The organism is Phenylobacterium sp., assembly GCF_030646615.1.
In the GTDB taxonomy this organism is placed as follows: Bacteria; Pseudomonadota; Alphaproteobacteria; order Caulobacterales; family Caulobacteraceae; genus Phenylobacterium.
Map to the genome: position 1 here is coordinate 1 of NZ_JAUSLG010000070.1, position 52,739 is coordinate 52,739.

Annotated in this window: 46 protein-coding genes; 32 read left to right on the forward strand and 14 right to left on the reverse strand. The window is 69.7% G+C overall.

All coding sequences use genetic code 11. The features are described from left to right. Positions 1 to 1,670 (reverse strand): ABC-F family ATP-binding cassette domain-containing protein (locus Q7S93_RS12130; RefSeq protein ID WP_304714160.1); only part of this gene is annotated, 1,670 nt, incomplete at its 3' end. Positions 1,671 to 1,717: 47 nt separating this feature from the next. After that, complete coding sequence (locus tag Q7S93_RS12135) at positions 1,718 to 1,966, reverse strand: hypothetical protein (RefSeq protein WP_300579315.1); 249 nt, start codon at positions 1,964 to 1,966, stop codon at positions 1,718 to 1,720. A gap of 150 nt (positions 1,967 to 2,116) precedes the next feature. Here Q7S93_RS12135 and Q7S93_RS12140 point away from each other — a divergent pair, with 150 nt between their 5' ends. Genes Q7S93_RS12140 through Q7S93_RS12150 form a run of 3 tightly spaced genes read left to right on the forward strand, consistent with a single transcriptional unit; the run spans position 2,117 to position 4,114 of the window. Then, positions 2,117 to 2,647, forward strand: coding sequence for a methanogen output domain 1-containing protein (locus Q7S93_RS12140; RefSeq protein ID WP_304714161.1), 531 nt, complete (start codon positions 2,117 to 2,119; stop codon positions 2,645 to 2,647). Between the two features lie 2 nt (positions 2,648 to 2,649). Continuing rightward, a complete protein-coding gene (locus tag Q7S93_RS12145; protein ID WP_304714162.1) occupies positions 2,650 to 3,657 on the forward strand; it encodes a sensor histidine kinase in 1,008 nt (335 codons plus the stop codon). After that, positions 3,644 to 4,114: a response regulator gene (locus Q7S93_RS12150; protein ID WP_304714163.1), complete on the forward strand. Its 471-nt coding sequence runs from the start codon at positions 3,644 to 3,646 to the stop codon at positions 4,112 to 4,114. The genes Q7S93_RS12145 and Q7S93_RS12150 overlap by 14 nt, the downstream gene beginning before the upstream one ends. Before the next feature lie 36 nt (positions 4,115 to 4,150). Here the strand turns inward: Q7S93_RS12150 and pbpC are convergent, their stop codons facing one another. Beyond that, positions 4,151 to 6,373, reverse strand: coding sequence for a multimodular transpeptidase-transglycosylase PbpC (pbpC, locus tag Q7S93_RS12155; RefSeq protein ID WP_304714164.1), 2,223 nt, complete (start codon positions 6,371 to 6,373; stop codon positions 4,151 to 4,153). Positions 6,374 to 6,426: 53 nt separating this feature from the next. On the opposite strand from pbpC, the gene Q7S93_RS12160 reads away from it, so the two are divergent. The 5 genes from Q7S93_RS12160 to Q7S93_RS12180 all read left to right on the forward strand — a co-directional run bounded on the left by Q7S93_RS12160 (position 6,427) and on the right by Q7S93_RS12180 (position 10,523). After that, a complete protein-coding gene (locus Q7S93_RS12160; protein ID WP_304714165.1) occupies positions 6,427 to 6,894 on the forward strand; it encodes a YcgN family cysteine cluster protein in 468 nt (155 codons plus the stop codon). 139 nt (positions 6,895 to 7,033) lie between these two features. Continuing rightward, positions 7,034 to 7,969 carry a J domain-containing protein gene (locus Q7S93_RS12165; RefSeq protein WP_304714166.1) on the forward strand — a complete coding sequence of 312 codons (936 nt, stop codon included), beginning with the start codon at positions 7,034 to 7,036 and terminating at the stop codon, positions 7,967 to 7,969. A 96-nt stretch (positions 7,970 to 8,065) separates the two neighbouring features. Next, positions 8,066 to 8,401 (forward strand): PepSY domain-containing protein, encoded by a 336-nt coding sequence (locus Q7S93_RS12170; protein ID WP_304714167.1) that lies wholly within the window; start codon positions 8,066 to 8,068, stop codon positions 8,399 to 8,401. 27 nt (positions 8,402 to 8,428) lie between these two features. Next, entirely contained in the window at positions 8,429 to 9,115 is a 687-nt protein-coding gene (locus Q7S93_RS12175) for a response regulator transcription factor (RefSeq protein WP_304714168.1), read from the forward strand. Positions 9,116 to 9,134: 19 nt separating this feature from the next. Then, positions 9,135 to 10,523: a sensor histidine kinase gene (locus tag Q7S93_RS12180; RefSeq protein ID WP_304714169.1), complete on the forward strand. Its 1,389-nt coding sequence runs from the start codon at positions 9,135 to 9,137 to the stop codon at positions 10,521 to 10,523. A 4-nt stretch (positions 10,524 to 10,527) separates the two neighbouring features. Here Q7S93_RS12180 and Q7S93_RS12185 read toward each other — a convergent pair whose 3' ends face one another. Beyond that, positions 10,528 to 11,160 (reverse strand): HD domain-containing protein, encoded by a 633-nt coding sequence (locus tag Q7S93_RS12185; RefSeq protein WP_304714170.1) that lies wholly within the window; start codon positions 11,158 to 11,160, stop codon positions 10,528 to 10,530. 161 nt (positions 11,161 to 11,321) lie between these two features. On the opposite strand from Q7S93_RS12185, the gene Q7S93_RS12190 reads away from it, so the two are divergent. The 12 genes from Q7S93_RS12190 (at position 11,322) to Q7S93_RS12245 (ending at position 25,225) form a co-directional block, all read left to right on the forward strand. Continuing rightward, on the forward strand, positions 11,322 to 12,659 hold the full coding sequence (locus Q7S93_RS12190) for a hypothetical protein (RefSeq protein ID WP_304714171.1): 1,338 nt from the start codon (positions 11,322 to 11,324) through the stop codon (positions 12,657 to 12,659). Between the two features lie 58 nt (positions 12,660 to 12,717). Then, a complete protein-coding gene (gene ccmI, locus Q7S93_RS12195; protein WP_304714172.1) occupies positions 12,718 to 13,797 on the forward strand; it encodes a c-type cytochrome biogenesis protein CcmI in 1,080 nt (359 codons plus the stop codon). Next, on the forward strand, positions 13,794 to 14,315 hold the full coding sequence (gene ccmE, locus Q7S93_RS12200; RefSeq protein WP_304714173.1) for a cytochrome c maturation protein CcmE: 522 nt from the start codon (positions 13,794 to 13,796) through the stop codon (positions 14,313 to 14,315). Before ccmI ends, ccmE begins: the two co-directional genes overlap by 4 nt. Further along, positions 14,312 to 16,345, forward strand: a complete 2,034-nt coding sequence (locus Q7S93_RS12205) for a heme lyase CcmF/NrfE family subunit (protein ID WP_304714174.1) — start codon at positions 14,312 to 14,314, stop codon at positions 16,343 to 16,345. Before ccmE ends, Q7S93_RS12205 begins: the two co-directional genes overlap by 4 nt. After that, positions 16,342 to 16,800 carry a cytochrome c-type biogenesis protein gene (locus tag Q7S93_RS12210; RefSeq protein WP_304714175.1) on the forward strand — a complete coding sequence of 153 codons (459 nt, stop codon included), beginning with the start codon at positions 16,342 to 16,344 and terminating at the stop codon, positions 16,798 to 16,800. The genes Q7S93_RS12205 and Q7S93_RS12210 overlap by 4 nt, the downstream gene beginning before the upstream one ends. Positions 16,801 to 16,939: 139 nt before the next feature. Continuing rightward, positions 16,940 to 18,490, forward strand: a complete 1,551-nt coding sequence (locus Q7S93_RS12215) for a Do family serine endopeptidase (RefSeq protein ID WP_304714176.1) — start codon at positions 16,940 to 16,942, stop codon at positions 18,488 to 18,490. Between the two features lie 29 nt (positions 18,491 to 18,519). Then, entirely contained in the window at positions 18,520 to 19,191 is a 672-nt protein-coding gene (locus Q7S93_RS12220) for a response regulator transcription factor (RefSeq protein WP_304714177.1), read from the forward strand. Between the two features lie 14 nt (positions 19,192 to 19,205). Beyond that, entirely contained in the window at positions 19,206 to 20,609 is a 1,404-nt protein-coding gene (locus Q7S93_RS12225) for a sensor histidine kinase (RefSeq protein WP_304714178.1), read from the forward strand. 57 nt (positions 20,610 to 20,666) lie between these two features. Continuing rightward, positions 20,667 to 23,564 (forward strand): bifunctional [glutamine synthetase] adenylyltransferase/[glutamine synthetase]-adenylyl-L-tyrosine phosphorylase, encoded by a 2,898-nt coding sequence (locus Q7S93_RS12230; RefSeq protein WP_304714179.1) that lies wholly within the window; start codon positions 20,667 to 20,669, stop codon positions 23,562 to 23,564. A 134-nt stretch (positions 23,565 to 23,698) separates the two neighbouring features. Further along, positions 23,699 to 24,244, forward strand: coding sequence for an RNA polymerase sigma factor (locus Q7S93_RS12235; protein ID WP_304714180.1), 546 nt, complete (start codon positions 23,699 to 23,701; stop codon positions 24,242 to 24,244). A gap of 28 nt (positions 24,245 to 24,272) precedes the next feature. Beyond that, positions 24,273 to 24,698 (forward strand): hypothetical protein, encoded by a 426-nt coding sequence (locus tag Q7S93_RS12240; protein WP_304714181.1) that lies wholly within the window; start codon positions 24,273 to 24,275, stop codon positions 24,696 to 24,698. Continuing rightward, on the forward strand, positions 24,698 to 25,225 hold the full coding sequence (locus Q7S93_RS12245; protein WP_304714182.1) for a periplasmic heavy metal sensor: 528 nt from the start codon (positions 24,698 to 24,700) through the stop codon (positions 25,223 to 25,225). Before Q7S93_RS12240 ends, Q7S93_RS12245 begins: the two co-directional genes overlap by 1 nt. Before the next feature lie 59 nt (positions 25,226 to 25,284). Here Q7S93_RS12245 and Q7S93_RS12250 read toward each other — a convergent pair whose 3' ends face one another. The 4 genes from Q7S93_RS12250 to Q7S93_RS12265 form a co-directional block, all read right to left on the reverse strand. Continuing rightward, a complete protein-coding gene (locus Q7S93_RS12250) occupies positions 25,285 to 25,986 on the reverse strand; it encodes a VIT1/CCC1 transporter family protein (protein WP_304714183.1) in 702 nt (233 codons plus the stop codon). Positions 25,987 to 26,091: 105 nt separating this feature from the next. Beyond that, positions 26,092 to 28,638: a PAS domain-containing sensor histidine kinase gene (locus Q7S93_RS12255; protein WP_304714184.1), complete on the reverse strand. Its 2,547-nt coding sequence runs from the start codon at positions 28,636 to 28,638 to the stop codon at positions 26,092 to 26,094. Positions 28,639 to 28,794: 156 nt separating this feature from the next. Beyond that, positions 28,795 to 31,416 carry an aminopeptidase N gene (pepN, locus tag Q7S93_RS12260; protein ID WP_304714204.1) on the reverse strand — a complete coding sequence of 874 codons (2,622 nt, stop codon included), beginning with the start codon at positions 31,414 to 31,416 and terminating at the stop codon, positions 28,795 to 28,797. Between the two features lie 57 nt (positions 31,417 to 31,473). Continuing rightward, on the reverse strand, positions 31,474 to 32,046 hold the full coding sequence (locus Q7S93_RS12265) for a hypothetical protein (protein WP_304714185.1): 573 nt from the start codon (positions 32,044 to 32,046) through the stop codon (positions 31,474 to 31,476). 136 nt (positions 32,047 to 32,182) lie between these two features. Between Q7S93_RS12265 and Q7S93_RS12270 the strand changes: the two genes are divergently transcribed. Further along, entirely contained in the window at positions 32,183 to 33,301 is a 1,119-nt protein-coding gene (locus tag Q7S93_RS12270) for an acyl-CoA dehydrogenase family protein (RefSeq protein WP_304714186.1), read from the forward strand. A gap of 14 nt (positions 33,302 to 33,315) precedes the next feature. Beyond that, a complete protein-coding gene (locus tag Q7S93_RS12275; protein ID WP_304714187.1) occupies positions 33,316 to 34,551 on the forward strand; it encodes an acyl-CoA dehydrogenase family protein in 1,236 nt (411 codons plus the stop codon). A gap of 3 nt (positions 34,552 to 34,554) precedes the next feature. Here the strand turns inward: Q7S93_RS12275 and Q7S93_RS12280 are convergent, their stop codons facing one another. Both Q7S93_RS12280 and Q7S93_RS12285 read right to left on the reverse strand, forming a co-directional pair. Further along, positions 34,555 to 35,664, reverse strand: a complete 1,110-nt coding sequence (locus tag Q7S93_RS12280; RefSeq protein WP_304714188.1) for a glycosyltransferase — start codon at positions 35,662 to 35,664, stop codon at positions 34,555 to 34,557. A 180-nt stretch (positions 35,665 to 35,844) separates the two neighbouring features. Next, positions 35,845 to 37,335 carry a vWA domain-containing protein gene (locus Q7S93_RS12285; RefSeq protein ID WP_304714189.1) on the reverse strand — a complete coding sequence of 497 codons (1,491 nt, stop codon included), beginning with the start codon at positions 37,333 to 37,335 and terminating at the stop codon, positions 35,845 to 35,847. Positions 37,336 to 37,843: 508 nt separating this feature from the next. Here Q7S93_RS12285 and Q7S93_RS12290 point away from each other — a divergent pair. Then, positions 37,844 to 39,244 (forward strand): tetratricopeptide repeat protein, encoded by a 1,401-nt coding sequence (locus tag Q7S93_RS12290; protein ID WP_304714190.1) that lies wholly within the window; start codon positions 37,844 to 37,846, stop codon positions 39,242 to 39,244. A gap of 14 nt (positions 39,245 to 39,258) precedes the next feature. Continuing rightward, on the forward strand, positions 39,259 to 40,689 hold the full coding sequence (locus Q7S93_RS12295) for a hypothetical protein (RefSeq protein ID WP_304714191.1): 1,431 nt from the start codon (positions 39,259 to 39,261) through the stop codon (positions 40,687 to 40,689). Between the two features lie 15 nt (positions 40,690 to 40,704). Here the strand turns inward: Q7S93_RS12295 and Q7S93_RS12300 are convergent, their stop codons facing one another. The 4 genes from Q7S93_RS12300 to Q7S93_RS12315 form a co-directional block, all read right to left on the reverse strand. After that, on the reverse strand, positions 40,705 to 42,225 hold the full coding sequence (locus tag Q7S93_RS12300) for an ABC-F family ATP-binding cassette domain-containing protein (protein WP_304714192.1): 1,521 nt from the start codon (positions 42,223 to 42,225) through the stop codon (positions 40,705 to 40,707). 72 nt (positions 42,226 to 42,297) lie between these two features. Continuing rightward, positions 42,298 to 42,894: a hypothetical protein gene (locus tag Q7S93_RS12305; protein ID WP_304714193.1), complete on the reverse strand. Its 597-nt coding sequence runs from the start codon at positions 42,892 to 42,894 to the stop codon at positions 42,298 to 42,300. After that, positions 42,891 to 44,558 (reverse strand): hypothetical protein, encoded by a 1,668-nt coding sequence (locus Q7S93_RS12310; RefSeq protein WP_304714194.1) that lies wholly within the window; start codon positions 44,556 to 44,558, stop codon positions 42,891 to 42,893. The genes Q7S93_RS12305 and Q7S93_RS12310 overlap by 4 nt, the downstream gene beginning before the upstream one ends. A gap of 163 nt (positions 44,559 to 44,721) precedes the next feature. After that, entirely contained in the window at positions 44,722 to 44,904 is a 183-nt protein-coding gene (locus tag Q7S93_RS12315; RefSeq protein ID WP_304714195.1) for a CsbD family protein, read from the reverse strand. Positions 44,905 to 45,111: 207 nt separating this feature from the next. On the opposite strand from Q7S93_RS12315, the gene ettA reads away from it, so the two are divergent. The 8 genes from ettA to Q7S93_RS12355 all read left to right on the forward strand — a co-directional run bounded on the left by ettA (position 45,112) and on the right by Q7S93_RS12355 (position 52,730). Then, a complete protein-coding gene (gene ettA / locus Q7S93_RS12320; RefSeq protein WP_304714196.1) occupies positions 45,112 to 46,773 on the forward strand; it encodes an energy-dependent translational throttle protein EttA in 1,662 nt (553 codons plus the stop codon). A 92-nt stretch (positions 46,774 to 46,865) separates the two neighbouring features. Then, the gene (locus tag Q7S93_RS12325; RefSeq protein ID WP_304714197.1) at positions 46,866 to 47,429 is read left to right on the forward strand and encodes a type 1 glutamine amidotransferase domain-containing protein; all 564 of its coding nucleotides are present in this window, start codon (positions 46,866 to 46,868) and stop codon (positions 47,427 to 47,429) included. Positions 47,430 to 47,516: 87 nt separating this feature from the next. Next, entirely contained in the window at positions 47,517 to 48,452 is a 936-nt protein-coding gene (locus Q7S93_RS12330; RefSeq protein WP_304714198.1) for a 2-hydroxyacid dehydrogenase, read from the forward strand. A gap of 184 nt (positions 48,453 to 48,636) precedes the next feature. Next, positions 48,637 to 48,837 (forward strand): hypothetical protein, encoded by a 201-nt coding sequence (locus Q7S93_RS12335; RefSeq protein ID WP_304714199.1) that lies wholly within the window; start codon positions 48,637 to 48,639, stop codon positions 48,835 to 48,837. Positions 48,838 to 48,887: 50 nt separating this feature from the next. Further along, positions 48,888 to 49,859, forward strand: a complete 972-nt coding sequence (locus Q7S93_RS12340; protein ID WP_304714200.1) for an ArsR/SmtB family transcription factor — start codon at positions 48,888 to 48,890, stop codon at positions 49,857 to 49,859. Continuing rightward, positions 49,856 to 50,791 carry a methylenetetrahydrofolate reductase [NAD(P)H] gene (metF, locus tag Q7S93_RS12345; RefSeq protein ID WP_304714201.1) on the forward strand — a complete coding sequence of 312 codons (936 nt, stop codon included), beginning with the start codon at positions 49,856 to 49,858 and terminating at the stop codon, positions 50,789 to 50,791. The genes Q7S93_RS12340 and metF overlap by 4 nt, the downstream gene beginning before the upstream one ends. Continuing rightward, the gene (gene bla / locus Q7S93_RS12350; protein ID WP_304714202.1) at positions 50,788 to 51,657 is read left to right on the forward strand and encodes a subclass B3 metallo-beta-lactamase; all 870 of its coding nucleotides are present in this window, start codon (positions 50,788 to 50,790) and stop codon (positions 51,655 to 51,657) included. Before metF ends, bla begins: the two co-directional genes overlap by 4 nt. Then, complete coding sequence (locus Q7S93_RS12355; protein ID WP_304714203.1) at positions 51,654 to 52,730, forward strand: homocysteine S-methyltransferase family protein; 1,077 nt, start codon at positions 51,654 to 51,656, stop codon at positions 52,728 to 52,730. The genes bla and Q7S93_RS12355 overlap by 4 nt, the downstream gene beginning before the upstream one ends. The last annotated feature ends 9 nt before the right edge of the window (positions 52,731 to 52,739 follow it).

Sequence of the window (52,739 nt, forward strand, 5' to 3'; positions counted from 1 at the left end):
TTGTCGGGCAGGTCGGCGATCAGGCCGGTCAGCTCTTCCAGCCGGCGCTGTTCCTTGTAGGAGAGCTTGGCGGCCTTTGCGGCGGGAGCCGCCGCAGCCGCCGCCGTAGCCGCCGCCGCCGCCTGAGCTGCAGCCCCGCGACGCCCGCCGGGCGCCTTGGCGGGCGACACGCCGAAGAAGCCGGGATTCTGGCTCAGGAAGTCCAGCCAGCCGCCGGGGGTCTCCACCACCTGGCCGCGGCCATTGAGGCCGATGGTCGAGGTGGCCAGCCGGTCGACGAAATCGCGGTCATGGCTCACCAGGATGAGGGTGCCCTCATAGTCCGAGAGCATCTCCTCCAGGAGGTCGAGGGTCTCCATGTCCAGATCGTTGGTGGGTTCGTCCAGCACCATCAGATTGGCCGGCTGGGCGAGCGCCCGGGCCAGCAGCAGGCGGTTGCGCTCGCCGCCCGACAGGCTGCGGACGGGCTGGCGGATCTGGGCGTCGGTGAACAGGAATTCCTTGGCGTAGGCGGCCACATGCTTGGGCGCCCCGCGGACCATGATCTGGTCGCCGCCGAGCGGCGCCAGCGCGTCCTTCAGCAGCATGTCGTCCTTCAGGTCGGCCCGGGCCTGGTCGATATAGGCCACCTCCAGATTGGTCCCGAGAATCACCTCGCCGGAATCGGCCGGCAGTTCGCCGAGCAGTAGCTTGACCAGTGTCGTCTTGCCCGCCCCGTTGGGCCCGACCACGGCGATCCGGTCACCGCGCAGGATGCGGGTGGAGAAATCCTCCAGGATCACCCGGTCGCCGAACCTCTTGGAGAGGCCCTTCACCTCGACCACCCGCTGGCCGGAGGTCCCGGCCGTGGCCACGCCCATGGCCATGGCGCCGCGGGTGTCGCGCAGCCGGTCGGCCTTGGCCTCGCGCATCTCCATCAGACGCCGGCGGCGGCCTTCGTTGCGGGCGCGACGGCCGGTGACGCCGCGGGCCAGCCAGTGGGTCTCGCGCTCCAGGGCCTTGTCCTGGCGCCTCGCCTCGTCGGCCTCGGCGGCGGTGAGCTGCTCCACCCAGGCGTCGAAAGCCGAAAAGCCCCGGTCGAGTTTGCGGACCTTGCGGTTCTCCAGCCAGAAGCAGCGCTGCGTCACCCGCTCCAGAAAGGCGCGGTCGTGGCTGACGATCAAGACGCTGGCCCGGCTGGCGGCGATGGCGCCTTCCAGGGTTTCGATGGCCAGGATGTCCAGGTGGTTGGTGGGCTCGTCCAGCAGCAGGACGTCGGGGTCCTCGGCCAGGGCCCGGGCCAGGGCGACCCGTCGGGTCTCGCCGCCGGACAGGCCGGTGGCGGCCTTGTTCGGGTCGAGGCCGAAACTCTCCAGGGCCGCGGCGGCCTCGTGGGGGGCCGCGCCGCCGGCGGTGGCGTGATCCAGCAGGGTGTCGCCGACGATCAGCGGCTCCTGCAGCACATAGGCGACCTTGGTCCCCGGGGTGACGGCGCGCTCGCCGTCATCGGCCTCGGTGAGGCCGGCCAGGATCCGCATCAGGGTGGACTTGCCCGCCCCGTTGCGTCCGACCAGGGCGGCTCGGCTGCGGGGCTCCAGCGCCAGATCGACGCCGTCGAACAGCATGCGGGGCCCGTCTGCGAGACGGACGTTCTTGAGCGCGAGGACGGGGGGCTTCATAGGGCTAGGCACATAGCGCGCTTTGGCCCCCCCGCAAGGGCGCAGGCGATAAACGCCGGTCAGGCCTCGTCGAAAGGCGGCGGAAGCGGACCGGATCGGAACAGGATCACGGGGTTCTCGTCATAATCGCCCATCTCGGTGTCGGCCGAGACCGAGAAGGCCACCACCGCCACCCGCAGAGGCGCCAGCCGCTCGGCCTTGCGGCGGGCCTCCTCGGCGCTGGCGCAGCCGACCTGCTGTTCGGCCTTGAGGGCCTTTCCGCGGCCGGCGACATAGGACTGGAGGATGTGCACGGTTTCTTTCGCCATCCCTATCCCGGCCGCTGATTGGAGGCCGGCGTCAAGGGCGAGCCGTCTCCCGCCGCAGGCGCTACGGAAAACCATTTTGGGGCGGCGCGGGACAATCTATAGGTTGCGATTGGCCGCCGATGCGCGGCGCTTGTCGCGGCGGGAGCCCTGATGTCGCTCGATCACCTGGAGATCGATCTTGAGCGGGACATGTTCCTGCGGACCCTGCTGCGCGAGCTGTCGGGCGCCCTGCAGGACGTTGTCGGCCTTGAGGAGGCCTCGGGCTATATCAGCGTTGTCGGGGCGGCGGTGGGCAAGGCCCTGGATGAGAAGTACCGGGCCGCCCTGGCCGTTGATCGCCTGTCGGCAGATCAGGTGGCTCAGGTGCTCGTGGACCTCAAGCAACGGATCAAGGGCGACTTCTACATCGTCGAGCAGCGCGAGGATCGCATCGTCTTCGCCAGCAATTCCTGTCCGTTCGGGACCTTCGTGGCCGGTCGGCCGGCCCTGTGCATGATGACCTCCAACGTCTTCGGACACGTGGCCGGCGAGAACCTGGGCTATGCCCGCGTCCAGATCGACAAGGCGATCGCCCGGGGCGATCCGGGCTGCCATGTGACCGTCTACCTGACCCCGAGGGAGGGGGAGGGAGAGGCGCGCGAGTACTTCCGCCGGGTGCGGCCGGACCTGGCCGACTGCTGAGTATGGATCCCATCGCCAAGTTTATCCGCGACCCCGTCGTCATTTTTGCCGGGGATGGGCGGATCATCGAGATGAACCGAGCGGCCCGTGCGCGCTTTGGGGATTCGGGCGACAGCTGGCGCCAGCTGTTCGCCGACCTCGACGGGCTGCAGAACCTGCTTGAACGCGCCTCGGGATCAGCCGACCCGGTGCTGGGCGCTCTCCGCCTGGCGGGGGCCCCTGCCGCCGAGGCCGAGGCGAAGGTCGAGGCGCTGGCCCTGCGGCGGGAGGGCGCCATCGACTACGCCATCAAACTCCGCGACGCGGCTGGAGACCAGTTCGCCGCCCTGACCGCACAGGTGCGGGAGCTGAATGGCGAAATCTCCGTGCGCCGGCGGGTGCAGGCCGAGCTCGAAGAATCCCTGGCGCACAACAAGGTGCTCTATCGCGAGCTTCAGCATCGGACGAAAAATCACCTCCAGATGATCCTGGCCCTGGTGTCGTCCGCCGGGCGTGAGAGCGACGATCCCGGCCGCAAGCAGTTCGTGAAGATGCTGCAGTCCAAGCTTGCGGCGCTGTTTGACGCGCAGCGCCTGATGTACGCCGAGGACGCCGGCAATGGCCTGCGGGTCGATCAGATGCTCAGCGCCCTCGCCGAGACGGTCCAGACCCTGGCGGGCGTTCGGATCGCCATTGAGGTCAGGGCCGAGCCCATTGTGGCGCCCAACGATCTGGCCTTCCCCCTGGCGCTGATCGCCAACGAACTGCTCACCAATGCAGTGAAGTATGCCGATGGTCCGGCCGCAGCCGTGTCGCTGAGTTTTGTCCGGCTCGGTGACGAGGCCGTGCTGACCGTGCGGGACAACGGGCCGGGGTTCACCCCATCGGCTTCAGGGCCATCCTCCTCGGGTCTGGGCCTGGTGAGGGGCCTGTGCCGCCAGATCGGCGGCCAATTCACCGTTCAGTCTGACGACGGCGCCGTGGCCGTCGTTTCGTTCCCGCTTGCGGAGGCGACCCATGCCTTATCCTGATCATTACCGCCTCCAGCCCCGGGGGCCGCGAGAGGGCGCTCCCGGCCTGCCCCAGGGCGATGGAGAGGCGGACGCCGACTTCCCCCTGGGCCGTCGGGTCTTGATCACAGAAGACAACTGGTTGGTGGCGGGCGAGTGGCAGGCCGCCCTGGAGGGCGCCGGCTATGAGGTCGTGGGGCTGGCGAGCTCGGCCGAGGAGGCGCTGGAGATCTGTCGCCGCGAGACGCCGGACCTTATTCTGATGGACATCCGGCTGCTCGGCGAGCGCGATGGGGTCGAGGCGGCGAAGGACGCTCGCCTGCTGTATGATATCCCCTCGGTGTTCGTCAGCGCGCATAACGACGCTGAGGTCCGTCAACGGGCCGCCGATGCGCGTCCCCTGGGTTGGATCACCAAGCCCGTCATAGCCTCGCGCATTCCGGACCTCCTGGTGCAGTTCGCCCGTCTCCTCAACTGAACGCCAACGGGTTTTGCGCCCCATCGCGGGCCTGCCCTAGAAGGGGATGTCTTCCTCCGGGATCGGCCGGCTGGCGTCGTATTCGTCCCGCGGTTGGGGCACGGCGGGCGCCGGCGGCAGGGGCGGGGGTTCGGCTTCAGCGGCGGCGCGGGCGAACTCGCCGGCCAAGCCTCGATAGTAGTCGTTGCGGTAGTCGTCCTCGAACATCGGCTCGGGATCGTCCACCAGCCAGTCGAAGTCGCGGATCTCCATACCCGCATGGGCCTCGATCATCACCCGGCGCCAGATCTGTGAGGGAATGTCGCCGCCGGTGACCCGGTTCATGGGGCTGTCGTCGTCGTTCCCCACCCAGACGCCGGTGACGTATTCGTCGGTGAAGCCCACGAACCAGGCGTCCCGCCAGTTCTGGCTGGTGCCGGTCTTGCCCGCCGCGGGCCAGTCGAAGGCCGCGCGCGCGCCGGTGCCCCCGGTGATCACGCGCTTCATCATCTTCACCATCATGCTCGCATAGGTGAGATCGAGGGCCGGCATGGGGCCTGAGGGCGCGCGCAGAAACACGCTGTCGCCGTCGACGGTGCGGATCTCCTCGATGATCGAGGGCGTCACCCGGCCGCCGGCCTGCTGGAACACCTGGAAGGCGCTGGTCAACTCCATGAGGCTCACCTCATAGGAGCCCAGGGTCACCGCCAGGCTGGGATTGGCTGGAATGGTGGTGAAGCCGAAGCGGCGGGAAATGTCCCCCAGGGCCGGGCCGCCGGCCTCGGCCCCCAGCTTGACGGCGACCGTGTTGATCGATCGCGCCAGGGCCGTCTCCACGCTCACCGGGCCGCGATAGCCGCCGCCATAGTTGCCGGGCCGCCAGTCGCCGAACCGCACCGGGCCGTCCACCCGCACGTCGCTGGGCAGGACGCCCTTTTCCAAGGCCGCGGCGTAGATGAACGGCTTGAAGGTTGAGCCCGGCTGACGCCGGGCCTGGGTCGCCCGGTTGAAGACGCTGGCGCCGTAGTCCACCCCGCCGACCATGGCCCGCACCGAGCCATCGGGTCCCAGGGCGACCAGGGCGGCCTGGCCCGCGCCGGCCCGGGCGCCGTCAGTGGCCATCACCTGGTTGAGGATGGCTGCGGCCTCGACCTGCAGCGCCGGGTCGATCGACAGGCGCACCAGCAGGTCCGGCGAATTGGGGCCGATCTGGCGCAGCACCTCGTTGGTGGCGTGGTCCAGCAGATAGCCGTAGGAACCCTCGTTGGAGGTGGCCGTGGGGGCCAGTTGCGGCGTCTGCGCCTGGGCGGCCTCCATCTCTGCGCGACTGATCCACCCGGTGTCGTGCATCCGCTGCAGCACCCAGCGGGACCGTTGCAAGGCGGCTTCCATGTCGTTGGTCAGAGCCAGGCGCGAAGGCGCCTTGGGCAGGGCCGCCAGCAGGGCGGACTCCGCCAGGGTCAGCTGGCTGGCCGGCTTGCCGAAATAGGTCCGCGCCGCCCCGTCCACGCCGAAGGTGTTGGCCCCGAAATAGATGCGGTTGAGATAGAGCTCCAGCACCTCGTCCTTGGTCAGCATCCGCTCCAGCCGCCAGGCGAGCGCCGCCTCCTGGATCTTGCGGCGGAAGGTCTGGTCCGGGGTCAGGAAGAGGCTCTTGGCGATCTGCTGCGACAGGGTCGACCCCCCCTGGACCACGCCGCCGGCCGTCCAGTTCACATAGCTGGCCCGGGCGATGGCCTGCAGATCGATGGGGCCGTGCTGGTAGAAGCGGTGGTCCTCCGCCGCCAGGAAGGCCAGGGGGACGTAGTCGGGCAGGGCGCCCAGTCGCACCCGGTCCCCATAGCGCGGCCCGCGGGAGGCGATGAGGTCGCCATTGCGGTCGAAGAACTTGATCCCCGGCGCCCGGTTGAAGGCGTAGAGCTGCGCCTGGGGCGGAAGTTCCGGCACGTCCTGCAGGAACCGATTCTGCAGATAGAGGCCGCCGCCGACCACCGCCAGGGCGAGCGCCAGGACCAGGATGGCCAGGGTCTTCCACAGCCAGCCCCATCGCCGTCTCCGCCGGTCCCGGGGCGGCAGGATGAAGGGATCGTCGGGGTCGTCCCCCCCGGGCGGCGGGGGTGGTCCCTGGCGCGGCGGCTGGGGGCGACGGCCAAATCCGTCCTCGCCCTCGCGCAACGCGCGCTTTGAGGCGGCGTCACGGGGCTGCGGCGCGCGCGCGGGGCGCGGCCGTTCCGGCTCATTGTCCGGAAAACGGTAGGGGTCGAGGGTCCAGTCGTTCACGTTCGCTAGGTGCCCGGATGGCGGCGGAGGCGCTTTGGGTTTAGGACGGGCGCGTGAGCAGGCACAAACCCTTTTGGCAGACCAAGTCCCTCGAACAGATGACGGCTCAGGAGTGGGAGAGCCTATGCGACGGGTGTGGGCTTTGCTGTCTCGTTCGCTTCGAGGATGAGGACAGCGGCCAGGTTATCCCCACCCGCGTGCATTGCCGGCTGTTCGACTCCAACGCCTGCGCCTGCTCCAACTATGCCGAGCGCAAGGCCCATGTCCCTGACTGCGTGAAGCTGACCCCGGGCAATATCGCCAAGCTCCCCTGGATGCCGCTGAGCTGCGCCTATCGTCGCCTGCACGAGGGCAAGGACCTGCCCGTCTGGCACCCGCTGGTGACGGGCGACCCCGAGAGCGTGCACGCGGCCGGCGTGTCCATCCGCGGCGAAACCTTCAGCGAGGACGAGCTGGAGGATCTGGAGGACGCCTGGACCTATGCGGCCTGGGATCTGATGGAGGATCGCAGCGGCGACTGAACCCTGGGGACAATAGCCACGTGTATGTGACTTTATTGCCACACACGCTCTTGCGTGACTTCGCCCCTCGCACAATCTAGAGCCCATGAGAGCCCCCGACGGGGCGGACGAAACAGAACCGACTGGGAGAGTTCATTCCTTGGCGCGCGATCCCTACCAGGAGCTTGGCGTCGCCCGCGGCGCGAACGCCGACGAGATCCGCAAGGCGTTCCGCAAGCTCGCCAAGCAGCATCACCCTGACGCCAATCCCGGGGATGCTGCGGCTGAGGAGCGGTTCAAGCGGGTCAGCGCGGCCTTCGACATCCTGGGCGACCCCGACAAGCGCAAGAAATTCGACGCCGGCGAGATCGACGGCGATGGCCATGAGACCGGCCGCGGCTATGGCGGCGGCTGGAGCCCCGGCGGCTTCGAGGGCCGCGGGCAGACCCGGGCCGAAACCTTCGACGGCGTCGATCTCGGCGACATTCTCGGCGAGATGTTCGGCGGCCGGGGCGGGGGGCGTGGCCCGGGCGCAGGCTTCGGCGGCGGCGGCGGCTTCGCCCGTGGTGCGGACGTGCGCGCACGCCTCGACATCGACCTTGAGGAAGCCATCGCCGGCGGCAAGAAGCGGATCGCCTTCTCCGACGGGCGCACCATCGACGTCACCATCCCCAAGGGCGCGGCCGAGGGCCAGACCCTGCGCCTGAAGGGCCAGGGCTCGCCGGGCCGGGCCGGGCCGGGCGACGCCTTCATCGAGCTGAACATCCGACCGCACCCGATCTTCCATCTGGAGGGCGACCGGCTGGTGATGGACCTGCCCGTCACCGTCTATGACGCCGTGCTCGGGGGAAAGGTCGAGGCGCCGACCCCGGAGGGGCCGGTCACCCTGACCGTCCCGCCCGGCGCCAATTCCGGCGCGATGCTGCGCCTCAAGGGCCGTGGCCTGCCCGACGCGGCGGGGAAGCGAGGCGATCTCCTGGCGCGGCTGGTGGTCACCCTGCCCGAGCCGCCCGATGCGGAACTGGTCAAGTTCGCCCAGGCCTGGCGGGACAAGCGGCCCTATGCGCCGAAGGCCGTCCCCAAGCGGCGTAGCTAAAGCCCCGTCAGACGCGCTAAGGTGAAGCGAGCGCTTGGCGATATCTTACCGCCGCGTTCAGCCACGGTTCAGTCGTCAAGGCCTAGATCGGCGTTCATGAAACACCTCGCCGTCATCGCCGTCCTTCTGGCCGCCGCCGCGCCTGGCGCGGCGCATGCCCAGTATGGCTCGGACATGCGCTCGTCCTTCGGGGCGGGCCGCGGCGATCAGGACGCCGCCCGCGCCGCCGTGCGCGCGGGGCGCCAAGCGCCCCTGTCCCAGGTTCTGGCCGCCATCGCCCAGCGCACGCCGGGCCGGCACCTGAACACCACCCAGGGCGCGCACAACGGGCGCCCCGCCTATTTCGTGCAGTGGCAGACCCCGGGCGGCGAGGTGATCATCTTCATCGCCGACGCCGAGTCCGGCGCCATCATCGGCCGCCAGGGCGGCTGAGCTAGACCTTTAAGGGAGGCCGAACCCATGCGCATCCTGCTTGTCGAGGACGATCCCGACCTGTCGCGCCAGCTCAAGGCCGCCCTTGGCGACGCCGGCTACGCCGTCGACCATGCGCCGGATGGCGAAGAAGCCCAGTTCCTGGGCGAGACCGAGCCCTACGACGCCGTGATCCTCGACCTCGGCCTGCCCAAGGTGGACGGGGTCTCGGTGCTGGAGCGCTGGCGCCGCGGCGAGATGGCCACGCCCGTGCTGATCCTGACCGCCCGCGGCGCCTGGAGCGAAAAGGTGGCGGGCTTCGACGCCGGGGCCGACGACTATCTGACCAAGCCCTTCCATACCGAGGAGCTGCTGGCCCGCCTGCGCGCCCTGCTGCGCCGTTCGGCCGGCCATGCGGCGCCCAACCTGACCTGCGGCGGCCTGCGGCTGGACCCCCGGGCGGCCCGGGCCTCGGTCAATGGCGAGCCCCTGCGCCTGACCTCGCTGGAATACCGGCTGCTGCACTATCTGATGATGCACCAGGGCCGGGTGATCAGCCGCACCGACCTGGTGGACCATCTCTACGACCAGGACTTCGACCGGGACTCCAACACCATCGAGGTTTTTGTCGGCCGTATCCGCAAGAAGATCGGCGCCGACCGCATCGAGACCGTCCGCGGTCTCGGCTACCGACTGACCTGCCCCGCCGAGGAAACCGAGACGAGCGCCTCTTGAGCGCCGCTGGCCTGCGCCCATGATGCTGGCCGGCTTTCGCAAGTCGTCCCTGGTCCGCCGCCTGGTCATCCTGGCGGCCGGCTGGAGCCTGACCGTCCTGCTGGTCTCGGCCCTGGTGCTGTCGCTGCTGTTCCAGCAGGCGGCCCTGCGCCGGTTCGACGAGGGTTTGGCCGAGCTGATCGTCAACCTGCTGGCCGGCACGACGGTGGACGAGTCCGGCCAGGTCCTGGCGCCGGCCCTGACCGACCTGCGGGCCCTGCGGGCCTATTCCGGCCGTTACTGGCAGGTGGCCGAACCCCTGTCGGACGGCCAGTGGCGGATCGTCGTCCGGTCCCGCTCCCTGTGGGACGCCGAACTGGTGGCGCCGGAGGATCTGGTCGCCCGGCTGGAGGCCAGCCCCGGCCGACCGGTCATCTATGAGACCCCTGGCCCGATCAGCCAGCCTTTGCGGGCCATGGCCAGCCGCGCCACCCTGCCGGGGCGCCAGGCGCCGCTGATCTTCATGGCCGCCGAGGACCGCTCGCCCATCGACCAGGACGTCCGGGGCTTTATCACCGCCACGGCGGTGGCCTTCCTGCTGCTGGGCGCCGGCCTCGTGGGCGCGGTGGTCTTCCAGGTCCGCTTTGGACTGCGCCCCCTGTTCGCCCTGCAGCGCGAAGTGGCCGAGGTCCGCCGGGGCAAGGCTGAACGGATCGCCGGCCGCTACCCCATCGAGCTCGAACCCCTGGCCGAGGAGCTGAACGCCCTGGTCAGCCACAACCAGGAGGTGGTCGAGCGCCAGCGCACCCACGTGGGCAACCTCGCCCACGCCCTGAAGACTCCTCTGTCGGTGATGCTGACGGAGTCCCGCCAGACGCCCAGCCCGCTCGGCGAGGTGGTGGAGCGCCAGGCCGAGGTGATGCGCCAGCAGGTGGACCACCACCTGCGACGCGCCCGGGCCGCCGCCCGCACCCCTGGCCGGGGCGAGCGCACCGACGTGGCCGATGTGCTGGACGAACTGGCGCGCACTCTCTCGCGCATCTTCCAGGACAAGGGCGTCGAGATCGACTGGGATTGCGATGAGGACCTGTTCTTCCAGGGCGAGCGCCAGGACCTGCTGGAGATGGCCGGCAACGCCATGGAGAACGCCGCCCAATGGAGCCGGGGCAAGGTGCGGGTCCGCGCCACGAGCCTGTCTCCGGAGCGGTTGCGGCTGACCATCGAAGACAATGGCCCGGGGCTGCCCGCCGCCCGCCGCCCCGAGGTTCTGCGCCGAGGCGCCAGGTTGGACGAGAGCGCGCCGGGCTCGGGCCTGGGCCTGTCGATCATCGACGAACTGGCCCGGGCCTACGGGGGCGATCTCCGCCTGGACGAGGCCAAGCTGGGCGGCCTGCTGGTGGCCATGGATCTTCCCCGCGCCGAGACCTGAGGCCTCAGCTCAAGGCCGCGATCTCGCGGGCCAGATTGGCGCGGGCCTGATCCTCGTAGCGCGCGCGATAGGCGGGCTCGGGATAGATGGGCTGGGCCTCCAGGATCCGTTTGAGCACGCTGGCCCGCCCCGGTCGGAAGAAGGCGTCGGGCACGTGGGCGTATTCCTGGCGGATCGCTGCAGCATAGGCGTCGTAGCCCGCGGGCGAGCGTCCCAACACCGCCAGGTCGATGGAGACCAGCAGAGCGCCGTCGGCGTCGTTCTCGCCCACCTGATGCCCGGTGGTCAGTTCGATCAGGCGCGCGACCTCGGCGCAGGTCGCTTCTGATTCCCCCAGGGCGGTGAGATCGCGCTGGGCCTGGGCGGCGCTGGCGGCCTCGTTGTCGCTGCGTGTGGGGTCATAGACCACGTCGTGCCACCAGATCGCATAGGCCAGGCGAAGTCGGCGCTCATCGGCCAGGCCTTCGACCGCGGCCAGTTCGGCCAGGCAGTCGGCGATGTGGGTCATGTCGTGATAGCGGCGGTGGGGCTCGCCATAGGCGGCGCGCAGGCGGGCCTTGGTCTCTCCCGCCAGCCCGTGGCCGGGGGCTGGCGGGCCAGGGTCCAGCCAGAAGGCGCAGGACTGGGCGCGGTCCATTCGAGTCTCCCCGGGCAAAGCGACGGACCAGCTTTCCACACGCGACAAGTGACGCCACGCCGCACCTTTCGTCAGGCTGCGGATCGGTAGGGTTAAGGGAAGCCTTAACCGGGCCTGGGGCAGGGTCGCCCCTGCGCCGACTGGCGCGTTGAGGACCTCATATGGGCGGGTTGCCCGAACAGAAACTTGCGATCCTGCGCCAGATGGTGGAGTCGGCGCCCGACCGGGTGGTCGGCGACCTGCGCGGCGCCCTGTCCGGCGCCAGCGGCGATTCCGGCCTGGTGGACGTGCGCCTGCTGGTCGAGACCGAGGCCCGGGACCGCCAGCTTCGCAATGCGGTGCTTTATCCGATCGTGCCGCTCTGTGTCGGCGACGGGCGCACCGAACGCCTGACCTTTCCGGCCCGGGCCCTGGCGCTGGTCTGGCGCGCCCTGCGCGATCAGGCGACCCATGAGGTCGGTCGCGCCGCCGCGCTCCAGGAAGAATTTCAGCCCGGGCAGAGCTCGCCCGAGCCCTATGACGTGCTGGCGCGCCGCGCCGCCAAGGGCGTGAGGCAGCGCAACCATCCGAAGTTCGCCGCCGCCGCCGACCTCGCCGAGGCCGCGCGCCCGGACGGCGCCCGCCTGCTGGCCGACTGCCTGGACATGATCCCGATCCTGCGCACCGCCGTGGGGCGCCTGCCAGACTGGATCCAGCGGGTCACCGATGAGGACGCCGCCGTCGCCCGGATCGCCTACAAGGACACGGTGGCCATCGCCGAGGACGCCGGTCCCGGGTTCTTCGAGATGCTGGGCGCCCATCTGCCCCAGTCATGGATGATCCTGCGGCTCATCTCAGCGATCATGGACCGCCCGCCGGAGACCTATCTGGCCGGCTCGGAACTGGCCGACTTCGGCCTGCGGGTGCTCGATTCGATCGACGCCGGACTGGCCCAGGTCGAGGGCTTCGACTCCAGCGGCGGCATGGCCGCCGTCCGATCGGCGGCCGCCGCCATCGACAGCGTGACCGCCCAGATCGCAGAGCTGGAGGGCAATGTCGAACTGACCCGCCAAGGACCCTGGGGGGCCCGCGTCGCCCGCCAGAAGGCGACCCTGGCCCGCCTGGTCGAGGCCCGTCTGCGTGAGATTGACAAGGCTGTCCGACGGGTGCTGCCCACCACCCAGGTCCGCCTTGGCCGCACGACCCGCGACGCCGCCCTGCTGACCCAGCCCCCGGCTGCTGCGCATGTTCAGACCGCCAAGACCCTGGTGGCCTTGGCCCAGGAAATCCGCGGCGCCGCCAACCACGGGGGTTTCGCGGCCACCCGGACCCAGGTGATGGAAGCGCTGGAGGCTCATCTCGACGCCTTCGCCGAGGACGCCCTCGACCATCTGAAACAGGGCGATGCGCCCGATCCTGCGATCGCCCGCGCCCTGCTGGCCGAGACGGCCGACCTGCTGGCGATCGCCCGGGACCGCCAGTCGGCCGAGACCCTGCGCCGGCGCCTCGCCGCGGTCTGACGCCGCGGTCGGCCTGTGCCCTCTCGCGCGCGCCAGGCCTTTGGTCTAAAGGGCGCGCATGATCGTTTTCTGGATTGCCGTCGGGGTGATCTCGGCGGCTGTTGCGGGGCTCATTCTGCGGCGCGCCGCCCGCGCTGCTGCGACGCCGCAGGGCGCCGACTCCACCCTGCCGCTCTATCGCCGGCAGCTGGCCGAGATTGACGAACTGGCCGACCGCGGCCTCATCGCCGCCGACGAGCGCCGCAGCGCCCATGCGGAGGCGGCGCGGCGGCTTTTGTCGGCCGCCGAGACGACGGAGACCGGCTGGGTTCCGGGGGCGGATCGCCGTCGTGGCCTTGTGCTGCTGGCTGGCTTGGCGCCCGTGGCGGCCCTGGCCCTGTATCTCGTCGTCGGCTCGCCCGGCTATGGCGACCGGCCTCAGGCCCAGCGCCTGGCCCAGTGGCGCGCCATGCCGCCCACTCAGCTCGACGCGCCGCAGATGGCCGCGGTCCTGCGCGCGGTGACCGCCGAGCGGCCCGGCGATCCTGAGCCCTACCGCTTCCTCTCCATCGCCGAGATGGCGTCGGGCGACCCCGCCGCCGCCGCCCGCGCCCTGCGCCAAGCCATCGGCCTGGCGCCCGAGCGGGCCGATCTGTGGGAGTCGCTGGGCGAGGCGCTGATGATGGAGGCTGACGGGGAGGTGACCCAGCAGGCCGCCGCCGCCTTCCAGCGCGCCCTGGAGCAGGACCCGCAGGCCCACGCCGCGCGCTTCCACCTCGCCCGTGGCCAGATCGAGGCCGGTGAGGTCGAGACGGGCCTCGCCCGGTGGCGCGCCCTGCTGGCCGACCTCCCCGCCGACGACCCCCGCCGCCCGGTGCTGCAGGCGGCCATCGCCGACGTGGCGGAAGGGCCGCGTCCGAAGCCGGCGCCCCAGGTCGGCGCGCCGGAGATCCAGGCCATGGTGGACGGCCTGGCCGCCCGCCTGGCGGCCGAGCCCGACGACCCCGAGGGCTGGGTGCGGCTGGTGCGGTCCTACGCCGTGCTTGGCGATGTGGCCTCCCGGGATTCCGCATTGGCGGTGGCCCGCGCCCGCTATGCCAATGACGCCCAGATCCTGTCTCAACTCGCCCAGGCGGCGGCTACGGAGCCCATGCGATGACCGGTTGGTTGCCGAAATCCCGCAAGGCGCGACGCCGGCTGGTGGTGCTCTCGACCGTGGCGCCGGTGCTGGCCCTGGCGGTGGGCCTGACCCTGTGGGGCCTGTCGGATTCCATCTCCTATTTCTACACCCCGGCCCAGGCGGCCGAGACCCGGCCTGAGCCTGGCCGCACCATCCAGCTGGGCGGTCTCGTGGCCGGCGGCAGCGTGGTGAAGCATCCTGATGGCCGGCTGGACTTCGTCGTCGCCGACCAGATCACCATGACGCCGGTCACCTTCCAGGGTGATCCGCCGGACCTGTTCCGCGAGGGGCAGGGCGTGGTGGCCACCGGCGCCTTCCGCGAGGATGGGGTCTTCGAGGCGCGACGCCTGCTGGCCAAGCATGACGAGACCTACATGCCCCGCGACCTGCAGAACGCCTTGAAGGAACAGGGCGAATGGCGTGGCGACGGCGCGCCGCGGGTTCCGGACGCCCGGCACCCGGCCGCGGCCCCCTATGGTGGGGCGGGCGGCCAATGATCATCGAGATCGGGGCCTTCGCCCTCGTCCTGTCCCTGGTTCTGTCGCTGCTGCAGGCCGGCGCGTCCGTGGCCGCGCGGCTGCGTCGTGCGCCGGTGCTGGCGGCGATCGGGGAGGGGGCGGCCATCGGCGCCTTCGGGGCGCTGGCGGTGTCCTTCGCCACCCTGGTCTACGCCTTCGTGGTCTCGGACTTCAGCGTCGCCAATGTGGCGGCCAATTCCCACAGCGCCAAGCCGCTGCTCTACAAGGTCGGCGCGGCCTGGGGCAGCCATGAGGGCTCGATGCTTCTCTGGTGCCTGGCCCTGACCGGCTATGGCGCCCTGCTGGCCGGCTATGGGCGCGGTCTGTCGGCGGGCCTAAAGAGCGTGGCTGTGGCGACGCAGGGGGCCATCGGCGTGGTCTTCCTGGCCTATACCGTCTTCGCGTCGAATCCCTTCTGGCGGCTGATTGAGCCGCCGGTGGAGGGCCGCTCCCTGAACCCGTTGCTGCAGGACCCGGCGCTGATCCTGCATCCGCCCTTCCTCTATGCCGGCTATGTGGGCCTGTCGGTGGTCTTCTCCCTGGCCGTCGCCGCCCTTGTGGAAGGCCGCGCCGACGCCGCCTGGGCCCGTTGGGTGCGCCCCTGGACCCTGGCGGCCTGGAGCGCGCTGACCGTCGGCATCACCCTTGGCGCCTTCTGGGCCTATTACGAGCTCGGCTGGGGGGGCTGGTGGTTCTGGGATCCGGTGGAGAACGCCAGCTTCATGCCCTGGCTGATCGCCACGGCCCTGCTGCACTCGGCCGTGGTGACCGAGCGCCGCGGGGCGCTGCCGGGCTGGACCATCTTCCTGGCGCTGGGCGGCTTCACCTTCTCCATGCTGGGCGCCTTCCTGGTGCGCTCCGGCGTGCTGACCTCGGTGCACGCCTTCGCCGTCGATCCCACCCGCGGGGTGCTGCTGCTGACCATCCTCGGGGTGACGTCGGGCCTGGGCTTCGCGCTTTTCGCCTGGCGGGCGCCGGCCATGGCCCGGGGCGGTCTGTTCGCCCCCATCAGCCGCGAGAGCGCTCTGGTGCTCAACAACATCCTGCTGGCGGCGGCCACCGCCACGGTCCTGCTGGGCACCCTCTACCCCCTGATCCGTGAGGCCATCGCCGGCGAGGCGATCTCGGTGGGGCCGCCCTATTTCAACCTGACCTTCACGCCGCTGATGTTCATCCTGCTGCTGCTGGTCCCTGCCGGCCCGCTGCTGGCCTGGAAACGGGCCGACGCCGGCGCGGTGGCCCAGCGCCTGTGGCTGGCGGCGGTCCTGGCGGGCCTTGTCGGCGCGGTGACCCTGGCGCTCGCCGCGCCGCGCAGCCTGTTCGGCGCCGCGGGCCTGACGCTCGGCGCCTGGCTGATCCTGGGATCCCTGGTCGAGGTGGCCGAGCGCATCCGGCTGTTCCGGGCGCCGGGATCTGAAGCCTTGCGCCGGCTGCGCGGCCTGCCGCGGGGGGCCTGGGGCATGACGCTGGCCCATGCGGGCCTGGGCGTCTTCGTCCTGGGCGCCGTTTTCGAGACCACCTGGAAGGCCGAGACCGCCGAGGTGCTGTCCCTGGGCCAACGGCTGGAGGTCGGCGGCTATGTCCTGACCCTGGAGGACGTGGCGCCGGTCCAGGGGCCCAACTATGAGGCCGATCGCGGCGTGCTGCGAGCCTTGGCGCCCAACGGGCCCCTGGCCTGTACGGCGACGCCCGAACGCCGCCTCTACACCACCGGCGGCCAGACGACCTCGGAGGTCGCCATCTGCACCCGCGGCCTCAGCCATCTCTATGTGGTGTTGGGCGAACGCCGACAGGGCCTGGACGGCCAGCCGGCCTGGCTGATCTCCGGCTATTGGAACCCCTGGGCGCTGCTGATCTTTCTCGGACCGGGCCTGATGGCGCTCGGCGGGGTGGTGTCCCTGTCCGACCGCCGCCTGCGCCTGGCGGCCGGCAAGAGCGCCACGCCGGCCAAGCCCGTACAAGATCCAGAGCCGGCGCCGGCCGAAGCGCCGGTGGGGAGCCAGGCATGAAGGCGCTGGCCCGCCTGCTGGCCGCCGCCTGCGCCGTTCTGTGCATGGCGGCGGCTTCGGATCCGTCCGAACGGCTGGCCGATCCGGTGCAGGAGGCCCGCGCCCGGACCCTGTTCAAGGAGGTCCGCTGCCTCGTCTGCCAGAACGAGTCGATCGATGATTCGCACGCCGAGTTGGCCGCCGATCTGCGGGCTGTCGTGCGCCAGGAGGTGGCCGAGGGGCGGAGCGACGCCGAGGTCCGCCGCTTTCTCACCGACCGCTACGGGGAATATGTGCTGCTCAAGCCGCAGTTCACTTGGGCCAATGCGGCGCTGTGGTTCGCGCCCCTGCTGATCGTGCTGGCCGGGGCCGCGCTCTTGGCCGGGCGTTGGCGCAACCGACCGGCTGAGGGCGAGTTGAGCCAGGCGGAGACCGACGCCCTGGCGCGACTGGCCAAGGACGACGGTCAAGTTTAGGCCTTATGGGCGCCCTCAAGCGGCGCCAAGCCTGACCTAAAGTTAAGTTGAGCGCGGTTGCGCTCTGGTGCATCGAACCTAGCTAGAGGACGGCGGGCATGTGCTATGACCCCAGGAGCCCGCAAGGAATTGAACGCCTATGACCTCTAAGAAGACCGGATATCTTCTCGGCGCCGTGGCCGGCGTCGCCGTGGCCGCCGGCGCCCTGGCCGCCACCGACATGCGCCTGCCGATGGCCGAGCGGTCATCGCCGAACATGCCGCTCATCCGCACCTCGACGGCCCCGGTCTTCGCCCCGCCTCCGGGCGCGCCCCTGTCCTTCGCCGATATCTTCGAACAGGTCTCGCCGGCGGTGGTGTCGGTGAACGTCACCTCGCGGGCCAGCACCAGCGCCCTGCGCCAGATCCCGGGCTTTGAGGGCCTGCCCTTCGGCATCATCCCCCGCGGGCCTGGCGGCTCTGGCGAAGGCGAAGGCGAGGAGGAGCCGCAAGGCCCGACTCGCATCTCGGCCGGCTCTGGCTTCTTCATCTCGGCCGACGGCTACATCGTCACCAACAACCACGTCGTGGAGAACGCCCAGGAGATCAAGGTCGTCCTGAGGGATGAGCGCGAACTGGTCGCCGAGATCGTCGGTCGCGACGAAGCCACCGACCTGGCGGTGCTCAAGGTCAAGGGCGCCAACTTCCCCTATGTGAGTTTCGAGAACGACGCCGAGCCGCGGGTCGGCGACTGGGTCATCGCCGTGGGCAATCCCTTCGGCCTCACCGCCACGGCCACCTCGGGCATCGTCTCGGCCTATGGCCGTGACATCGGCGAGACCTTTGTCGACTTCATCCAGATCGACGCGCCGATCAACCAGGGCAATTCCGGCGGCCCGACCTTCGACATCTATGGTCGGGTGATCGGGGTGAACACCGCCATCTTCTCGCCGTCCGGCGGTTCGGTGGGCATCGGCTTCGCCATTCCGGCGGCGACGGCCGACACCATCACCAAGCAGCTGATCGCCAGGGGCAGCGTGACCCGCGGCTATATCGGCGCGACCATCCAGAACTACACTCGCGAGATGGCCGTGGCCCAGGGCCTGGGCGACCAGCGGGGGGCCATCGTCTCTGACACCGTGCCTGGCGGGCCGTCGGCGCGCGCAGGGCTTCAGGCGGGCGACGTGGTCATTTCGGTCAACGGCGTGGCGGTGACGACCTCGTCGGAACTGACTCGCGAAGTGGCCAAGGCGACGGCCGGCGACACCCTGCGGCTGGAGATCATCCGGGGCGGCGACCGCCGCACCATCCAGGTGCGCTCGGGCGTGCGTCCCAATGAGAGCGAACTGGCGGCCAATGACAACAGTGGCGGCGCGCCCGGCCCCCGCGGCCAGAGCCCCGCTCAGCCGACCTATCCCGAAGTGCTGGGCATGAGCCTGGCCCCCATCGACGAGGCGACGCGCCGGACCTTCAGCATTCCGACCGGTGTCCGCGGCGTGGTGGTGGCGGCCCTGACGCCGAATTCCGACGCCGCCCGCAAGGGTCTGCGCCGGGGGGACGTGATCGTGCGAGCCAACAACCGCGCAGTGACTGCGGCGGGCGATCTGTCCGCCGAGGTTGAGGCCGCACGGACCGCTGGACGTCCCAGCGTGCTGATCGGGGTCAGCCGCGACGGTCGCACCCTCTTCCTTCCCTTGGATATCGGGAGCTAGATTCCCGAATCGTTCAGGGGGGCAGGGCCATGCGGATACTGATTGTCGAGGATGACCTGGAGGCCGCCGCCGTCATGGCGCGCGGCCTGACCGAAAGTGGTCACGCCTGCGTCTCGGCGCCCGACGGCGTCGAGGGCCTCGACCAGGCCCGGGCCGGTGAGTTCGACGTGATGATCGTCGATCGCATGATGCCCCGGATGGACGGGGTCACCCTCGTGGAAACCCTGCGGCGGGAAGGCGACCAGACGCCGGTCCTGTTCCTGTCGGCTCTGGGCGAGATCAACGACCGGGTCGACGGCCTGAAGGCCGGCGGCGACGACTATCTGGTCAAGCCCTACGCCTTCGCCGAACTGATCGCCCGGGTCGAGGCCCTGGCGCGGCGGCGCGAGACCGGGTCGGTCCAGACCCTGCTGCGGGTCGGCGATCTCGAGATGGACCTGATCGGCCGGACTGTGCATCGACAGGGCCAGGAGATCGATCTCCAGCCCCGGGAGTTCCAGCTTCTGGAATTCATGATGCGCCATGCGGGCCAAGCGGTGACCCGGACCATGCTGCTGGAAAAGGTCTGGGAGTATCACTTCGACCCGCAGACCAATGTGATCGACGTGCACATCTCCCGCCTCCGGTCGAAGATCGACAAGGGCTTTGACCGGCCCATGCTGCAGACGGTGCGCGGGGCGGGCTACCGGCTCGACGCTTAAGGGGCGGCTACGCCATGCGCCTGCCGCGCATCTTCCGCACCACGCCCTTCCGGCTGACGCTGTTGTTCCTGGCCCTGTTCGCGGCCTCGGCCAGCGCCTTCCTGGCCTATATCTATGTGGCGACGGCGGGCGAGGCGACGCGGCGGGTCGACCAGCTGATCACCCGTGAGATGCGCACCCTGCAGAGCGCCTATGGCCGGGCCGGAACCGACGCCCTCAACCAGGCGCTGATCGAGCGGGCGGCCAGCGAGCGGCCCTATCTCTACCTGCTGATGCGTCCCGACGGGACGAGCATCTCCGGCTCCATCGAGGAGTCGCCCCTCGAAGACTTCAACGGCAATCCCACCTGGACCAGTTTTCGGGTCACGGAATTCGACGTCCAGGGCCGCGAGGTCAACCGTCCCGCCCGCGGCCTGCAGGAGCGGCTGGCGGGGGGAGAAATCCTGTTCGTCGGGGCCGACGTGGCCGAGGACGAGGCCTATGTGGTCAAGATCGTCCGGGCCCTGTGGGGGGCCGGGGCCCTGGTCATCGTCCTGGGCCTGGCCGGCGGCGTGGTGGTCAGCCGTAATGTCAGCCGCTCCATGATCGGCCTCAACACCGTGGTGGACGCCGTGCGCAACGGCGATCTCAGCGCCCGGGCGCCGGTGCGCGGAACCCGCGACGAACTCGACGAGCTGGCCGTCGGCCTCAACGAGATGCTGGACCGCCTGGAGCGCTCCATGGCCGGCCACAAGCACGCCGGCGACGCCATCGCCCATGACCTCCGCTCGCCGCTGACCCGGCTTCGCGCCCGGCTGGAGGCGGCCTATCTCGATCTGGAAGCCGGCCGCGGTGACCCTGAGGCCGCCTTCGCCCAGGCGATCGAGGACACCGACGGGGTCCTGAAGACCTTCGGCGCGGTCCTGGCCATCGCCCGCCTGCAGGCGGCCGGCACGGCGCCCGATCCGGTCCTGTTCGATCCCGCCGATCTGGCCGCCGATATCTGCGAACTCTACGAGCCGCTCTGCGAGGACCACGGGCTGGACTTCAAGGCCGAGCGGGTGCGGGGGCTCTCCATCCGCGCCAACCGGGAATTCATGGCCCAGGCCCTGGCCAACCTGATGGACAACGCCATCAAGTACACGCCGCCAGGGGGCGCGATCATGCTGCGGGTCCGCCGCCGCTCTTCCGGCGAGGTGGAGTTCTCGGTGACCGACACGGGGCCGGGCGTGCCCGAAGAGGACCGCGGCCGGGTGGTCGAGCGTTTCGTGCGCCTGGAGAACAGCCGCAACCAGCCTGGCGCGGGCCTCGGCCTGTCCCTGGTGGTCGCCGTCGCCGAGGCCCATGGCGGGCGGGTGGAGCTGTCGGAGGGGCCGGGCCGGGTCGGCGAGATCGGCCCGGGTCTGCGCGTCGCCGTGATCCTGCCGCACGCGGCTTGAGACGGCCTGGAGCGGGGGCGTTTGCCAGAAGCCGGTCGGCCCGGCCACACTGACCCCATGACCCCGCTCGCTGACTCGCTTCGCCCCTGCGGCCCGGTGGCCGATCCCAAGGCCGCCGAGCGCACCTACGAAATGCTGTCCCAGGCCGCGGCCAAGGGGGACTGTATGGCGCGTCTCGACGCCGCCTGGCCCGCCCTAGCCCCTGTCTTCGGCGCCTCGCCCTATCTGTCAGGCCTCGCGCGTCGGCGGCCGGCGATGCTGGGTGAGCTGCTGGCGGTCGATCCCGACGAACGCTTCGCTGATCTCCTGACGCGCACGGCGGCGGCGGGAGCCCTGGACAGCGCCGAGGCCGGCGCAGAGCTGCGCCGCTTGAAGGCCGAGACCCATCTGCTGACGGCGCTCGCCGACCTTGGCGGGGTCTGGAACCTGGACGCGGTCACCGGCGCCCTGACCCGTTTCGCCGACGCCGCCTTGGGCGCAGCGCTGCAAGCGGTCGCCCAGGCCGAGGTGGCCGCCGGCCGGCTGCGGGCGGTGGGGACGGGGCCTGCCGGCCCCGTGCCGGGCTGGTTCTGCCTGGCCATGGGCAAGCAGGGGGCGTTCGAGCTCAACTATTCCAGCGATATCGACATCTCGGTCTTCTACGATCCCGAGGCCCTGCCTGTGGCCGAAGGGGTGGAGCCGCGGGCCTTCGCCGTCCGCCTGACCCAAGGTCTGGCCGCCCTGATGCAGGACCGCACCGACGAGGGCTATGTCTTTCGGGTGGACCTGCGCCTGCGGCCCGACCCGTCGTCGACGCCGCCAGCCGTGACCCTTGCGGCGGCCTTCGAATATTATGAGACCGTCGGCCAGAACTGGGAGCGGGCGGCCTTCATCAAGGCCCGGCCCTGCGCCGGCGACGTGCCCCGGGCGGCAGCCTTCCTGGAGGAGCTATCGCCCTTCATATGGCGGAAGAACCTCGACTTCGCCGCCATCGCCGACATCCACTCCATCAAGCGCCAGATCCACGTCCACAAGGTGGATGACCGGCTGACGGCCAAGGGCGCCGACCTCAAGCTCGGCCGCGGCGGCATCCGCGAGATCGAATTCTACGTCCAGACCCAGCAACTGATCCTCGGCGGCCGCCATCCCGAGCTCCGGGGGCGGCGCACCCTGGACACCCTGGCCGCCCTCACCGAGGCCGGCCATGTGGAGCCTGCCACGGCCGCCGAGTTGAACGCCGCCTATGATGTCCTGCGCGCCGTCGAGCATCGCGTCCAGATGATCGCCGACGAGCAGACCCACCGCCTGCCCGAGGCCGATGGCGAGCGGGCGCGGGTGGCGGCCCTGTTCGGCCACGACAAGGTCAAAGCCTTCGACGCCGCCATCACCGAGGTGCTGAAGACCGTCAACCGCCGCTATGGCGAGCTCTTCCCCGACGAGGAGCCCCTGTCCTCAAGCTTCGGCAGCCTGATCTTCACCGGCGTCGATGACGACCCCGCCACCCTGAAGACCCTGGCGCGCATGGGCTTCGACAATCCGCAGCAGGTGTCCCAGACCATTCGCGCCTGGCACCATGGACGGATTCCCGCCACCCGCACCGAGCGGGGCCGGGAGCTGTTCACCCGCCTGGCGCCGCGCCTGCTGGAGGCGGCCAACGCCACCGGCGCCCCCAACGCGGCCTTCAACCGGTTCAGCGACTTCTTCGCCAGCCTGTCGTCGGGGGTGCAGATCCAGTCCCTGTTCCTGGCCAATCCGAAGCTGTTCGAGCTGCTGGTCCAGGTCCTGGCCTTTGCGCCCAAGCTGGCGGCGACGCTGGCCCGTAGGCCCGCCGCCATCGACGCCCTGATCGACGGGGACTTCTTCGCCGAGATCGATCCGGCCGAGGACGAGACCGTGATGGCCATGGCGCTCTCCCGAGCCGAGGGGTTCGAAGAGGTGATGGACGCCGTGCGCCGCATCCACCGCGAGCAGGCCTTCCGCCTGGGGGTCCAGGTGATGAGCGGCGTGGCCAGCGCCGAGCAGGTGGGCCGGGGCTTCGCCGACCTCGCCTATCTCTGCATCCGCACCCTGGCGCCGGCCGCCCTGGCTGAGGCCGAGCGGATCGGCGGCGCCTTTCCGGGCCAGGTGGCCGTGGTGGCGCTCGGCAAGTGCGGCTCGCGGGAGATGACGGCCTCGTCGGATCTCGACCTGATGACTCTCTACCGGGCCGACGATCCCCGCGCCATGTCGAGCCTGAAGAACTGGGGCGCCGAAACCTTCTATGGCCGCTTCACCCAGCGGCTGATCGCGGCCCTGTCCCTGCCCACAGCCGAGGGCGGCCTCTATGAGGTGGACATGCAGCTGCGGCCCTCGGGCACGCAGGGGCCCGTGGCGGTCAGCCAGTCGGCCTTTGAGGCCTATTACGCGGGCGAGGCCGAAACCTGGGAGTTCCTGGCGCTCACCCGGGCCCGCGTGGTCTGGGCCAGCACGCCGGCCTTCGCCGAGACCGCCGAGGGCCTGATCGAGGCGGCCCTGCGGCGGCCGAGGGACCGCGCCCGCCTGGCCAAGGATGTGTGGTCCATGCGCGCCCTGATGGAGGCCGAACGCCCGGCCAAGGACTTCTGGGACATGAAGCTCTCCCGCGGCGGCCTGGTGGACGTGGAGTTCGCCGCCCAGTTCCTGCAACTGGCCCATGCGGCGGACGGCGGCCCCCTTCGCCAGCATACGGCGCGCGCCCTCGAGGCTTTCCGGGACGCGGGCCTGGAGGCCGCGGGGCCTCTGCAGCAGCTCGAGGACGCCTGGCGCCTGCAGCAGAATCTCAGCCAGCTGATCAAGCTCGCCCTGGAGGATGACGCCGACCCCGCCCTGGAGCCCACGGCCTTCCGCCGCCTGCTGGCCCGGGCGGCCGGGGAGGAGGACTTCAAGAAGGTGCGGCCGCGCCTGGAGGCGGCGCGAAAGGCGGCCCGGGCGGCCTTTGAGAAACTGGCGCCGCGATGAGCGACGGAAACCGGCGCCTGGCGCCGTTAAACCCCTCGAACACCCTGCGAGAGGACTTCGCCCATGGCCTGCACATCCGATGGACGACCGTGACCTCCGCGTCATTTCCCGCCTCGGCGCGGGCGAGGTGAGGATTGGCCGCAGCGCCCGATCCGGACGAGGAACTGCTGTCCCGCGTGGCCCGGGGGGACCCGGCCGCCGTGCGCGCGCTGATGGCGCGCAAGCTCTCGCGGATCAACGGCCTTGCGGTGCGGATGCTGGGGGACGCGACCGAGGCCGAGGATGTGACTCAGGAGGTCTTCGTGCGCGCCTGGCGTCAGGCCGAGCATTGGAAGCCCGGCGTGGCGAAGTTCGACACCTGGCTGCACCGGGTGGCGCTCAACCTCTGCTACGATCGGCTGCGGCGACGGCGGGAGATCCCCACCGAGGCGCCGCCCGAACAGATCGACGAGGGGCCGGCGCCCGATCGCAATCTGGAGGCCGCCGATGTGGGCGGCCGGGTGGCCGCAGCCATGGCCAGGCTGCCCGACCGGCAGCGGGAGGCCATCGTGCTCTGCCACTATCAGGAGCTGGGCAATATCGAGGCCGCCGCCCTGATGGGCGTCAGCGTCGAGGCGCTGGAAAGTCTGCTGTCCCGAGGCCGTCGCGCCCTGCGCGCAGGCCTGGCGGACATGCGTTGAGGGGGCGAGAATGAAGGAGGGACCCGTCATGAACCTGGAAAGGTTCGCCGCGCTCGCCGAGGCCTATGGCGGCGATGTCGCCCGTTGGCCCCTGGCCGAGCGGGAGGCCGCCACCCTGCTGATGGCGGCCAGACCCGAGGCCACGGCGCCCGTGCTGTCCGCCCAGAGCGATCTCGACTGGGCGCTGGACGCCTGGCGCGCCCCAGCGGCGAGTTCGGCCCTGCAGGCCGCCATCCTGGCGAGCGCGCCTGTGACGCGTCGCGCCCCGGCCTGGCGGAGCTGGATATGGGGCACGGGTCTGGGCGCTGGCCTCATGGCCGCGGGCGCTGCGGGCGTCATGGCCGGCGTCGTCGCGTCGTCCGCCATCGCGCCGACCTCGGTGGAATTCGATGTGATCACCGCAGCTGTCAGCGCGTCTGACACCCTCGACGCCGAAGTGGTGGGTGACGTCTGATGTCGCAACGCCATCTGACCATCGCCCTGTTCGTCTCCCTGGCGGTGAACCTGTTCGCCATCGGCGCCGTGGTGGGCGGCCTGGTGATCGGGACCCGCATGGCGCAGGGGCGTGAAAGCGCCATGCGTCCGGGACCGCCCGCCTTCTTCCAGGCCGCGGCGGCGCTGTCGCCGGAGCGGCAGGAGGCCTATCGCCAGACGATCCGCGGCGAGGCCGGCCAGGTGCGCCGCAAGCTCATGCAGGCTGGCCAGACGCGCCGGGAGGCCTGGAGCGGTCTGGGGGAGGAGCCCTTCGACCCCGCGGCCGTGCGCCGGGACCTGGCCCGCGCCCAGGCCATCGAGGCCGAGGCCCGCAGCGCGGTCGAAGGTCGCGTGGTGGATTTCGCCGGCGAACTGAGCCTTCAGGAACGCCAGGCCTTCGCCGAAGCCCTGGCCCGTCCGCCGTCCCGCGACCGACGCCGGGGCCATGACGGCCGCGGCGACGAGCGTCGACCTGGGCCGCCCGAAGAGGCGGATCCCGCGCTCTAGTATCCAAGTTTGAGCGCGTTTCGACGTCGAGCCGGGACGCCAATCTTACGGATGGCAGCCTAGACGACCGCGCCGAAAAGGCTGCCGATCATGGCGGTGATGGCCATGGCCAGCGCGCCCCAGAATGTCACCCGCGCCGTCGGTTTCCATGGTTCGGCCCCGCCCGCCCGCGCGGCGATCGCGCCCAGGAGGGCGAGAAAGGCCAGGGAGGCGCCCGACACGATGGCAACCATCGCCCCGAGGGGAGTGATTGTGACCGCGGCGAGCGGGAGGGCTGCGCCGACGGCGAAGGTCGCCGCCGAGGTGAGCGCTGCTTGAATGGGGCGGGCCGCACTGTGTTCCGAGAGGCCCAGTTCATCACGCGCATGGGCCGCCAGCGCGTCCCCGGCGTTCAGATGCGCTGCAACCTGGCGCGCCAGCTCAACGGGAAGCCCGCGCCCAATATAGATGTCTGTGAGTTCCGCCAATTCCTGTTCAGGCTGTGTCGCCAATTCGCGTCGCTCACGCGCCAGGTCAGCCGCTTCACTATCGGCCTGGGAGCTCACGGAAACATACTCCCCGGCCGCCATCGACATCGCGCCGGCGACCAGCCCGGCCATCCCCGTAAGCAGTATATCTCCGCGAGCGGCGCCTGCTGCGGCTACGCCGACGATCAGGCTTGCCGTCGATACGATGCCGTCATTGGCGCCTAGCACCGCGGCTCGGAGCCAACTGGTGCGTGCAACGGCGTGGTTTTCGGCGTGAGTTTCCAGGCGTGCCATCCGGTCTACAGAGTCCGCCTGTTTGGTCTGGGACGCTTTGACCTAAGACACATCATCCCAGAATTTCGGCTCGACGCGGCGTCCTGTGCGTAGCCCTCTCGACGGCTAGGCCGCGGTCCCGGTGCGCCGAACCGGCGTCTCGGCCTTGAGGATCTGGCGCACGGGGAGGGAGAAGCCCACCGTCGTGCCTTCGCCGGGGGCGCTGCGGATATCCAGCGATCCCCCATGCATCTCCACCAGAGACTTGGTAAGGGCCAGGCCCAGGCCCGTGCCCTGCTGGGTCTTGGAATGCTGGCTTTCGATCTGTTCGAAGGGCTTGGCCAGGCGGGCCAGGTCGTCCGGGGCGATGCCGATGCCCGTGTCCTTGACGCTGATGCGGACCCGTTCCCCCGTCGGGTCGGGCCGGGCGTCAGCGCGCACCGTGATGCGGCCGCCCCGCGGCGTGAATTTGATGGCGTTGGAGAGCAGGTTGAGCAGCACCTGCTTGACCGCCCGGTAGTCGGCCTCGACCTCGGGCAGGTCGCGGGGGAATTCCAGGTCGACGGCGAGCCCCGCGCTTTCGGCGCGGTTGCGGACCAGGCGGGCGGCGTCCTCGACCACATCCTCGAGCGTCAGGGGCTCGAACTTCAGGTTCATCTTGCCGGCCTCGATCTTCGACATGTCGAGGATGTCGTTGATCAGCGCCAGCAGGTGCTGGCCCGAGGACAGGATGTCGCCGCAGTATTCCTTGTAGCGCGGGTCGCCCAGGGGGCCGAACATCTCGCCGACCATGATCTCGGAGAAGCCGTTGATGGCGTTCAGCGGGGTGCGCAGCTCGTGGCTCATATTGGCGAGGAATTCGCTCTTGGCCCTGTTGGCCCCCTCGGCGCGGACCTTCTCGGCCTCGTACTTGCGGGCCAGTTCCGACAGCTGCTCCTGGCTGCGCTCCAGGCTGACGACCACCTTCTGCAGGGCCTCTTCGTTCAGCCGGCGGGCCTCTTCCTGGGTCTTGATGGCGGTGATGTCGGCTGCGGTCATCACCAGGCCGCCCTCGGCCGTGCGCCGCTCGGAGATCTGGATCCACCGGCCGTCGTTCAGCTCGGCCTCGCGCACGCCGCGCTGGCCGTCGGCGGCGGGCTGCTCCTGGCGGATGGCGAGCTGGGCGAAACGGTTCACCTGGTCGCGGGCGGCGCCGGGCTTGAGCAGACGGGCCTCCAGGGAGAAGACGCTGCGATAGTTGCGGTTGCACATCAGCAGGCGGCCGTGGCGGTCCCAAAGGACGAAGGCCTCGGACACGCTCTCGATGGCGTCCCGCAGGCGGTTCTCGGCCGCCTGGGCCCGGGCCTGGGCCATGCGCTCTTCGGTGACGTCGAGGGCCACCCCGATGATCCGGGCGAAGCCCCCTTCGTCCGAGCGGCCGAAAGCCTGGCCGCGGGCGTCCACCCAGAGGGGGCGCTCGCCAGGCGCGCCGGGGACCCGGAAGGAGACGTCGAAGGCGCCATAGAGGGCGGCGGTGGACAGGGCCTGGCGGACGCGCTCGCGGTGATCTGGCGAGACCCGCTCCAGCACCTCCTGGCCGCCCACCACGCCCCCGCCGCCCCAGCCGAGCATGCCGCCGGTGACGTCGGAGAGGAACACCTCGTCGGTGACCAGGTCCCATTCCCAGATGCCGCAGCGGGCGGCCTCGACGGCCATCCGGAAGCGCTGCTCGCTGTCATAGAAGGCCTGTTGGGCGTCCTCGACCTTCCGGCTCTGGTTGAACAGCAGGAGGCCGAGCATGAAGGCCACGCCCAGGGGGATCAGCACCCAGCCGAGCTGCTCCTGGGCGGACAGCAATTCCGTGGGATCGGCGTCGGCGCCAGCGATCGCCAGAAGGGTCCCACCGAGCGCCGGCTGGCCGGCGATCTGCAGGTTCGAACCGTCCGGCGCCTTGGCCCGCGCCAGCCGCCCGACGCGAAGCGCGCCCGGGGTTACGCCAAAGCCGGTCAGCAGGCTGTCGGCCTGGGCGACGCCGCCGCCGCCGACCGCGTTCAGCACCAGCCCCTTGTCCGAGACAATGGCTGCGAGCGACTGGCCCGCAAGATGACCGCTAAGGCGCGAAGGGTCGCTTGCGATCAGGATCCAGCGGCGCCCCAGGGGCGTGGCCGCGGCTGTGGCGCCCACCAGGACAGGACTGTCGCCGCCACCGACTCCGAACCATATGGCCTGGCGGGCCTCGTCGGCCTGGGCGGCGAGTTCAGGCCAGTCGGCGCCCGAGGCGGCGCCGGTCAGGGCCAGCACCTCGGTCGCGTCCATCACGGCGACGGCGGCGCCCGCGCCCGCGGTGACGCGCAGCGCCGTCTCGGCCGCCGCCAGGGGGGAGTCAGGCCGGGCTTCGAGGGCCTCTCGCGCCGCCAGGAGTCCGCCCTGGAGCCCGGCGGCCTCGGCGTCCAGACGGGCGGCCAGGGCCTGGGCCCGGCTGGGGAGCACGACGCCCAGCTGGCTGACGCTGGTAGGTTCGCTTTCAATGCGGGCGACGGCGAAGGCTGTATAGACCGCCATCAGCAGCAGGGTGGTGAGGATCGCCACCCGCGCAAAGGCGAAGGTCGGCGGCGGCCGGGACCCCGGGGTCACATCCCCGCCGCGGCGCCGGCCCTGTGTCCGAGCCGCGCTCTTGCGTCCGCGTCCGGCCAAGCCCGCCGCTCCTTGCCCTCAAGAAATCGAGTCACCCCGCGAAGCAGAGTCTAGGCGCGCGGACTCATCACGTCACGAGTCATACCGTCGCGCTTGTGGGCGGATCGTCTCCAGCCCGCCTGATCGCCGGCGGGGGCCGGCGATCAGGCGCCATTTTCAGTCTTCGGCCAGGGCGCGGGAGGCCAGTTCGTAGACGTTTTTGGACAGGCCGGACTGCCCTACGATGCGCTCCAGCTGGCCGCGCATCAGGGCGCCCAGTTCGGGTCGATAGCGCCGCCAACCGCCCAGGGGCTCCAACAGGCGGGCCGCCGTCATGGGGTTGTAGCCATCGACCATGAGGATCTGGTCGGCCAGGAACTGGTAGCCGGCCCCGCTGGGATCGTGGAATTGGGCCGGGTTGCCGGCGGCGAAGGTCCCGACCAGCGCCCGCAGGCGGTTGGGGTTCTTGGCGTCAAAGGCCGGGTGGGCGGTCAGGCCCAGGACGCGGCCCAGGGCGCCCTCGTCGGGGGCCCGGGCCTGCAGGGCGAACCACTTGTCGATGACCAGGGGCTCGCCCTTCCAGCGTTCATAGAAGTCGGCCAGGGCCTTTTCGAACGGCTCGCCGCCGATCTGCATCAGGGCCGAGAGCCCGCCCATGGCGTCGGTCATATTGCCGGCCGCCTCATAGTGGCCAAAGGCCCGCTCGGCGTTCTCGGCATGCGGGTCGGTGGCCAGAATCTCCAGGGCCATGTTGCGCAGCGCCCGGCGACCGGCGCCGGCGGCGTCAGGGGAGAATTCGCCCAGGTCCTGCAAGCCGGTGTGCAGGCGGCCCAACTCCTCGGCCAGATGCACGGCCAGACGGGCGCGCAGGGCGTTGCGGGCCAGATGGATGGCGGTCGGATCGGCCGGCTGCTGGGCCAGGGCCATTTCGGATTCGCTGGGCAGGGCCAGCAGCAGGGCCTTGAAGGCCGGGTCGGAAGCCTGGTCGGACAGGGCCCGACCGACGGCCTCGGCATAGCGCTCCTCGCCCACTTCGTCAGGCGTCCCGGCGCTGCGGGCCAGCATCAGGTCGCGGGCCAGATCCTGGCCGGCCTCCCAGCGGTTGAACAGGTCCGGATCGGCGGCCAGCTGGACATAGCGGTCCTTGGCTGCGGCGTCGGTGGTCAGGACTACGGGCGCCGAGAAGCCGCGCAGGGCCGACAGCACGGGCTCACGATCGACGCCGGTCAGGGTGACGCTGGTCCTGGCCGCGTCCAGGACGATGACAGTCTCGTCCGTCGCCTGGCCATCGCGCTCGAAGGCCAGCGTGCGGCCCTCGCCGTCGAGCAGGCCAAGACGCACCGGAATGGGCAGGGGCTTCTTGCTGGCCTGGCCAGGGGTCGGCGGGGTCTTCTGGGTCAGGTCCAGGGTCAGGGTCTGGGCTGTGGCGTCATAGGTGCGGCGGATGTCCAGGCGGGGCGTGCCGGCCTGCTCGTACCAGCCGAAGAAGTCCGACAGGTCCTGGCCCGAGGCCTCGGCGAAACATTCGATGAAGGCCTCCACCGTGGTGGCGTGGCCGTCCCAGCGGTCGAAATAGAGGTCCATGCCCTTTCGGAAGGCCTCGGCCCCAATCAGGGTCTTGAGCATGCCGATGACCTCGGAGCCCTTTTCGTAGATGGTCGCGGTATAGAAGTTGTCGATCTTCAGATAGCTCGACGGCCGCACCGGGTGGGCCAGGGGGCCCTGGTCCTCGGAGAACTGGCGGGCGCGCAGGGCCTTGACGTCCTTGATCCGCTGGACGGCGGCGCCGCGCATGTCAGCCGAGAAGCTCTGGTCGCGGAAGACGGTCAGGCCTTCCTTCAGGCACAGCTGGAACCAGTCGCGGCAGGTGATGCGGTCGCCGGTCCAGTTGTGGAAATATTCGTGGGCGACGACGCTCTCGATCCGCTCATAGTCGAAGTCGGTGGCGGTCGCCTGGTCGGCCAGCAGGAGTGAGGAGTTGAAGATGTTCAGCCCCTTGTTCTCCATGGCTCCGAAGTTGAAGTCGCGCACGGCGACGATCATGAAGAGGTCGAGGTCGTATTCGCGGCCAAACGCCTCTTCGTCCCATTTCATCGAGCGCTTCAGGGCGTCCATGGCGTAGACGGCGCGGTCGGCCATGCCCGGATCCACATAGATGCGCAGATCCACCTTGCGGCCGCTCATGGTGACGAGGCTGTCCTCCAGCACGTCCAGCTCGCCGGCCACCAGGGCGAAGAGATAGCAGGGCTTGGGGAAGGGGTCGTTCCAGACGGCGTAGTGTCGGCCGTCGGCCGTCTGGCCGGATTCCATCAGGTTGCCGTTGGACAGCAGCCGCTGGAAGGCCTTGTCGGCGGTCATCCGCACGGTGAACTTCGACAGCACGTCGGGGCGGTCGGGATACCAGGTGATCTTGCGGAAGCCCTCGGCCTCGCACTGGGTGCAGAACCGGCCACCGGACATGTAGAGGCCATCCAGCGAGGTGTTGGCGGCCGGATCGATCTCGACCTCGGTCTCCAGGACGAAGGCGTCGGGGACCTGGGGGATGGTCAGATACTCGGCGTCGATGACCCGGTCGGCCTCGGCCAGGACGCGGCCGTCGATGGCCACCGAGATCGGGGTCAGCCGCTCGCCGTGCAGCACCAGGGGCTCGGCGTGGTCGCCGTTGCGGCGCAGGCTGAGCCTGGCCTTCACCCGGGTGGCGCTGGGCTGCAGGTCGAAGTCCAGATGGATCTCGTCCACCAGGAAGGCTGGCGGGCGATAGTCGGACAGGCGGATCGGCTGGGGCGTTTCGGTGCGCATCCCCACGATGTAACCCTGCACGGCTGACCTCGCCAGAGGCGGCGAGGCGCCAGATTGTCATGCGGCGTCTTCTGCAGCCTCCGGCGGCGCCTCGGCGGCGGCGGGGATCTGCTGCAGGAACCGATCGACCTTGCGGGCCTCCTCGGCCAGGCGGCGGATTTCCGGCGGGGCGTCGTCGGGCGCGTCGTCCACCAGGGCGGCCAGGTGGCGGGATATGGACAGCAGCCGCCGGGTGGAGGCGATCAGCCGGGCCTGGAACTCGATCTTCAGGGGGTCGCGGTCGTATTCGGCGCCCGGCACCCGCCAGCCGCCCCAGTCGTTGGCGTCGGTGACCACCACGGGATAGGTGCCGGGATAGGGATGGTGGGCGCAGTCGTCCGGCTGCTGCCACTTGTTGCGGGCCCGCAGGAGCCGCCAGCTGGGCTCGTCGTCGTTGATGAGATCCTGGGTCGACTGCTCGGGGCGCAGCTCGTGGGCGTGGAAGTCGCGGCCCAGACCGACGTCGTAGGTCACCCGGACGGGCTCGTCGAAGCCGCGGGCCCAGACCGGCACGATCTTTTCGATCACCGCCCAGGCGCCGACGCTTTCGACCCAGACCTTTTGATTACGTTGGAAGACAGCCTTGGCCATACGCATCACCACACAGATTTTCGTCCATAAGACCCTGAAATCCTTGACGCGAGGTCAATCTTTCCACGCCCGCTGCGATGCGTATGGTGGGGGTTCAGGGAAACGCAGACGCCGCGAACCGGCGGGATAGACGGGCATGAATTTCGATTTTTCCGACGACCAGAAGTTTCTGAAGGGCGAGGCGCGCAAGTTCCTCGACGCCCAGTGCCCCACCAGTCGGGTGCGGAAGGTCCTCGACGAGGACGCCAAGGCCTATGACGAGGACCTCTGGAAGGCCGTCGTCGGCCAGGGTTGGCTGGGCGCGGCCATCCCCGAGGAATACAACGGCCTGGGCCTGGGCCGCCTGGAGCTGTGCGTGATCGCCGAGGAGCTCGGCCGCGCCGTCGCCCCGATCCCCTTCGCCTCCACCGTCTACTTCCTGGCCGAGGCGATCATGCTGGCCGGCTCGGAGGAACAGAAGGCCTATCTGTTGCCGCGCATCGCGGCCGGCGAGGTGATCGGCGCCATGGCGGTGTCCGAGGGTCCCGGCGTCACCACCGCCTCAACCCTGCAGGCCACGGTCGAGGGCGGCAAGCTCAATGGCGTCAAGCTGCCGGTGACCGATGGCGACATCGCCACCGTCGCCCTGGTGCTGGCCAAGGAGAATGGCCGGCCGGGCCTGTTCATCGCCGACCTCACCGATCCCTCGGTGACCCGGGACTCGCTCAAGACGCTCGATCCCACCCGGGACGCCGCGCGCCTGACCTTCAAGGATGCCCCGGTCAAGCGCCTCGGCGAGGCCGGTCAGGGCCTGGAACTGCTGGAGCAGATCAATGACCGCGCCGCGGTCCTGCTGGCCTTCGAGCAGTGCGGCGGCGCCGACCGCTGCCTGGAGATGGCCAAGGGCTACGCCCTGGAGCGCTACGCCTTCGGCCGGGTGATCGGCTCCTACCAGGCCATCAAGCACAAGCTGGCCGACATCTACGTCAAGAACGAGCTGGCCCGGTCCAACGCCTATTACGGCGCCTGGGCGCTGAACACCGGCGCGCCGGAGCTGCCCGTGGCCGCCAGCGCCGCGCGGATCGCCGGCTCGGAGGCCTACTGGTTCGCGGCCAAGGAAAACATCCAGACCCACGGGGGCATCGGCTTCACCTGGGAGATGGACTGCCATCTGCACTACCGGCGTTCGCGCCAGCTTTCCCTCGTGGCCGGGGCGCCGCGGGTCTGGAAGGAACGGCTGGTCAGCCAGCTCGAACGCCGCAACGCCGCCGCCTGATAGGGATCAAGATCATGGACTTCAAAGACACCCCCGAAGAGGCCGCCTACCGCCAGCAGGTGCGCGAGTGGCTCACCGCCAATGCGCCCAAGAAGCGCGAGGGCGAACCTGATCCCTTGGGCGAATCCGGCGACGGCCTGGCCGCCTCCAAGGCCTGGCAGGCCAAGAAGGCTGCGGCCGGCTATGCCTGCATCACCTGGCCCAAGGAATGGGGCGGGCAGGGCGGCAATCCGATCCAGCAGGTGATCTTCGGCCAGGAAGAATCGGCCTTCCCGACCCCGGGCAATCCGTTTCAGATCGGCCTGGGCATGTGCGTGCCCACCGTCATGACCTTCGCCGACGAGGAGACCAAGAAGCGGTTCGTCGGCCCGGCCATGCGCGGCGAGGAGATCTGGTGCCAGCTGTTCTCCGAACCCTCGGGCGGGTCCGACGTGGCCGGCGCCCGGACGCGGGCCGAGCGCGCGCCGGACGGCTCGGGCGACTGGATCATCAACGGCCAGAAGGTGTGGACCACCGGGGCCCAGTTCTCCGACTTCGGCATCGTCATCTGCCGCACCAATCCGGACGCGCCCAAGCACAAGGGCATGACCATGTTCTGGATCGACATGAAGGATCCGGGCGTGGAGGTGCGGCCGATCCATCAGATGTCGGGGGGCTCGGGCTTCAACGAGGTGTTCTTCACCGATCTGCGGGTCAAGGACAGCCAGCGCCTGGGGGCGGTGGACGATGGCTGGCGGGTCTCGCTGGTCACCCTGATGAACGAACGGCTGGCCGTGGGCGGCTCATCCGGCGCCGGCTGGAGCGCCTTCATGGAGGCGGCCCGGGAGACGCCGGGCCTCGACGGCGGCGCGGCCATCAAGGACCAGGCCCTGCGGGAAAAGCTGGCCGACTGGTACGTCCAGGCCGAGGGCCTGAAGCACACCCGCAACCGGACCATGACGGCCCTGTCCAAGGGCGAGACGCCTGGCCCGGAAAGCTCCATCGGCAAGATCATCTCGGCGGTGCAGATGCAGGAGCTGGCCAATTCGGCCGTCGAGATGCTGGATCAGTACGGGATCATCAACGATCCGGCGCTGGCGCCCCTGCGGGGGGCCTTCCATGCCTCGCTGATGTCGGCGCCGGGCATGCGGATCGCCGGGGGCACCGACGAGATCCTGCGCAACATCATCGCCGAGCGCGTGCTCGGTCTGCCCGGCGATATCCGGGTGGACAAGGACGTGGCCTTCAAGGACCTGCCCACCGGACGCTAGGTCTTAAGCGCTTAAGGCCAGGGGGCGGACCGGCTCCGTCCCCTGGACCATCTCGCCGTAGAGCCGCATCAGGCCCTGGAAGGTGGCGGCCCAGCCGTGGCGCGTCTCGGCCCGGCGTCGCGCGGCGGCGGACACGGCCTCCAGATCGCGGGCGAACAGAGCCTCGATCGCCTCGGCGAGCGCGCGGGGCGTGGTGCTGTCGGCCCGTTGACCCACCTCTTCGTCGATCAGTTCGCCGACCCCGCCCCGACGGGGCCCAACCACCGGCGTCCCCGACGCCAGGGCTTCCAGGACAGCGAGGCCGAAGGGCTCGTTCTCATTGGCGTGCAGAAAGGCGTCGGCGCTGGCCACAAGGCTCGCCAGGGCGTCGGCGTCGGCCTCATAGTCCAGGGAGATCACCCGGTCGGAGGGGCGGGCATCCTTGCCGGCGCCCACCAGCAACAGGCGGTAGGGATCGCCGAGGCGCTCCACGGCGGCGATCATCGCCTCGATGTTCTTTTCCCGCGCCGGCCGGCCGATGAAGATCAACAGCCGGGTGTTTGCGGCGAGGCCCAGGCGCCGCAGCAGGCTTGCCCGGTCGCCGCGCGCCGGGTGGAAGAGCTCGATGTCGACGCCCAGGGCCTGGACCGACGCGTCGCCGACGCCGGCCTCGGCCAGACGCGCGGCCATGTGGCGGCTGGGGGCGATCACCCGGTCGAAGTGTTTGAAGGTCTCGGCCCATTGGCGGGTCGCCGGCGCCCGGGCCCATTCGCCCAGATGGAGGGCGGCCAGGGCCCCGGCGTCGGTATGGCAGAAGCCGACCACCGGACGGCCCAGCGCCTGCCCCGCCTCGATCGCGGCGAGACCGGGGACAAAGACGTCTCCGGCCTCGATGAGGTCCGGCTCGAGCAGGGCGATCATCTCGGCCCATTTGGTCACGCTGGCCGGCATCCGATAGCCGTCGCCGAAGGGCAGTCGGGCGGCGGCGATGGTCACCAGGCCAGGGCCGGCCTGACCGGTTCGGCGGCCCGGCGCGACAATGGTGTGGGCTATGTCAGGCCGGTTCCGGCGGAGCCAGTCCCGCTTGGCCAGCAGGTAGCGTTTCACCCCGCCGGAGCGAGGCGCATACATCATGGTGGCGTCGACCAGATGGAGGCTGTCAGGGCCCTGCCCAAGACGGGGCAGATCAACCCTCGAACTCAGCCGCGCCTGACCGTCTCCGCTCACCGGGTTATGAAACACAGCCACGCCCTTTCGACCCGCCGTCTGTTCCTTGACGGATCAACGGCGCGCGCGGGTTTTTGATCCGCCGCTCTAGCGCCCCGGAGTTGCGACCTCACCATCTTCGGCGGCCCGCACCAGGGTGATGAACTCGGCCCGGTCGCCGTCGATGTCCTGGCCGCGCGCGCCCTGGGCCAGGGTCTCGATGTCGTCCCAGCTGAAGCCGTCGGCCACCCACGGATCGTTCCGCAGCTTCTGGCCGAAGGCGGCCACGGCGATGGCCCAGCGGGTCGCCTCCGGCGCGCCGGCCAGGCTCGAGGTCCGATCGGCGTTGGTGACCGGGCGGCTCATGAGCTGGGAGTCCGATCCGCCGGGCGCCTTGTAGCGGACCTTGAGATAGGCGAGCTCCGCCCCGCCCGCCGCGCCGCGTGCGCGGGGCTGATAGCGTAACGGATCGCTGGAGGGCCGGGCGCCGACCGGGGTGATCTCATAGAGGGCGGTGACCGAAGCGCCCGAGCCGACCTCGCCGGCGTCCACCTGGTCGTTGTTGAAGTCTTCCCGGTTCAGGAGCCGCGTCTCGTAGCCGATGAGCCGGTATTCGGCGACCATGGCGGGGTTGAACTCCACCTGGATCTTCACGTCGTCGGCGATGGGGAACAGGCTGGCCGGCAGATCGTCGCGGAACAGCCGGCGGGCCTCGGCCAGGGTGTCGATATAGGCCGCCGTGCCGTTGCCGTTCTGGGCCAGGCTCTGCATCATCACGTCATTATAGTTGCCGCGGCCAAAGCCGTAGACCGAGAGATAGACGCCGCTCCGGCGCTTTTCGGTGACGAGATCCTTCATCCGTTCGGGATCGGAAACCCCGACGTTGAAGTCCCCGTCCGTCATCAGGATCACGCGGTTGACCGCCTTGGGGTCGAAGTTCTGGGCGGCCAGGTCATAGGCCAGCGCCAGGCCCTGGCCGCCCGCGGTCGAGCCGCCGGCCTCCAGTACGCCCAGGGCGCAGCGCATCATCAGCTTCTGGTTTCCATCGGTGGGCGCCAGGACCGCGCCCGCCGATCCGGCATAGGCGACCATCGAGACCCGATCCTCCGGGCCGAGCTGGTCGATCAGCACGTTCATCGCCTTCTTGGCCAGCGGCAGGCGATCCTCGCTCCACATGGAGCCGGAGGTGTCGATCAGGAAGACGAGGTTGAGCGGCGGCTGAGCGCTGGCCGCCAACTCATAGCCCTGCAGGCCGATGTGCAGGATTTCCCGCTCCGCCGACCAGGGGGAGGGGGCGAGACTCACGCTGGCGGCGAAGGGCGCCCCGCCCGGACGCGGCGCGGCGTAGCCAAAGTCGAAGTAGTTGATCAGCTCCTCGACCCGGACGGCGTCCGAGGGGGGGCGGGCGCCGTCGTTCAGGAACCGGCGGACATTGGCGTAGCTGGCGGTGTCCACGTCGATCGAGAAGGTCGAGACCGGCTCTTCTGCGGTGCGCTTGACCGGGTTGGGCGTGGCGTTGGGATAGCGCTCGGTGTCGCGCTGGGGGAGTTGGCCCGGCGCCGGCATGACGCGCGAGCCTGTGACGACTAGGCTCTCCATGGCTGGAGGCGCCGGCGGGGGCGCTTCTAAGCGGTGCGGGACCGGCGGCACAGGCAGGGGCGGAATGGCCGGTCGGGACCGGAGCCCGCCGGGCGCCGGCGCAGCCATCGGAACCCCAGCCCGCACGCCGTCTCTGCGCGGCGCAAAGCCCAGGGCCGAGCAGGCCTCCGCGGTCGCAACCCCGTCGCGGACGGTCGGCGCAGCGCCGGCCGAGAATGGCGAGAGCGCCACGAGCCCGGTGAGGCCGAACGTAAAAGCGGAGCGTATCGCGTGCGGCGCCATGTCGAGTTCGATCCTTCGGCTCTGGTTTTCTCGACCTGCAGTCTGCGCTCCGTACTAGGGCAAAAGATAGACGAACATCGTTCGTCGAGGGCGGTCCGCAGACGCGCAATCCCTCGCGTCGGAAAACCTCGGTCTCCTGCTGGGGCGAGCTTGACAGTGGGCCGAGAGGTGCGGCTACTTCCGGATAACTATGGTTAACGAGTTCTGAACCAGGGGAGCCAAGGGCATGGTCCAGCACTCGGACCGACCGCTGCGCGAAAGCGTACGCAAAGGTTTGACGCTCGCCCTGCTCGTGGCCCTGGTCCCGCTCATGGGATGCGAGCCGCGAGGCAAGGCGCAGGGATCGCGGAGCGCGGGCCTGGCCTGCCCGCGACCTCAGGCCTTCCTCACCACCCAGGAGTTCAACGCCCAGGAGCAGCAGCTTCGCGCCCTGCGGCAGCAGGCCTTCGGCGGCGATTTTTTCGCCCAGATCGACCTGGCGCGCCGATACGGCGGCCGGGAGGCGGAGGCCCGCAAGACCTATGACCCGGTGGAGGCGGCCGTCTGGTACGAGCTGGCCCTGGCCAATCCCGACGGCTTTGCGCCGATCGTCACCGCCCGGCAGAACCGGCGCCTGGGCGGCGCGCGGCTGGAGGACTGCCGCGAGGCCGAACGCCTTGGGGCCTTCAACGGCCTGGAGCATCTGCTCGGCCGGATGAGCTCGGGCGAACGGCAGGAGGTGCGCGACCGGGTCATCTATGTGCTGTCCACGCAAGGGCCCGAGGGCTTCCGCACCCTGGCGCGGCTGCCCGATGCGGGCTTCGGTCCCTTCGGCGACCCCTACGAGGCCTCGCCGATCGATCCGCGGGACCTGGAGGGCCGCCGCCTGCCGGCTGCGGCGACCCTGTTCACCCGCAACGACATGGATGTCTATCAATTCAACTATCTCGCAGCCCAGAGCGGCGATGTGGCCGGCTTTGTGATGCTCAAGGACTTCGAGCGGTCCTCGCCCGGCCGGGCCGCCCTGGGATCGGACGCCGAGGCCAAGGCCAAGCGCTGGACGCCGCCCTTCGAATTCTACCCGCCCGAGGCGCCGGAATCCGGCGTGCCCCATTCTGATGAGTCCGCGCCGATGGGCGAGGCCGCGGCCCTGGCGCTTTCACGGCTGGACGAGCTGCCCTTCCTGCATGTGGGCCATGCCCTGGCCTTCCTGCAGGTGATCCCCAAGCCGATCCTCACCAAGGCCGAGTTGAGCGCGACCGAGGCCCAGACCTTCCAGGCGATGCTGGGCCGGCCGATGACCGGGCGGCTTTCGCCCCTGGAGGAGGTCCGCGCCATCCAGTACGCCGCGGTCAGCGGTCAGGCCCGCTCGCAGCTCGCCCTGGCGGTGATGTACGCCGAAGGCGTCGGCGTCCCCCGGGACTATGCGCGGGCCTTCCACTGGTTTTCCCAGGCCGACCGGCAGGGCAGCCCCGAGGCCAAGTACGCCATGTCGACCTTCTTCTCCCTGGGAATGGAAGGGGTGGCCGACCAGGATAAGGCGAGCGCCGTGGTCTATCAGATCGACGGGGCGCTGGCCGGCTTCAAACCCTCAGCCCAAAGGCTGCGCGAGCTCCTGGCCCAGGTCTCCCGCGCGCCGCGAACCTGACAAAGGCCATGACGGTGACCGCACAGACCCCTCGACTCCGCCGGACGGCCGCCCAGGCCGGCGCCTTGGCCGCCGCCCTGGGGCTGGCCCTGCTGGCCGGCCCGGCCCAGGCCTATCCCGACGCCAAGGTGGATGCTCAGATCAGGCCCAACTTCGGCGGGTTGATCACGCCGCCGCTGCGCTCGCCCTACCGCCCGGCGCCCTGGAGCAAGCCCAGCCACAAGCCCCAGCGCCCCCATCGGCCACCGCCCCCCGGCCCCTATCCGCTGACAGGCGGCTATCTCAACAGCCTCAGCATCGACTGCGCCGACCCGAGCCTCGGCCCCTATCCTATCTCCGACGCCCTCTGGGCCCTGGCCGACGGCGGGGTGTTGTTCATCCGCGCCCGGGGCGGGGTCTGCCGCGAGACGGTCTATATTGATCGCCCCGTGACCATCATTGGCGAGGGGACGCCGGCCTTCGCCACAGGACCGGGCAGCCAGCCGGCCAGGCTTTCGGCGCCGGCGGGCGCGCCCTGCATCCGCCTGGCGCCGGGCACGCGGGGGGTCGAGATCCGCGACCTGATCATCGAGTCCGATCAGGGCGGCCGCAGCGCCTGTATCGAGGCCGTCGACGCCGAACTGGCCCTGATCGGTAGCTATGTCCGCTACAGCGGCGAGGCCGCCGCCATCTTCGTCTCCGGTGGCCGGCTGATCGCCCGCCAGACGACCATTGAGGCCCGCACCAACGACGCCGCCATCCTGGCCGACACCGCGACCCTGGACTTCAGCCAGGTCCGCATCGCCGCCGACGTCCGCGGCCTGGACATCACGCCGGCGGCCGGCGAGAGCCGCCTGGTCCAGGTGGGGGTGGTGGCCGAGGGCGGCGCCCTGCCGGGCTCCACCGGGATCACCGTGCGCGGCTTGCGCAGCGGCGGCGGCAGGCTGGTGGTGCGCAACGCCTATGTGGGCGGCTGGATCACCGGCCTCTATGTGGACCGCGGCGCGAAGCTGGAGCTGATCCGCAGCCGGGTCCGCGCCCGGCGGGGGATCATCTCCGACTGGGGCGAGGTGGTGGTGCGGGAGTCCGCGGTCTGGGGGGACGAGTACGGTGGCTATTTCGCCGGCGGCGCGCCGGCGATCGAGCACAACCGGTTTGGGGGGCCGCGGGGCGGGCTGGTCTTCGACAGCCAGGCCCGGCCAAACCTGTCGCCCAACTATCTCTATGCGCCGGAGGGCTGTGATCCCTACAGCCAGACCCAGGGCCTCTACTGCCTGCCGCTGGCGGCTGCGCCGCCGCTGGCCTTCGCCCCACCCGAGACCTATGGCCAGCCGGCCTATGGGAGCCAGGCCTATGGCTGGAGCCACGATGGCTATGACCGCGGCTATCAGGCCGATGGCAGCCCGGTCCCCGTCGCCCCGCCCCCGCCGCCCCGCCGCGGCTTCCTGGGGCGGCCCGCCTACTGAGCCGCCATCAGGCCGCTACTGACCCTCGAAGAAGTCCTCCGGCCCCTCGACCTCGATCAGGCGGCCCTTGCGGATCTCGACAAAGCGGGTGGCGGCCGTGCGGGTGAAATGCCGGTCGTGGGAGACGAACAGGCAGGTGGTCTCAGCCTCTTCCAGCTGACTTTCCAGGGCCTCCTGGCCCTCGATGTCCAGGTGGTTGGTGGGCTCGTCCAGCAGGTAGAGATTGGGTTTGGCGAGCTTCAGCCGCAGGAAGATCAGCCGGGCCCGCTCCCCGTGGCTGAGATCGCCGATCGGGCCGCTGACCCGGGCGTGCGAGAAGCCGGCCTTGGCCAGCAGGGCGTTGGTCTGGGTCTTGGTCGCCGCCTCGGCCCCGGCCACATAGTCGAACAGGCTCATCTTCAGCGGCAGGTCGCGCATGGCCTGGTCGAAATAGACCATGCGGATGGCCGGGTTGAAGCGGATGGGCGCGCTCCCGTCATAGTGGGTCTGGGCCGGGTCATAGGCCTTGGCCAGGGCGTTCAGCAGCATGGACTTGCCCGCGCCGTTGATGCCCAGCACCGCGATGCGGTCGCCCACCGCCACCGCCAGCCGGTCGATCCGATAGAGGGCGCGGCCGTCCGGGGTGGTGACGGTGACGTCGGCCAGCCGCAGGGCCACCTTGGCGTCCATCTCCCCTTCGCCCAGCTCCAGCCGGCGCTCCCGCCCCGTATAGGAGTCCGTGCGCTCGGCTTCGATGCGGGCGATCCGCTTCTCGGTGGCCTTGGCGCGCTTGTGGAACTTGTCGTTCAGCACGCCCCATTGGCGATAGCGGGCGGCCATGGCCTCCAGCCGGTCGATCTCCTTGGCCTCCAGCTTGCGGCGGGTGGCCTCTGCGGCGTCGCGGGCCATCAGTTCGGCGCGGGCGGCGACGAAGGGCAGGGCGAAGCTGTGGGCCCCATCGGCCCGCAGGAAGACGGTGCGGCTGGTGGTCCGCTCCAGGAAGGCGCGGTCGTGGCTGACGATCAGCATCGGCAGCCGGCGCTCGGCGGCCAGCCATCGCTCCAGCCGGTTGATGTTGCCGAGGTCCAGATGGTTGGTGGGTTCGTCGAGGATCAGCAGGTCCGGCTCGGCCAGGCGCACGGCCGAGGCGATCAGGAACAGCCGCCGCCAGCCGCCGCTGAGGGCGGCGAACCGCGTCTCGGCCAACCCGGCGGGGATTTCGAACTCGTCCAGCAGGACATCGATCCGCCAGTCCTCCGATCCGTCCTCGGGCAGGGCGGCAGCCAGCACCTCCCGGGCGGTGAGCTCCAGCAGGTGTTCCGGCGCCTCCTGCGGCACGTAGCCGACCTTCAGGCCCCGGGAGCGGATGATCTTGCCGCTGTTCAGGTCCAGCTCGCCGGTCAGGCACTTGAGCAGGGTGGACTTGCCGGCCCCGTTCTCGCCCACCAGGGCTGTGCGCGCGCCGTCCAGGGCGAAGGTCACGCCCTCGAACACCCGGGTGGCGCCGTAATAGAAGCTGGCGTTCTCCACGCCCAACACCGCCGCCGGTCCTGCCATTTCTGCGCCCCCGGTTCATGTACGCCCAGGCGCACTTAACGGTCCGGAGTCGACCTTGCCCAGCAGAAAGCCTCAGCCCCTATGGGCCAGAGCGATCTGCGCGATCAGAACCACGCCGCCTGGGGCCGACTCGGTGTCCAGCCGCAGTTGCGAGATCCGGCGACGCGTCCAGTCGCCCTCCCCGCGGGCGAGATGGGTCATGTCATAGACCAGCGTGACGGGCGTGGCGGTCTCGGGCGGCCAGGTCTCGACGGGCAGGGCCATATAGGCCGCCGATTCCCCGTGCGTCTCGGTGGCGTAGTAGAGGGCGCCGTCCCAGGGGCCGGCGGCGACGGCGCGCACCATGCGGACCAGGACAAGGTTCGCCGTGGCGCCCGGCAGATCGATACCGGTTGGAGACCTGAGCTTCGGATCCCCCGACTGGCTGATCAGTTCGACCCCGACGCCCGGCTGATGGCGAAGCTCGCCGCCATCGGCGACGAACCCGTGGAGCGAGGCGGCAAAGTCCCAGCTGCGGACCACCTGCAGGCCGGGGCCTTCGAACTGTCGGAGGTCATCGCGCCAGCGGATCTGGTTGGTCCAAGCCTGATCTGGTTGGGGGTCGGCCTTGTCGCAGGCGGCCAGGGCCAGGGCGCCCAATTGTCCTAGGGCGATGCGGCGGGAGATCATGGCGCGGCGCCCTCTCGCTGATAGATTCGCAGGGCGTCGCCGGCATAGGTGACGCGCCAGGGCGGCGGCAGCGGCTCACCGCCGATGGCGACCACCTGACTACGCCCTTCCAGCAGTTCGGGCGGGACGAGCCCTGGCGGGCGAACCAGGATCTGAACCTCGCCCTCATAGGCCATGAAGGCCATGTGACTCGTATTGTGGTCATAGGCGAGGACGGCCGGGAGGCTGTCGGTCGGCGCCGCGCCGCGGGCGACTTGCAGATCCTGCTGGAGGGCGGCTCGGCCCCCGGCGATCTCCTTGCCCACCCAGGCGTCGTCATAGTGGGTGGAGATCAGGCCCAGGGCGACGAAGGTCGCCGCCCAGGCGCGGAACAGGTCCCAGCCCAGCACGAGGGCGAGAGCAAGGAGGCTCACCACGCCGGCGGCCAGGAGCAGATAGGGCGCGGGCGGAACGAAACCCCAGCGGTCCAGATGCGGCAGATAGAAGGCCGAGAGCGCGCCGCTATCCCAGGGGGTGAGCAGGACGCCCAGGCGCCAGGCGACCATAAGGCCGCAAAGTCCCGCCATCGGCAGGGCCGCGAGCAGCAGCCGCCGGGGCAGGCTCGCCTCCCGCCAGAACCCGGCCAGGGGGCCGGCGGCGGCGATCCAGAGCAGGGGAACATAGAACTCGAAATAGCGGCCCCACAGCCGGCCGCTTTCGCCCGGGATGGCCGACGCCTTTACGGCGAAGACCAGGATCATCGCCAGGGCCGCCAGGAAGGCGCCGGCCAGCAGCACGAAGGCGGTCTCGTCCCGCCCCAGGGGCTCGTGGCGGCGCCAGCGTCGGCTCACCGCCAGTCCGCCCGCCAGCAGGGGCGCGCCAGCTAGCATCACGCCCGCCGAGCCTAGAGACAGGAGGGTGATGGCGGCGGTGCGAAGGGGCTGCTCGGGAACCCTTCCGAAATGGTCGCCATAGGCCGAGCCTAGGAAAAAGGTCAGGGCGGATTCCGGGCGGCCGGCCAGGAGTTCGAGCCCGGCTCCGGTCGCCAGGAAGATGGCGACGAACAGGACGAACTGCCCCAGGGCGGCCAGGGGGTGGCGCATGCGGACCGCCGCCAGGGTGATCAGCAGGATCGCCATGGCGGGGAGCATGGTCAGACCATGGGGCTTGATCAGCACCAACAGGGCGCACAGGGCCCCCATCAGCACCGCGTGACCCCAGGGCCGGCTTGTCGCCCAGGCCGCGCTGGCGGTCGCCATCACCGCCAGGGTCAGCACGAAGACGCCCTCGGGCATGGCGGTGACCACAAAGCGGTGAAACGGATAGGCGAAGGCCCCCAGCAGCACCCACCTGGCGACACCGGGCGGTTGGGCCGTCCGCAACGCCCGATGCAGAATCCAGACGCCGCCCACATAGCCGGCCGCCCCGATCAGCCGAAGCCAGGGCAGGAGGTTGTCGGTGAGGGCCTGGGTCAGACGAATGAGCAGGAGGTAGGCGGTGTTGCCCACCGGCTGCAGCGTCGGGTGACGCTCGGGGTGGGCGGCCAGCAGATCGCCATAGAGGGCGCGGATCAGATAGGCGCCCTCGTCGCCGGCATAGAGCGGCCATGGGGTAAGGACGCGATTGAGGTAGAAGAGGCCGACCAGGGCGGCGGCGCCCAGGATGGCGGCGTCCAGGCTCCGCATCGCGGGGCGAGCTCGAAAATCAACTGCCGCCACACCGAACCCCGCGCGAACTCTGCTGGGCAGCCACTCTGGGGCCCCGGGGGCCTTATGGCTCAGGCTCAGGCGCAAAAAAAGACGCCGCCCCCGGTGGAGCGGCGTCCTTGGTCGTCTTGGTGGCGAAAGCCTACTTCTTGAGGGCGTCGCGGACGCCTTCCTTCACATTGCCGACCGTCTTCTGGACCTTGCCTTCGGCTTGGTCGGCATGGCCTTCAGCTTCCAGACGCTCATTGTCGGTCATCTTGCCGACGCCTTCCTTGAGCTTGCCCTTGGCGTCCTTCATGCCGCCTTCCACTTGATCCTTATGCATCGGAATCTCCTAGCTTTTTACGGGGCCGGTGTGGCCGTGTGACTTGCTAGAGGAAAGCCTCGGGCGCGGGTTTGGTTCCCATCGACCTCGCCGGATTCAGGCGGGGTCGAGCCTAATCCGGCCCCCCGCCGTTGCGCCGAAGCGAGGGGGCGTCTATTTCCTGCTCCAATTCCCAAATCGTAATTCAAGGCGGGCGCGGCACCATCCATGGCGCAGCAACATATTTTTCAGATGCAGGGCCTGACCAAGGCCTATCCCGGCAGCAAGAAGGTGTTCGAGAACATCTGGCTGTCCTTCTACGCCGACGCCAAGATCGGGGTGGTGGGGGTCAACGGCTCGGGTAAGTCCACCCTGCTGAAGATCATCGCCGGCATCGACAAGGAGTTCACCGGTGAGGCCCGCGCCGCCGACGGCGTGAAGATGGGCTATCTCGAACAGGAGCCGCACCTGGACGAGAAGCTCGACGTCTGGGGCAATGTGATTTCCTGGTGCGAAGAGAAGAAGATCTTCGACGCCTACAACGCCGTCGCCGCCAAAATGGGCGAGGAATATACCGACGAGCTGATGGAGGAGATGACCGGCCTCCAGGAGAAGCTGGACGCTGGCGATCTGTGGGACATCGACTCCCGCATCGAAATGGCCATGGACGCCCTGCGCTGCCCGCCCAACGACTGGCCGGTGGACAAGCTGTCGGGGGGTGAAAAGCGTCGCGTGGCCCTGGCCCGCCTGCTTTTGTCCAAGCCCGACATGCTGCTGCTGGACGAACCCACGAACCACCTGGACGCCGAAAGCGTCGCCTGGCTGCAGCACCACCTCGAGGCCTTCCCGGGCTGCGTCATCCTGGTGACCCACGACCGCTACTTCCTGGATCAGGTGACCAAGTGGACCCTGGAGCTCGATCGCGGCAAGGGTGTGCCCTACGAGGGCAACTACTCGTCCTGGCTGGAGCAGAAGGCCAAGCGCTCGGCCATCGAGGACCGCGAGAGCGAGAGCCGCAAACGCACCCTGGAGCGCGAGCTGGAATGGGTGCGCTCCTCGCCCAGTGCTCGACGCACCAAGTCCAAGGCCCGCCTTGCGGCCTTCGATGAACTGGTCAACGCCTCGGAGCGTGAGAAGCAGTCCTTCGCTCAGATCCAGATTCCGCCTGGCCCCCGGCTGGGTCAGGTGGTCATCGAGGCCGACAATCTGGAAAAGGCCTATGGGGAGAAGCTGCTCTTCAAGGATCTGACCTTCCGCCTGCCGCCCGGCGGTATTGTCGGTGTGATCGGCCCGAACGGGGCGGGCAAGTCGACCCTGTTCAAGCTCCTCACCAAGCAGGAAGTCCCCGACGCGGGCGACATTCGCCTCGGCGAGACCGTGCAACTGTCCTATGTGGATCAGAGCCGCGACGCCCTCGATCCCAACAAGAATGTCTGGGAGGAGATTTCCGGCGGCCTCGACATCATGAAGGTCGGCGCCCGCGAGATCATCAGCCGCGCCTATGTGGGCTCGTTCAACTTCAAGGGCGCAGACCAGCAGAAGAAGGTCGGCCTGCTGTCGGGCGGTGAGCGCAACCGCGTCCACCTGGCCAAGACCCTGGCCTCGGGCGGCAATGTCATCCTGCTCGATGAGCCCACCAACGACCTGGACGTGGAAACCCTGCAGGCCCTGGAAAGCGCGCTCGAGGACTTCCCCGGCTGCGCCGTGGTCATCAGCCACGACCGCTGGTTCCTCGACCGCCTCTGCACCCACATCCTCGCCTTCGAGGGCGACAGCCATGTGGAGTGGTTCGAGGGCAATTTCGACGCCTATGAGGAAGACAAGAAGCGTCGCCTGGGCACCGACAGCCTCATCCCCCACCGGCTCAAGTTCCAGAAGTTCAGCCGTTAAAAAACAGGGCCGGAGGGAAAGCTGCGCTGCGGAACCTCCGGCCATCCAACCTGTTCTCCGCGGGACACTCCAACCCCGAAAAGGAGAACGCCATGGCGAGCCCTCGTATCGAAGGCGCCAAGGTGGCCGTGCTGGCCACCCACGGCTTTGAACAGTCTGAACTGGAACAGCCGGTCGCGGCCCTGACCGCGGCGGGCGCCACTGTCCATGTGATCGCCCCCAAGGGGCCGGAGATCCAGGGCTGGGAGCATCACGACAAGGGGCGCACAACCGCCGTCGATGTGGAACTGGCCAAGGCCAAGGCCGGCGAGTACGACGCCCTGGTGCTGCCGGGCGGCGTGATCAACCCCGACGCCCTGCGCCTGGAGAAGAAGGCCATCGCCTTCATCGGCGAGTTCGTGAAGGCCGGGAAGCCGATCGGCGCCATCTGCCACGGCCCCTGGACCCTGATCGACGCCGGTGGGGTCGAGGGCAAGACCATGACCTCCTGGCCGTCGCTTGAAACCGACCTGAAGAACGCCGGCGCCAAGTGGGTCGACAAGGAGGTGGTGGTGGACCAGGGCCTGGTCACCTCGCGCAAGCCCGACGACATCCCAGCCTTCTGCAAGAAGCTGATCGAGGAGATCGCCGAGGGCCGCCACGCCGCGGCGGCCTGAGTCCAGCCTGATCCCGGCCAGCGGCCGCCCTGGCCAGAGGGGCGCCGCCACGGCTATAGGGCGGGGAGCAAGCCTGGAGCATCGCCCATGTCCGCCTCCCCGCCCGTCGTCCTTCTCTCCCACGTCATGCTGGCGCCCATGCAGGCGGGCCTAGAGGCCAAGGGCTATCGGGTGGTCCGGCGGTGGGATCTGGCCGACAGCGACCGCGGCGAGGTCGTAGCCATCGCCCATGCCGGCGAGGTGGTGCTGGAGCCCGAATTCCTGACCAGCCTGCCCAGGCTCGCCCTGATCGCCTGCATCAGCGTCGGCTATGACGGCGTGGACGCGCCCTGGTGCCGGGCGCGGGGGATCGAGGTGACCCACGCTGACGGGCTCAACGCCGAGGACGTGGCCGACCATGCGGTCGGCCTGCTGATCGCGTCCTGGCGCAATATCGTCGAGGGCGACCGCCATGTGCGCGAAGGCCGCTGGGCGCCCGACGACCGGCTGGGCGCGCGGCCAGCGCTCAAGGGCCGCAAGGTTGGCGTGGTCGGCATGGGCCATATCGGCCAGGCCTGCGCCACCCGGGTCGAGGCGTTCGGTCTGGAGGTCGCCTGGTGGGGGCCCAACCCCAAGCCGGACCTCGCCTGGCCCCGGGCCGAAAGCCTGCTGGCCCTGGCTGAAGCCTGCGACATCCTGATCATCGCCTGCCGCGCCGACGCCTCCAACCGCAATCTGATCTCGCAGGACGTGATCGAGGCCCTGGGGCCGCGGGGCCTGCTGGTCAACGTGGCCCGCGGCTCGGTGGTCGACGAGGACGCCCTGATCGCGGCCCTGAAGGACAAGCGCCTGGGGCGTGCGGCCCTGGACGTCTTCTGGCAGGAACCGACCCCGGCCGCCCGCTGGGCCGATGTGCCCAACATCGTGCTCTCGCCCCATTCGGCGGGCGGCACGCTGGAATCAATCCCGAAGATGATCGGCCAGGCCCAGGAAAACCTGCGCCGCCATTTCGCCGGGGAGCCGCTGCTCAGCCCCGTGCCGTGACCCTCGCCACGTCGGCCGGCTGACATTCCCGTGAGTTGCGCCCGCCGCGTGAACTCACCGCCGCCATGGGCATTTCGAAGGACCCTTTGCTTGAAGGTTTTTTTCGATGACCGCCTCCGCCGCGCCCTTGTCTCCTCCGTCGACGGACGCGTTCACCGAACTTTGCCAGCTTTATGATGTCCTGTTGACCGAGGAGGCGCCTGCGCTCTCGGACGCCGCGCGAACAGACCTGCGCGCCTTCGCCCGGTTGTTCGACATGGCGATGGAAGAGGCCGGTGAGGCCGAGGTGTGGGCGGCCGTCCGCCGCCGCCTCGAAGAGGACCTGACGCCGGCTCTACAGGCGCCCGCCGAATGGGTCTATGAGGAGCAGAAGCAGGCCGCCTGACCTTCAGCTCAGGCTTGACATAATCACATAAGGATATCTTTATGTGATCCATGGCGCTTTCCACTGTTCAGGTTGTCGATGTCTTGCGCGCGGCGGGAGAACCCACGCGGCTACGCATCCTTGCGCTGCTGGCTCATGAAGAGCTGGCGGTGCTGGAGATCTGCCGCGTCCTGGACCAGAGCCAGCCCCGGGTCTCCCGACATCTCAAGCTCCTGGCCGAGGCCGGGCTGGTGGAGCGTTTTCCCGATGGCGCCTGGGTCTTCTATCGCCTGGTGACGTCGGGCGAGGCCCGCCGACTGGTGGACGAGGTGCTCGACGTCATCGAACCGGCGGATGCGACCCTGGCCCGGGACGCCGAGCGCCTGCGCACCGTCCAGGCTGAACGCGAAACCGAGGCCGGCGCCTATTTCGCCCGCAACGCCGCCCGCTGGGACGAGATCCGCGCCCTCTATGTGGCCGATGAGGCCGTTGAGGCGGCGATCCGTGCGGCCGCCGGCCCCGGCCCCTTCCGCCGCCTGGTTGACCTGGGCTCGGGCACTGGCCGCATGCTGACCCTGCTGGGGCCTCAGGCCGATCAGGCGCTGGGCCTGGATCTCTCGCAGCAGATGCTCAACATCGCCCGCAGCCATGTGGGCAAGGCGGGCCTGGATCACTGTGAGCTGCGTCACGGAGACATCTTTGGCACCCGTCTGCCGGGCGAGAGCGCCGATCTCGTCGTGGTCCATCAGGTGCTGCACTATCTCAACGAGCCCGCCGTCGCCGTACGCGAGGCCGGACGACTGGTGGAGCCGGGCGGTCGCCTGCTGATCATCGACTTCGCCCCCCACGGGCTGGAACATCTCCGGAACGAACATCAGCATCGCCGGCTGGGCTTTTCCGACGCCGAGATGGAACGCTGGCTGGAAGACGCCGGCCTTGGCCAGATCCAGGCCAGCGCCCTGCCGCCGACCCAGGCCGCCGGCCTGACCATCAAGATCTGGAGCGCCGAGCGCGCGCCGCTCCGCAAAAGGACCGCCGCATGACCTTTGTGCCACCCAACGCCCTGGGCCCCGTGGCCCGCGCCGGCGCCGGCGTCGGCAAGCGCCCCTCGGTGTCCTTCGAATTCTCGCCGCCCAAGGGGCCCAAGAGCGAGGCGAGCCTCTGGGAGGCGATCCGCCGCCTGGAGCCGCTGAACCCGACCTTCGTTTCGGTGACCTATGGCGCCGGGGGCTCCACCCGCGACCGCACCCATCGCACGGTGGTGCGGATGCTGCAGGAAACCACCCTCAAGCCCGCCGCCCACCTGACCTGCGTCGAGGCCAGCCGCGAGGAGGTGGACGAGGTCATCCGCGACTATTGGGACGCCGGCATCCGCCACATCGTCGCCCTGCGCGGCGATCCGCCCGGTTCGCTCGGCGGCGCCTACACGCCCCGGCCCGACGGCTATCAGAACGCCACGGAGCTGACCGCGGGGATCCGGGCCATCGCGCCCTTCGATGTCAGCGTCGGTCTCTATCCGCAGGTCCATCCGGAAAGCCCGTCGGTGGACCACGACATCGATGTGCTGAAGGCCAAGATCGACGCCGGGGCCACCCGGGCGATTACCAACTTCTTCTTCGATATCGACGGCTATATGCGGTTCATCGACAAGGTGCGGAAGGCCGGCGTGACCATCCCGATCCTGCCGGGCATCATGCCGGTCTCCAGCTTCGAGGGGCTCTCCAACATGTCGCGGCGGGTGGGCGTGACCGTCCCCGGCTGGCTGTCCAACCTGTTCGAAGGCCTCGATGAGGACCCTGAGACCCGCAAGCTGGTGGCGGCGTCCGTCGCCGCGGAGATGTGCGCCCGCCTGGCGGAGGAGGGGTTCTCCGACTTCCACTTCTACACGCTCAATCGGGCCGACCTGGTCTACGCCATCTGCCGCGTCCTCGGCATACGCGAGACTGGCCCTTCGCCCACCGAGGCCGCCGCATGAACCTTAAAAGCCTGATCCTCGGCGCCGCGGGCGCCCTTCTGGTCGCCGGCGGCGCCCAGGCCCAACTGCCGCCCGGCTGGAGCGCGCCGGGCGAGCCGCTGCATATCGCGGGCAACCTCTACTATGTGGGCACCGAGACCATCGCGGTCTATCTGGTCACCACGCCGGAGGGCCACATCCTGGTGGATGGCGCCATGCCCACCAGCGCGCCCCTGGTTCTGGCCTCGATCCGCGAGCTCGGCTTCGATCCTGCCGACGTGAAGGTGATCCTCAACACCCACGCCCATTTCGACCACACCGGCGGCCTGGCCGACCTGAAGGCCGCCACCGGCGCGACGCTCGCCGCCAGCGAAGGCGACCGCGGCGCGCTGGAAAGCGGGACCTATGTGGGATCGGAGGAGGTGGCGATGTTCGCCTTCAAGCCCGTGGCCGTGGACCGGGTGCTCAAGGACGGCGACAAGGTTGAGCTGGGCGGCGTGGCGCTCACTGCAAACCTGACGCCGGGCCATTCGCCGGGCTGCACCACCTGGACCTTCCCCTTGGAGGTGGACGGCCAGACCCGCCAGGCCATGATCTATTGCTCCACCTCGGTGGCGGCCAATCGCCTCGTCTCGGCCGACAAGGGGCCGCAGTATCCCGGCATCGTCGCTGAATACGAGCAGACCTTCGCCCGGCTGAAGACCATGACCGCAGACGTCTTCCTGGCCCCGCACGCCGAACAGTTCGGCCTGGCGGGGAAACGCGCGGCGATGAAGGATGGGGCGCCCAGCCCGTTCGTCGATCCCACCGAACTGCAGAAGGTGGTCGCCGATAGCGAGGCGGCCTTCCGCACGCAGCTGGCCAAACAACAAGAGGCGGCCCAATGAGCCACGTCCATCCCGGCCGCGCCCAGCGCATCGAAGCCCTCAAGGCCGCCGCCAAGCAACGCATCCTGATCCTGGACGGCGCCTGGGGCGTGATGATCCAGAAGCGCAAGCTGGCGGAGGCCGACTATCGCGGGGACCGGTTCAAGGACCACCCCGTCGACATGAAGGGCAATAACGACATCCTCTGCCTGACCCGGCCCGACATCATCGCCGAGCTGCATGAGGCCTATTACGCCGCCGGCGCCGATATCTCCGAGACCAACACCTTTTCGGCCACGACGATCGCCCAGGCCGACTACGAGGCGGGGGAGGCGGTCTATGACATCAACTTCCAGGGTGCGAAGATCGCCCGCGAGGTGGCCGACCGCTGGACGAAGAACGAGCCGGACAAGCCGCGCTTCGTGGCGGGCTCAGTGGGACCGCTGAACCGCATGCTGTCCATGTCCTCGGACGTGAACGATCCGGGCGCGCGCACCGTGACCTTCGATCAGGTCTACCAGGCCTATCGCCAGCAGATGATCGCCCTGCACGATGGGGGCGTGGACCTGTTCCTGATCGAGACCATCACCGACACGCTGAACTGCAAGGCGGCCATCAAGGCCATCCTCGACCTTGAGGACGAGGGCTATGAGCCCCTGCCCATCTGGATCTCCGGCACCATCACCGACCGCTCGGGGCGCACCCTGTCGGGCCAGACGGTGGAGGCCTTCTGGAATTCGGTGCGCCACGCCAAGCCCTTCGCCATCGGCCTGAACTGCGCGCTCGGCGCCGACCTGATGCGGCCGCACATCGCCGAGCTGGCGCGGATCGCCGACACGCTCGTCTCGGCCTATCCCAATGCCGGCCTGCCCAACGCCATGGGCGAGTATGACGAGAGCCCCGACCAGACCGGCCACCAGCTGCACGAATGGGCTGCGAGCGGCCTGGTCAACATCCTGGGCGGCTGCTGCGGCACCACGCCGGACCACATTCGGCACGTGGCCGACGAGGTCCGCGGCATGACCCCGCGCCAGCCGCCGGAGCGCGCCACCGCCCTGCGCCTGGCCGGGCTGGAGCCGTTCGAGCTGGCCTGACCCCTTGGC

Coding starts and splice junctions, on each gene's coding strand:
- Q7S93_RS12135 (WP_300579315.1), bottom strand. CDS start 1,966: ATGGCGAAAGAAACCGTGCACATCCTCCAGTCCTATGTCGCCGGCCGC.
- Q7S93_RS12140 (WP_304714161.1), top strand. CDS start 2,117: ATGTCGCTCGATCACCTGGAGATCGATCTTGAGCGGGACATGTTCCTG.
- Q7S93_RS12145 (WP_304714162.1), top strand. CDS start 2,650: ATGGATCCCATCGCCAAGTTTATCCGCGACCCCGTCGTCATTTTTGCC.
- Q7S93_RS12150 (WP_304714163.1), top strand. CDS start 3,644: ATGCCTTATCCTGATCATTACCGCCTCCAGCCCCGGGGGCCGCGAGAG.
- Q7S93_RS12170 (WP_304714167.1), top strand. CDS start 8,066: ATGAAACACCTCGCCGTCATCGCCGTCCTTCTGGCCGCCGCCGCGCCT.
- Q7S93_RS12175 (WP_304714168.1), top strand. CDS start 8,429: ATGCGCATCCTGCTTGTCGAGGACGATCCCGACCTGTCGCGCCAGCTC.
- Q7S93_RS12180 (WP_304714169.1), top strand. CDS start 9,135: ATGATGCTGGCCGGCTTTCGCAAGTCGTCCCTGGTCCGCCGCCTGGTC.
- Q7S93_RS12185 (WP_304714170.1), bottom strand. CDS start 11,160: ATGGACCGCGCCCAGTCCTGCGCCTTCTGGCTGGACCCTGGCCCGCCA.
- Q7S93_RS12190 (WP_304714171.1), top strand. CDS start 11,322: ATGGGCGGGTTGCCCGAACAGAAACTTGCGATCCTGCGCCAGATGGTG.
- ccmI (WP_304714172.1), top strand. CDS start 12,718: ATGATCGTTTTCTGGATTGCCGTCGGGGTGATCTCGGCGGCTGTTGCG.
- ccmE (WP_304714173.1), top strand. CDS start 13,794: ATGACCGGTTGGTTGCCGAAATCCCGCAAGGCGCGACGCCGGCTGGTG.
- Q7S93_RS12205 (WP_304714174.1), top strand. CDS start 14,312: ATGATCATCGAGATCGGGGCCTTCGCCCTCGTCCTGTCCCTGGTTCTG.
- Q7S93_RS12210 (WP_304714175.1), top strand. CDS start 16,342: ATGAAGGCGCTGGCCCGCCTGCTGGCCGCCGCCTGCGCCGTTCTGTGC.
- Q7S93_RS12215 (WP_304714176.1), top strand. CDS start 16,940: ATGACCTCTAAGAAGACCGGATATCTTCTCGGCGCCGTGGCCGGCGTC.
- Q7S93_RS12220 (WP_304714177.1), top strand. CDS start 18,520: ATGCGGATACTGATTGTCGAGGATGACCTGGAGGCCGCCGCCGTCATG.
- Q7S93_RS12225 (WP_304714178.1), top strand. CDS start 19,206: ATGCGCCTGCCGCGCATCTTCCGCACCACGCCCTTCCGGCTGACGCTG.
- Q7S93_RS12230 (WP_304714179.1), top strand. CDS start 20,667: ATGACCCCGCTCGCTGACTCGCTTCGCCCCTGCGGCCCGGTGGCCGAT.
- Q7S93_RS12240 (WP_304714181.1), top strand. CDS start 24,273: ATGAACCTGGAAAGGTTCGCCGCGCTCGCCGAGGCCTATGGCGGCGAT.
- Q7S93_RS12245 (WP_304714182.1), top strand. CDS start 24,698: ATGTCGCAACGCCATCTGACCATCGCCCTGTTCGTCTCCCTGGCGGTG.
- Q7S93_RS12250 (WP_304714183.1), bottom strand. CDS start 25,986: ATGGCACGCCTGGAAACTCACGCCGAAAACCACGCCGTTGCACGCACC.
- pepN (WP_304714204.1), bottom strand. CDS start 31,416: ATGCGCACCGAAACGCCCCAGCCGATCCGCCTGTCCGACTATCGCCCG.
- Q7S93_RS12265 (WP_304714185.1), bottom strand. CDS start 32,046: ATGGCCAAGGCTGTCTTCCAACGTAATCAAAAGGTCTGGGTCGAAAGC.
- Q7S93_RS12270 (WP_304714186.1), top strand. CDS start 32,183: ATGAATTTCGATTTTTCCGACGACCAGAAGTTTCTGAAGGGCGAGGCG.
- Q7S93_RS12275 (WP_304714187.1), top strand. CDS start 33,316: ATGGACTTCAAAGACACCCCCGAAGAGGCCGCCTACCGCCAGCAGGTG.
- Q7S93_RS12280 (WP_304714188.1), bottom strand. CDS start 35,664: ATGATGTATGCGCCTCGCTCCGGCGGGGTGAAACGCTACCTGCTGGCC.
- Q7S93_RS12285 (WP_304714189.1), bottom strand. CDS start 37,335: ATGGAGAGCCTAGTCGTCACAGGCTCGCGCGTCATGCCGGCGCCGGGC.
- Q7S93_RS12290 (WP_304714190.1), top strand. CDS start 37,844: ATGGTCCAGCACTCGGACCGACCGCTGCGCGAAAGCGTACGCAAAGGT.
- Q7S93_RS12300 (WP_304714192.1), bottom strand. CDS start 42,225: ATGGCAGGACCGGCGGCGGTGTTGGGCGTGGAGAACGCCAGCTTCTAT.
- Q7S93_RS12305 (WP_304714193.1), bottom strand. CDS start 42,894: ATGATCTCCCGCCGCATCGCCCTAGGACAATTGGGCGCCCTGGCCCTG.
- Q7S93_RS12310 (WP_304714194.1), bottom strand. CDS start 44,558: ATGCGGAGCCTGGACGCCGCCATCCTGGGCGCCGCCGCCCTGGTCGGC.
- Q7S93_RS12315 (WP_304714195.1), bottom strand. CDS start 44,904: ATGCATAAGGATCAAGTGGAAGGCGGCATGAAGGACGCCAAGGGCAAG.
- ettA (WP_304714196.1), top strand. CDS start 45,112: ATGGCGCAGCAACATATTTTTCAGATGCAGGGCCTGACCAAGGCCTAT.
- Q7S93_RS12325 (WP_304714197.1), top strand. CDS start 46,866: ATGGCGAGCCCTCGTATCGAAGGCGCCAAGGTGGCCGTGCTGGCCACC.
- Q7S93_RS12330 (WP_304714198.1), top strand. CDS start 47,517: ATGTCCGCCTCCCCGCCCGTCGTCCTTCTCTCCCACGTCATGCTGGCG.
- Q7S93_RS12340 (WP_304714200.1), top strand. CDS start 48,888: ATGGCGCTTTCCACTGTTCAGGTTGTCGATGTCTTGCGCGCGGCGGGA.
- metF (WP_304714201.1), top strand. CDS start 49,856: ATGACCTTTGTGCCACCCAACGCCCTGGGCCCCGTGGCCCGCGCCGGC.
- bla (WP_304714202.1), top strand. CDS start 50,788: ATGAACCTTAAAAGCCTGATCCTCGGCGCCGCGGGCGCCCTTCTGGTC.
- Q7S93_RS12355 (WP_304714203.1), top strand. CDS start 51,654: ATGAGCCACGTCCATCCCGGCCGCGCCCAGCGCATCGAAGCCCTCAAG.